The following is a 55,534-nucleotide window of genomic DNA, read 5'->3' on the forward strand; positions in this document are numbered from 1 at the left end:
CGGAGCCGATCCCGGAGCCGCTGATCAGGCACAAGGTCTACACCGCCGCCTACGTCACCGACGTGGCCAGCGACTCGGAGGACCTGGAGACCTCGGCCGTCGTCGAGGCGACCCCCTCGGGGCCCGTGCTCGTCGGCGCAAGCCGGGAACGCGTCGGCTTCGACCGCACGACCTCGATCCCGGTGCTGGAACGCCTGGCCCGCCAGGCCGTCGAGTTGTTCCCCGTGCTGGCCGGGCGCAGGGTGATCCGGGCCTACTGCGGCTTCCGCCCCTACAGCCCCGACCACCTGCCCGTGATCGGGGAGGACCCCGCGGCTCCGGGCCTTCACCACGCCTGCGGACACGAGGGCGCAGGCATCGGCCTGGCCCCCGCGACCGGTCACCTGCTCGCCCAGACCCTGGCCGGCGTCACCCCCGACCTGGATCTGAGCCCCTTCCGGCCAGGACGCTTCGAGGAGGCACGCCGATGAGACCCGAGGACCGCGGACGGCCGTACGACCTGGTGCGGGCCCGTCCCGAGGCGGAGTTCGAGATCAGCGTGGACGGCGTTCCCGTCCCCGTCGTCCCCGGGCAGACCGTCGGCGCGGCCCTGCACGGCGCGGGCGTGCGCTCCTGGCGGCTCACCCGCCGGGAGGGCAGGCCACGCGGGCTGTTCTGCGGCATCGGCGTCTGCTTCGACTGCCTGGTCACGGTCAACGGCGTCCCGTCCCTGCGGGCCTGCCTGACCGAGGCGCGGCCCGGCGACCGGATCACCACCGGGGAGGGCGACCGGTGAGCGGCGGATACGACCTCGCCGTCGTCGGAGCGGGCCCGGCCGGGGTCGCCGGTGCGCTCAGCGCCTGCCTGGCCGGGCTGGACGTCGTGCTGATCGACGGCGCCCCGCGTCCCGGCGGCCAGTACTTCCGCCATCTGCCCGAGGGGTTCCACGCCACTCGTCAGGAGACGCTCCACCACGGGCTCGGCAGGTTCGCCAGGCAGTGGGAGACGCTCACCTCCCGCGCGGCCGTACTGCTCGGGCACCGCGTCTGGGCGGTTGAGGACACCGGCGACGGGTTCGCCGTGCGCTGCCTCGAAGGCGACCGCGAGGAACGGCCCCGCACGGTCACCGCCAGGAGGCTGCTGTTGGCCACCGGCGCCCACGACAGGCCGCTGCCCTTCCCCGGCTGGGACCTGCCCGGCGTGCTCACGGCGGGCGGGGCGCAGGCCCTGCTCAAAGGCGACCTCGTCGTCGCGGGGGACAGGGTCGTGGTCGCCGGGACCGGGCCGTTCCTGCTGCCGGTGGCCGCCGGCCTGGCCAGGGCGGGAGCGGACGTGCGCGGCGTCTACGAGGCCAACGGCCGCCTCGGCCTCGCCAGGCACCCGCTGCTCGCCGCGGGCAGGGCCGCCGAGGCCCTCGGGTACGGCGTGAGCCTGGCCGGGCACCGCGTTCCCTACCTCGGCCGTCACGCGGTGATCGAGGCGCACGGCCGCGACGTCCTGACCCACGTCACGGTGGCGAGACTGGACGCACGCTGGCGCCCCCTGGCCACCAGAACCGTCGAGTGCGACACCCTGGCCTGCGGATACGGCTTCGTCCCCCAGATCGAGCTGCCCGTCCAGCTCGGTTGCCTGACCCGCCAGGAGGCCGACGGCACCCCCGTCGTGGCGGTCGACGCGGGCATGCGCACGAGCGTGTCCGGCGTCTACGCGGCCGGGGAGACGACCGGGGTGGGCGGGGCGCTGCTCGCCGAGGCCGAGGGGCGTGTGGCGGGCCGGGCGGCCGCCGCGGACCTGGGCCGCCGCGTCCCGCCGCTGCCCGCCCTCTCCAGACGCGTGGCCCGCCTGTCCGCCTTCGCCCGCGCGCTGGCCCGGGCCTACCCCGTACGGCCCGGCTGGCAGGGCTGGCTGCGCGAGGACACCCTGATCTGCCGGTGCGAGGAGGTGCCCCTCTCCGCCGTGCGCGAGGCGCGTTCCCTGGGCGCCCGTGACGCCCGCGCCGTGAAACTCCTGGCCCGGCCCGGCATGGGCTGGTGCCAGGGCCGGATGTGCGGACACGCCGTCGCCGCCCTCGCCGGCGACGGCCCCGAGCCGCCCCGGCGCCCGATCGCCCAGCCGGTACGGCTCGGCGACCTGGCGAACCCTCCCCCCGAGACCCCCTGAGGAGTCTGATGACGACGGACCGGGACAGGCCCTGGCACGGCGTGACGGTGGCCACCGCGCTTCCCCTGACGGACGACCTTTCCATCGATCTGGACGGCTACGCCGCTCACTGCCGGGGGCTGCTCGACGGAGGTTGCGACGGTGTGGTGCCGAACGGCTCACTGGGCGAGTACCAGACGCTGACCCCGCAGGAACGGGCCCGGGTGGTCGAGACGGCGGTCGCGGCCGTCGGCGGAGACCGGGTCATGCCGGGAGTGGCCGCCTACGGGGCGACCGAGGCGCGCCGCTGGGCCGAGCAGGCACGCGAGGCCGGATGCGGCGCGGTGATGCTGCTGCCGCCGACCGTCTACCGGGCCGACGAACGGGCCGTGGTCGAGCACTACCGCGAGGTCGCCGCGGCGGGCCTGCCCGTCGTGGCCTACAACAATCCCCACGACACCAGGGTGGACCTCACCCCGGACCTGCTGGCCAGGCTGTACGGCGAGGGCCTGATCGTCGCGGTCAAGGAGTTCAGCGGCGACGTCCGCAGGGCCTACGGGATCGCCGAACTCGCCCCCGGCCTCGACCTGCTCGCGGGCGCCGACGACGTGCTGCTCGAACTGGCCGTCGCGGGCGCGGTGGGCTGGGTCGCCGGATTCCCCAACGCGCTGCCCGGTCCCTGCGCCGCCCTGTACCGGGCGGCCGTCGCGGGAGACCTGGTCACGGCGCTGCCGCTGTACCGCGCGCTGCACCCGCTGCTCCGCTGGGACTCGGCGACCGTGTTCGTCCAGGCCGTCAAGCTGTCCATGGACCTGGCCGGGCTGCGGGGCGGGCCGTGCCGTCCGCCTAGGCTGCCGCTGTCACCGGAACAGGAGACCGCCGTGCGCGAGGCGACACTGCGGGCTCTTACGGTCACGGGGGCCCTTACGGTTACGGGGGAGGGAACCGAGAAGGAGGGCCGATGAGGACGAGACGGGTCTTTCACGCGGTCGACTCCCACACCGAGGGCATGCCGACCCGTGTGATCACCGGGGGAGTCGGCGTCGTTCCCGGCGCGACCATGGCCGAGCGCCGCCTGCGCTTCATGGCGGAGATGGACCACGTCAGGACCCTGCTCATGTACGAGCCGCGCGGCCACTCGGCGATGAGCGGGGCGATCCTGCAGCCGCCGGCCCGTCCCGACGCCGACTTCGGGGTCCTCTACATCGAGGTCTCCGGCTGCCTGCCCATGTGCGGGCACGGCACCATCGGCGTGGCGACCGTCCTGGTCGAGACCGGGATGGTCGAGGTCACCGAACCGGTGACGGTCGTGCGCCTGGACACCCCCGCCGGGCTGGTCGTCGCCGAGGTGCGGGTCGAGGACGGCGCGGCGACCTCGGTGACCATCACCAACGTGCCCTCCTTCGTGGTCGGCCTTGACCGTACGGTCCGGGTCGACGGCCTGGGCGAGGTCGTCTACGACCTGGCCTACGGCGGCAACCACTACGCGATCCTGCCGATCGAGTCCGTCGGCCTGCCGTTCGAACGTTCGCACGGGCGGCGCATCCTCGACGCGGGCCTGGCGATCATGGAGGCGATCAACGAACAGGACGAGCCGGAGCACCCCCTCGACCCCGCGATCAGAGGCTGCCACCACGTGCAGTTCACCGCCCCCGGCTCGGACGCCCGCCACTCGCGGCACGCGATGGCCATCCACCCCGGCTGGTTCGACCGCTCGCCGTGCGGCACGGGCACCAGCGCCAGGATGGCCCAGTTGCACGCCAGGGGTGAGCTCGCCCCCGGCGCCGACTTCGTGAACGAGTCGTTCATCGGCACCCGCTTCGTCGGCAGGATCGCCGGGGAGACGAGCGTCGCCGGGCTGCCCGCGGTGATCCCGGCCATCACCGGCAGGGCGTGGATCACCGGGACCGCGCAGTACTTTCTCGACCCCCGCGACCCCTTCCCCGAGGGGTTCCTGCTGTGAACCCGGGGACGTCCCGGCGAGCACGCCGTACGCCCCCGGGATTCCCCTCCACGGGAGTAGGCTGACCCGCGACGGCCTACCGTGGTCACGGCCACCCCCTCCCGAGCTGTCCGCCGGGTACGGCGGCGCGCACCGGGCGTCGGAAGCCGTCGGAGCCCGCGGAGTTGTCCCCCGAGTGCGGAGGATCGGCCCATCCCCTCTGCGGAGCGCTATGATCACCACCGGTCATCCGGCCGGGAACCCGGGAACCTGTCGCCGGTGCCTCACGGCATGGGACCCGGGCGTTCGAGAAAGTGGGCACGGAGCGGGGAGGCCTCGACGGCGTCCGCCGCCTGCAAGAGTCGACGAGTGCGAGACGAGAGGCACGGGAATGGCTCCTTCGGCGCAGGACCGGCTCGACCTGCCGGCCGTGGGCGAGCGGCAGAGCCTGCGCGAGCAGGTGGCCCACGCGTTACGGGCCGCTCTGATCACCGGTGAGATGCGGCCCGGCGTCGTCTACTCGGCGCCGGTGCTGGCCGCCCAGTTCGGGGTCTCCGCGACCCCGGTGCGCGAGGCGATGCTCGACCTGGCCAAGGAGGGCCTGGTCGAGGCGGTGCGCAACAAGGGCTTCCGGGTCACCGAGCTGTCGGAACGCGACCTGGACGAGATCACCGAGATCCGCAAACTCATCGAGGTGCCCACGGTCGCGAGACTGGCCGACACGGGCCTGGCCGAGAGCTTCGAGGCGCTGCGGCCCGTGGCCCAGGAGATCGTCGACGCGGCCGAGCGCGGTGACCTGCTCGCCTACGTGGACGCCGACGTCCGTTTCCACGTGGACCTGCTGGCACTCGCGGGCAACACCCACCTCGTGGACGTGGTGCGCGACCTGCGTAAGCGCGCCCGCCTCTACGGCCTGTCCGCCCTGTCGGCCCGGGGCGCGCTGGTCGGTTCGGCCCGCGAGCACCTCCAGCTCCTGGACCTGCTCGCGGCCGGCGACAGCCAGGGCTCGGAACGGCTGATGGACGAGCACATCCGGCACGTCAGGGGCATCTGGGCCAAACCCGGGCCCGAATAGACGGCTCAGCCCGGCGTTCCCCTGGAGGTCCGGGTGGCGCCGACACTGGCGATGACCACGCAGCCGATGGCCGCCCACTCACGCGCCTGGAGCACCTCACCGAGCACCAGCAGCCCGACCAGTGCGGCGACCGCGGGCTCCAGGCTCATCAGGATGCCGAAGACCCGCTTCGGCATCCTGCGCAGCGCCTCCATCTCGATCGAGTACGGGATCACCGAGGACAGCAGGCCGACCCCGAGCCCGATCAGCAGTATCTCGGGACGCAGCAGGTCGGCGCCCCCCGCCGCGATCCCCGCGGGGGCGGCCAGCAGAACCGAGACGATCATCGCGAAGGACAGTCCGGTCGCGCCGGGGAAACGACGTCCCGCGGCGGCGGCCAGCAGGATGTAGCCCGCCCAGCAGACCGCCGCGATCAGGGCGAACCCGATGCCCGCCCAGCCGATGCGCGAGCCGGAGGTCCCCCACGGCGCCAGCAGCACCACGCCGGAGCCCGCCAGGACGACCCACAGCAGGTCGAGACGGCGGCGAGAGGCGGCCACCGCGACCCCGAGCGGGCCGAGGAACTCGATCGCGACCGCGATGCCCATGGGCAGTTCGGCGAGCGCCTGGTAGAACGACAGGTTCATCACGCCCAGCGTCACGCCGAAGCCGATCCCGATCCCGAGGTCGGAGCGGCTGAGCCCCCGCAGCCTGGGCCGCGCGACCAGGCCGATGATCAGCGCGCCCGTCGCGATCCGCAGGAAGACCACCGCGCTCGGCGGGAGCTGGGCGAACAGGTTCTTGGCGAAACCCGCTCCCACCTGGACGGACAGGATCGCCAGCAGCACCAGCCCGGACGGCGGGATGGCGTCGGAGGCGGACCGCAGCAGCATCCCCGGCCTGGGTATGCCGGACTTGTACGGCTCGGCGGGCCCCTGCAGGGCTTCGGCGGTCATGGAACTCCTCGTGTCACGAACCACATAGGCGTTCACACCTTACCTATCCGGTGGGTCACTCCCAGCGGAATGTCCGGGATGCGAGACCGAGGGTCAGCGCGGCCCACACGGCCAGGACGAGCACCGCTCCCAGCGGCAGCCCGGCGCCCGAGGTGAGGACCGAGCGGAGCCCGCCGGTCAGCGCGCTGATCGGCAGCAGCCGCAGCGCGGGCTCGACCGAGTCGGGGAAGACCGACAGCGGGAAGACGACCCCGCCGCAGCCGAGCAGGACCAGGTAGACCAGGTTGGCCCCGGCGAGCGTCGCCTCGGCGCGCAGCGTGCCCGCCATCAGCAGCCCGAGCCCGCTGAAGGCCGCGGTGCCCAGCAGGAGCAGCAGCAGCGCGGCGAACGGGGAGCCCGTGGGACGCCAGCCGAGGGCGAGGGCCACCAGGCACAGGACCACGATCTGGAGGGCCTCGACGGCGACGACGGAGAGCGTCTTGGCCAGCATCAGGCCGGTCCGCGACAGCGGGGTGGCGCCCAGCCGCTTCAGCACGCCGTACCTGCGCTCGAAGCCGGTCGCGATGGCCTGCCCGGTGAAGGCCGTCGACATCACCGCCAGCGCGAGCACCCCGGGGGTGACGAAGTCGACCCGGGAGCCGCCGCCGACGTTCACCAGCGGGGCGGCGGAGAAGCCGACGAGCAGCAGCACCGGGATGACCAGCGTCAGCAGGAGCTGCTCCCCGTTGCGGAGCGTGGCTCTGATCTCCGCCCCGGTCTGCGCGAGCACCATCCGGCTCAGCGGCGCGGCGCCGGGGGCGGGGGTGAGGTCCAGGGTGGTCACTGCGTTCTCCTGCGGGTCCGACACGGGCCGTGCTCGGGAGGGGTCACCGCAGCTCACGTCCCGTCAGTTCGAGAAAGACGTCCTCCAGGGTGCGGCGCTCGATGCTCAGATCGTCCGCGGTGACCCCCTCCGCGGCGCACCAGGTTGTCACGGTCGCCAGCAGCTCGGGCACGACCTGCCCCTCGATGATGTAGTGCCCGGAGGGCGACTCCTTGGCCGCGCTGCCCGCGGGCAGCGCGGTGAGCAGCTCGTCCAGGGAGAGGCCGGGGCGGGCGCGGAAGCGCAGCTGCCGTTCGGCACCGGTGAGCGAGGCGGGGGTGCCGTCGGCCACGACCCGGCCGCGGTCGATGATCACGACCCGGTCGGAGAGCTTCTCCGCCTCGTCCATGTGGTGGGTGGTGAGCACCACGGAGACCCCGGCGGCGCGCAGGTCGCCGACCAGCTCCCAGCAGGCGTGCCGCGCCTGCGGGTCGAGGCCCGCGGTCGGCTCGTCGAGGAAGACCAGCTCGGGGCGGCCGATCACGGCCGCGGCCAGCGAGACGCGCTGCTGCTGGCCGCCCGACATCCTGCGGTACGGAGTGCGGACGTGTTCGGACAGGCCGAGCCGCTCCAGCAGCGCCGGGGGATCCAGCGGACGGGCGTGGAAACGGGACATCAGGCGCAGCCACTCACCGCAGCGCGCCGCCGGGGGCACCCCTCCGGCCTGCGGCATCACCCCGACCCTGGCGCGCAGCTCCGGCCTGGACGGGTCGAGCCCGAGCACCCGGACCGTGCCGCCGTCGGCCCTGCGGAACCCCTCGCAGATCTCGATGGTCGAGGTCTTGCCCGCGCCGTTCGGGCCGAGGATCGCGGTCACCGCGCCACGGTCCGCGCTCAGCGTGAGACCGTCGATCGCGGTCGCGCGGCCGTATCTCTTGACCAGATCGCTGATCTCGACGGCTGGGGATTCCATGGGCACGAGTTTAGGGACTCACCGGGGCGGTCACGCTGGCGGACCTGAGCCGGGGAACACGGCGGCGCCCGCGGGGGCGTCCCGGCCACGTCCGGTCGGAGATCCGGGGAGGATCGCGCCGAAGCTCCGGCCCCGTGACCTCGTGCGCCGCACGCGCTGACACACCCTCCTGCCGCCCGGGGGACGGTCGTCCGGGCCGTCCCCGATCCGGGGTGTCAAGGACGCCGGACACACGGCGTGCCGTACGCGGGACGGTGCCGTACGGCGCCGCCGCCACGGCGTCACGGAGCCGGGCCCCGCGGAGAGGCTCGGCCGGGTAAAAACTTCTTTGCCGAGACTTCTCGTGACGGGGAATCGGGAGGCCCCGGCCCGGGTTGGGAGTCCCGGGCGTTGGAGAGGGCCGGGACGGTGGGCGCCGCCCCGTGCCTCCTCGCCAACGCCTGCCGTGGGCGTGCGGCCGGGCAGGCCACAGGATGACGTTTGCGCAGCTTAGGTAAGCCTTACCTGCGTGATAAATCGCATTCTTCGCAAGCCGGACGACGGTTTGTAAGCGGGGAAGCAATTACGGCACACTGATGTTGTGAAATACGTGACCAAGATGTCGGGCACGGAAGAGGCCGCCCCCGCGCGGCTCTCCGGCGTGTCCGCCGAGCGCAGCACGCGTGCGCGTGTCGCCCGGCTCATCCTGGAACGCGGACCGATCACCGCCCCCGCCCTCGGCGAACGGCTCGGGCTCACCCCCGCCGCCGTCCGCCGCCATCTGGACGCGCTGCTCGCCGACGGGATGATCGAACCCCGTACGGCACGCCCCCGGGGCCAGCGCGGGCGAGGACGGCCGGCGAAACTGTTCGCCATAACCGACGCGGGCCGCAGCGCCTTCGAGCACGCCTACGACGGGCTCGCGGGAAACGCTTTGCGCTTCCTGGCCGAGCGGGCGGGCGAGGGGGCCGTCGCCGAGTTCGCCAGGTCACAGGTGGCGGGCCTGGTCCGGCGCCTGCGCCACGAGCTGCGCGAGGTCCCCGCCGACCAGCGGGTGCGCTTCCTGGCCGAGGCCCTGTCCGCGGACGGCTACGCCGCCTCGGCGAGCAAGGCGAGCCTCGGCGGCGAGCAGCTGTGCCAGCACCACTGCCCGGTGGCGCACGTCGCCGCCGAGTTCCCTCAGCTCTGCGAGGCGGAGACGGAGGCGTTCGCGCAGATCCTCGGCACCCCGGTGCAGAGGCTGGCGACCATCGCCCACGGCGACGGGGTGTGCACCACCCACGTGAGTCCCCACCGGGGGGACGGCAGGGCCCGGGACGGCCGCGTGGCAGGCGCGGCGACGGACCCGCGGGGCACCGCCCCGGCAACCCATGAAGTGATCGACGAAACGAGCAAGGAGACCGGAAGGTGACTGTCACCGACCGCCCGGAGCTGGAAGGCCTCGGGAATTACAAGTTCGGCTGGGCCGACTCCGATACCGCGGGGGCCGCGGCCCGCCGTGGGCTGTCCGAGGAGGTCGTCCGCAACATCTCCGCGCTCAAGAGCGAGCCGGAGTGGATGCTGGACCTCCGTCTGAAGGGCCTGCGGCTGTTCGACAGGAAGCCCATGCCCAACTGGGGCTCCGACCTCAGCGGAATCGACTTCGACAACATCAAGTACTTCGTGCGTTCGACCGAGAAGCAGGCCTCCTCCTGGGAGGAGCTTCCGGAGGACATCAAGAACACCTACGACAAGCTCGGCATCCCCGAGGCGGAGAAGCAGCGCCTGATCGCCGGTGTCGCCGCCCAGTACGAGTCCGAGGTCGTCTATCACAAGATCCGTGAGGACCTTGAGGAGAAGGGTGTCATCTTCGTCGACACCGACACCGCCCTCAAGGAGCACGAGGAGATCTTCAAGGAGTACTTCGGCACCGTGATCCCGGTGGGCGACAACAAGTTCGCCTCGCTGAACACGGCCGTGTGGAGCGGTGGCAGCTTCATCTACGTGCCGCCGAACGTCAACGTCGAGATCCCGCTGCAGGCCTACTTCCGGATCAACACCGAGAACATGGGCCAGTTCGAGCGGACCCTGATCGTCGTGGACGAGAACTCCTACGTCCACTACGTGGAAGGCTGTACCGCGCCGATCTACTCCTCCGACTCGCTGCACAGCGCGGTCGTGGAGATCATCGTGAAGAAGGGCGCCCGCTGCCGTTACACGACCATCCAGAACTGGTCGAACAACGTCTACAACCTGGTCACCAAGCGCGCCGTCGCCTACGAGGGCGCGACCATGGAGTGGATCGACGGCAACATCGGCTCCAAGGTCACGATGAAGTACCCGGCCGTCTACCTCATGGGCGAGCACGCCAAGGGCGAGACGCTGAGCGTGGCCTTCGCCGGTGAGGGCCAGCACCAGGACGCCGGCGCCAAGATGGTGCACCTGGCTCCCAACACCAGCTCGACGGTGATCTCCAAGTCCGTCGCCAGGGGCGGCGGCCGTACCTCCTACCGCGGTCTGGTGCAGATCGAGGAGGGCGCGCACGGCAGCGCCAGCACGGTCAAGTGCGACGCGCTGCTGGTCGACCAGATCAGCCGCTCCGACACCTACCCCTACGTGGACGTGCGCGAGGACGACGTCTCCATGGGACACGAGGCCACGGTCTCCAAGGTCTCCGACGACCAGCTCTTCTACCTCATGAGCCGCGGTCTGGACGAGGACGAGGCCATGGCGATGATCGTGCGCGGCTTCGTCGAGCCGATCGCGCGCGAGCTCCCCATGGAGTACGCCCTTGAGCTGAACCGCCTGATCGAGCTGCAGATGGAAGGAGCCGTCGGCTGATGGGTCTCGAAACCAAACCCCTGTCGACCCTCCACGAGAAGGCCTCCTACGACGTCGCGGACTTCCCGGTCCCGACGGGCCGCGAGGAGGAGTGGCGCTTCACCCCGCTGTCTCGCCTGAAGGGCCTGCACACCGGTGCCGCCGCCTCCGGTGGAGTCGTGGTCCGCATCGAGGCGGCCCCCGAGGTCACGGTCGAGACCGTGGGCCGTGACGACGAGCGGCTCGGCAGGGCCTACGTGCCCGCCGACCGGGTCAGCGCCCAGGCCTACGCCGCCTTCGAGAAGGCGACCGTCATCACCGTGCCGCGCGAGGCGGTCGCCTCCGCCCCGACCGTCGTCACCGTGACCGGCTCGGGCGACGGCCCGGCCTACGGCCACACCCTGGTCAGGCTGGAGCCGATGGCCGAGGCCGTCGTCGTCATCGAGCACCAGGGCAGCGCGGTCTACGCCGACAACGTCGAGTTCGTCGTCGGCGAGGGCGCCACGCTCAAGGTCGTCAGCCTGCAGGAGTGGGACGACGACGCCGTCCACGTCTCGCACCACCACGCCCTGCTCGCCAAGGACGCGACCTTCCGCAGCTTCGTGGTCACCCTCGGCGGCGACCTGGTACGGCTTTCGCCCTCGGTCTCCTACGAGGGGCCCGGCGGCGACGCCGAACTGACCGGCCTGTACTTCGTGGACGCGGGCCAGCACCTCGAACACCGCCTGCTGGTCGACCACTCCAAGCCCAACTGCAGGAGCAACGTCGTCTACAAGGGCGCGCTGCAGGGTGAGGACGCGCACGCCGTCTGGATCGGCGACGTGATCATCCGGGTCGAGGCGGAGGGCACCGACACCTACGAGCTCAACCGCAACCTCCTGCTGACCGACGGCGCCCGCGCCGACTCGGTGCCGAACCTGGAGATCCTCACCGGAGAGGTCGCGGGGGCCGGTCACGCCAGCGCCTCAGGGCGTCTCGACGACGAGCACATCTTCTACCTCCAGGCCCGCGGCATCCCGTTCGAGGAGGCCCGCCGCCTGGTGATCAGGGGCTTCTTCGCGCAGCTCCTGGAGAAGATCGAGCTCGACGAGCTGCGCCGGCGGGTGTTCGCCAAGGTCGAGGCGGAGCTGGAGAAGTGACGTTCGAGAAGGTCTGCAAGATCACCGACATCCCCGACGACGGGGTGATCGGCGTCGAGGTCGGGGAGACACCGGTCGCCCTGGTCCGCAGGGGAGCCGAGGTCTACGCCCTGCACGACGTGTGCTCCCACGCGGAGGTGAAGCTCAGCGAGGGCGAGGTCTACGACGGCACGCTCGAATGCTGGCTGCACGGCTCGTGCTTCGACCTGCGCTCAGGCAAGCCCACCGGCCCGCCCGCCTCAAAGCCCGTCCCCGTCTACCAAGTGAAGATCGACGGCGATGACGTTCTCGTCTCGCTCTCGAAGGAGTCGTAACAGTGTCTGATTCGAGCCGAGTCCACCAGGGTTCCACCCTTGAGATCCGTGACCTGCAGGTCGCGGTCGAGGACAAGGAGATCCTGCGCGGGGTCAACCTCACCGTGCGGGCGGGCGAGACCCACGCCATCATGGGCCCCAACGGTTCGGGCAAGTCCACGCTCGCCTACGCGATCGCCGGTCACCCGAAGTACACCGTCACCGGCGGGCAGGTCCTGCTCGACGGCGCCGACCTGCTGGACATGACGGTCGACGAGCGCGCCCGCGCCGGCCTGTTCCTGGCCATGCAGTACCCCGTCGAGGTCCCCGGCGTCAGCGTCTCCAACTTCCTGCGCTCCGCGGTCACCTCGGTGCGCGGCGAGGCCCCCAAGCTCCGCGAGTTCGCCAAGGACCTCAAGGCCGGAATGGACGCGCTGTCCATCGACGCCGCCTTCGCCCAGCGCAACCTGAACGAGGGCTTCTCCGGCGGCGAGAAGAAGCGCCACGAGATCCTCCAGCTCGAACTGCTCAAGCCGAAGATCGCCGTCCTCGACGAGACCGACTCCGGCCTCGACGTCGACGCGCTGCGGGTGGTCTCCGAGGGCATCAACCGCTTCCGCTCCTCCGGTGAGACCGGCGTGCTGCTCATCACCCACTACACCCGCATCCTGCGCTACGTGAAGCCGGACTTCGTCCACGTCTTCGCGGGCGGCCGCATCGTCGAGCAGGGCGGTCCCGAGCTGGCCGAGAAGCTGGAGGCCGAGGGGTACGAGGCCTACGTGAAGGCCTCTGCCTGATGGAAACCGGATTCGACGTGGAGAGGGTGAGGAAGGACTTCCCCGCTCTCTCCCGCGAGCTGCCCGGCGGCAGGCCGCTGGTCTACCTCGACTCGGCCAACTCCTCGCAGAAGCCGACGCAGGTCATCGAGACCATGCGCGAGCACCTGGCCACGCACTACGCCAACGTCGGCCGCGCCATGCACGTGCTCGGCGCCGAGTCGACCGAGGCCTACGAGGGGGCCCGCGACAAGGTGGCCGCCTTCGTCGGCGCGCCGAGCCGCGACGAGATCGTCTTCACCAAGAACGCCTCCGAGGCGCTCAACCTGGTCGCCTACGCCTTCGGCAACCCCGCCGGCGACGACCCCAGGTTCCGGGTCGGCCCCGGCGACGAGATCGTCATCTCCGAGATGGAGCACCACTCCAACATCGTGCCCTGGCAGCTGCTCGCGCGGCGCACCGGTGTCACGCTGCGGTGGTTCTCCGTCACCGACGAGGGCCGTCTCGACCTGTCCAACCTGGACGAGCTCGTCAACGAACGCACCAGGATCGTCTCCGTCGCGCACCAGTCCAACGTGCTCGGCACGGTCAACCCGGTCGACCGGGTGGTCGCCAGGGCCCGTGAGGTCGGCGCGCTGACGATGCTTGACGCCTCCCAGTCGGTGCCCCACCGGCCGGTGGACGTCACCGAGCTCGGCGTCGACTTCCTTGCCTTCACCGGGCACAAGGCCGTCGGCCCCTCGGGCATCGGTGTGCTGTGGGCGCGTGGTGAGCTGCTCGACGCCATGCCTCCGTTCCTGGGCGGCGGGGAGATGATCGAGGCGGTCTGGATGGACCACTCGACCTACGCCCCCGCGCCGCACAAGTTCGAGGCGGGCACCCCGCCCATCGTCGAGGCCATCGGCCTGGGCGCGGCGCTCGACTACCTGACGGCGATCGGGATGGACGCCGTGGCCCGGCATGAGCGCGAGCTCACCGGCTACGCGCTTGAGGCCCTGAAGGAGGTCGAGGGGCTGAGGGTGATCGGCCCGGGGAACCTCGACGAGCGCGGCGGGGTCGTCTCCTTCACCCTTGAGGGGATTCACCCGCACGACGTCGGGCAGATCCTCGATGACAACTTCGGGGTGGCCGTGCGGGTCGGGCACCACTGCGCCCGTCCGCTGCACCTGAGGTTCGGGATTCCCGCGACGACGCGGGCCTCCTTCTATCTTTACAACACCCCGGCCGAGATCGACGCCCTGGTCCGCGGCCTCCACCACGTGCGGAAGGTGTTCGCCTAGCCATGCCGGAGCAGCCCAGATGATCGCCGAGTCCATGTACCAGGAGCTGATCCTGGAGCACTACAAGCATCCCCAGGGGCGGGGACTTCGAGACCCGTACGACACCGAGGTCCACCATGTGAACCCGACGTGCGGCGACGAGATCACCATGCGCGTGAAACTGGGCGACGGCGGCAAGGTCGAGGACGTGTCCTACGACGGCCAGGGGTGTTCGATCAGCCAGGCGGCGGCCTCGGTGCTGTACGAGCTGGCCACCGGGTCGACGGTCGAGGAAAGCCTCTCCGTCGTGGAGGAGTTCACCCGGCTCATGCAGAGCAGGGGTCAGGTCGAGGCAGACGAGGACGTCCTCGGCGACGCCGTCGCCTTCGCCGGGGTGGCCAAGTTCCCCGCGCGGGTCAAGTGCGCGCTCCTCGCCTGGATGGCCTACAAGGACGCGGTCGTGAGGAGTAGCGAATGAGCAAGCCTGTTGAGACGCCGACCTCGGCGTACGACGGGGAGACCACCCTTGACGAGGTCATGGAGGCCCTCAAGGACGTGGTCGACCCCGAACTCGGCATCAACGTCGTCGATCTCGGCCTGATCTACGGGATCAACCTGGACGAGACCGAGGCCGGCGGACCGCCGATCGCCACCATCGACATGACGCTGACCAGCGCGGCCTGCCCGCTGACCGACGTCATCGAGGACCAGGCGCACTCCGCCCTGGACGGCATGGTCTCCGATGTGAAGATCAACTGGGTCTGGCTCCCCCCGTGGGGTCCCGACAAGATCACTGACGAGGGGCGCGAGCAGCTGCGCATGCTCGGTTTCAACGTCTGATCGGCGTTCCGGTACGGCCCGCGCCCGGAAAAACGGGTGCGGGCCGTACCGGAATGTGTGAGAGAATGCCCGGGCCGGGAAGAAAGGCCCGGCGGCGGAGCGTTGACTTCGTAACGGACAAGCGTCGGCCCGTGCCGTACGCCCCGGCCGGACCCGGCACTGCGAACGCCGGGTATGCTTGATCGTGGTTTGACTGCGTGCGGGTAATATTCACCCGTCTCGTGCGGTGCGCCTCGACTTGCGCCGCACCACCGCCCCCACAGTGGGCGTAGATCGAGCGTGGCCTCAGGCCACGCGTTCCAGGCTCGTCCTTTCGCAGAAGTGACGTGCCCCCGTCCTTCTATCGAAAGGCACGAATCTTCGTGACCATGCTTGACGCTGCCCTGCCCGAAATCACCGAGGTCGCCGAGGTCTCCGCGGCCCCCTCAGAGGTGTCCGAGTTCACCCTCCTCGGCCTGCCCAAGCCGCTGGTGAACGGGCTCTCCCGTCAGGGCATCGACAGCCCCTTCCCCATCCAGCGGGCCACCATCCCCGACATCCTCGCCGGCAACGACGTCCTCGGGCGCGGCCAGACCGGCTCGGGCAAGACGCTGGCCTTCGGCCTGCCCATGATGGCCCGCATCGCCGGAGGCAAGGCACGTCCCGGCCGTCCGCTGGCGGTCGTCCTGGTGCCGACCCGCGAGCTGGCCATGCAGGTCACCGACGCGCTTGAGCCGCTGGGCCGTGGCCTGTCGCTGCGGATGAAGACCGTCGTCGGCGGCATGTCCATGGGCCGTCAGATCGAGGCGCTGCGCCGCGGCGTCGAGGTCGTCGTCGCGACCCCCGGCCGCCTCACCGACCTGATCCAGCAGGGTGAGTGCACCCTGGACGAGGTCCAGGTGACCATCCTGGACGAGGCCGACCACATGTGCGACCTGGGTTTCTTCCCGGTCGTCAGCGCCATCCTGCAGCAGACGCCCCCCGACAGCCAGCGCCTGCTGTTCTCGGCGACCCTCGACGGTGACGTGGACAAGCTGGTGCGGCGCTTCCTCACCGACCCGATCACCCACTCGATGGCGCCGCCCGCCTCCTCGGTCGAGACCATGGAGCACCACGTGCTGGAGGTCCACCGCGACGACAAGTTCCCGGTGACCGCCGAGATCGCCAACCGTGAGGGCCGCACCATCATCTTCGTGCGCACCCAGCACGGGGTCGACCGCCTGTGCAAGCAGCTCGCCCAGGTCGGCGTCAAGGCCGGAGGCCTGCACGGCGGCAAGCGCCAGAACCAGCGGACCCGCATCCTCGCCGAGTTCAAGGAAGGCGAGATCAACGTCCTGGTCTGCACCGACGTCGCGGCCCGGGGCATCCACGTCGACAACATCAGCCTGGTGCTGCACGTGGACCCTCCGCAGGACCACAAGAGCTACCTGCACCGTGGCGGCCGTACGGCGCGCGCGGGGGAGAAGGGCACCGTCATGACGCTGGTGCTCCCCAACGAGCGCCGCTCGACCGACGCGATGACCCGCCGCGCGGGTATCAAGCCGTTCCGGCTCAAGGCCACCCCGGGGCACCCCCGCCTTGAGGAGGTCGCGGGGGCTCGCCAGCCCAGCGGCGAGTCGATCCCCGTCTGGGAGCCCGCGGCTCCGGTCGCCAAGCAGCGCGAGCGGCGCGGCGGCTTCGGCGGCGGACGCGGCCCGCGGCGCTTCCGTGACCGTCCCGGCCACGGCGGCGAGGGCTACCAGCCGCGCGAGCGTTCCGCGGGCGAAGGCGGGCGGGGCGAGCGTCCCTTCCGCGCCGAGCGTCCCGAGCACTCCGACTTCCGCACTGAGCGCCCCGAGCGTCGTTCCGAGGGCCGCGGTACCGGCGGCGGCTACCGCGGTGGTGAGCGCAGGGAGCCGTTCCGCGGCGACCGTCCCCCCTTCCGCGGGGAGCGTCCCTTCAGGTCCTCCGAGCAGCGGCCCACCGGCGACCGCGAGGGTTACCGCGGTGGCGAGCGCAGGGAGCCGTTCCGCGGTGACCGCCAGGGCGGCTTCCGCAGCGGTGGCGGTGAGTTCCGCAGCGGCGGCGGCAACGGCGAGTTCCGGGGCGGGGAGTCCCGTTCTGGCGGCCGTCCCGACAGCCGCGGCAGGCGCGGCGGCTACCACGGGCGCTGAGCGTCCCGCACCTTTCCACGACACCCCGACGGGGCCGGTACGGCACACGCCGTACCGGCCCCGTCCGGCGTTTCGCGGTGATATGCCCGGGTGGGAGGGGGCGCGGCCGTGTCCAGAGCGTGGACGCCCATCCGTGGTGGTCCCCGGGGCCGTTAGGCTTGGCAACGACATCCCACGACGCCGAGAGAGACCATGAAGACCTTCGAAGAGCTGTACGCCGAGCTGTCAGACAAGGCACGGACCCGCCCCGAGGGGTCGGGCACCGTGGCCGCGCTGGACGCCGGGGTCCATGCCATCGGCAAGAAGGTCGTCGAGGAGGCCGCAGAGAGCTGGATGGCCGCCGAGCACGAGTCGAACGAGCGGGCCGCTGAGGAGATCTCCCAGCTGCTCTACCACGTGCAGGTTCTCATGCTCGCCAAGGGGATCGGGCTGGACGAGGTCTACAGGCATCTGTGAGCCGGTGCGCCCGGCTCACGTTCCCATGACCGCAGATCCGTCAAGGAAAGCCACCGCCATGCTCCGTCTCGCCGTTCCCAACAAGGGCGCCCTCAACGAGGCCGCCCAGACCATCCTCAAGGAAGCCGGATACCGTCCCCGCAAGGACAGCAAGGAACTCGTGGTCGTCGACCCGGAGAACTCCTGCGAGCTGTTCTTCCTGCGTCCGAAGGACATCGCCGTCTACGTCGGCGAGGGCACCCTCGACGCCGGCATCACGGGCCGTGACATGCTCCACGACTCGGGCGCGCAGGTCGAGGAGATCATGCCGCTCGGTTTCGGCGCCTCGACCTTCCGCTTCGCGGCCAACCCGGGCGCCTTCGCCACGGTCACGGACCTCAAGGGCAAGCGCGTCGCGACCTCCTACTCCGGCCTGCTCGGCTCCTACCTGGCCGAACAGGGCGTGGACGCCCGGGTGATCAAGCTGGACGGCGCGGTCGAGACGGCGATCCGGCTGGGGGTCGCCGACGCGGTCGCCGACGTCGTCGAGACCGGCACCACGCTGCGCAACATCGGCCTTGAGGTCTTCGGCGAGCCGATTGCCACCTCGGAGGCCGTGCTGATCAAGCGGATCGGCGCCGGGGAGAGCCCCGGGGTGCAGCAGCTCGTCCGCAGGCTGCAGGGCGTGCTGATGGCACGTGACTACGTGATGATGGACTACGACATCAGGGCCGAGCGCATCGAGGAGGCCATCGCCCTGACCCCGGGTATGGAAGGGCCCACGGTCTCCCCGCTGCACCGGGAGGGCTGGGTCGCGGTCCGCGCCATGGTGCCGCGCAAGGGGCACCAGCAGGTGATGGACCAGCTCTGGGAGATCGGCGCCAAGGCCATCCTGGTCACCGCGATCTTCGCCTGCCGGGTCTGAACCGGTTCCTCTCGCCCTCGTCCGAGGTGCGGGCCTTCTGGCAGATGTCACCGTCAACGCCGGATCACCGGCACTGACGCCGTCGGCGGGCCCGCTCCCGGTGTCGCGTCGTGAACGGCATCAGGGGACGGGATCACCGCCGGGGCGGGTGTCCGCACGGCCCTGCCCGGGATCGTGATCCTGACGACCTTCGGTCGTCCCGGCCGCCCGCGGCGGCCTTCCCGGTGAAGGAGGGCCCGGCCCGTGAACTCGCCGCCGCCATCCGCGGGGTCCGCACGGGTCATCGGCCCGGGACCGGCCGCCGCCGCGCCGAGTGCCGGGCCCAATCCGCTCTCGCCCGGGGAGCGCGACGTCCTGGCCGTGACGTCTTGGCCGCGGCGGCCGACGGCTCGGCCGTCGGTGACATCGCGCTGAGCCCGCACCCGCCAGAGGGGACGGTCGGTGATCACCTGTCCTCGGCCATCCGGAAGGCCCAGGGCCCGCGACCGCATCGAGGCGGTACGGCGCGCCCAGGCGCAGGGGTGGCTCTGGTCGGCCCGCCCACGTCAGGACGGCAGGGTCGCGGCCTCCTCTTCCTCGATCTGCCGGTTCCAGTCCTGCTTGACGGCACGCCAGGTCTCGTCGTCGCGGCCGACGCGCCAGTAGCCGGAGATGGACAGCCGCGACAGCGGAATGCCGCGCTCGGCCCGCAGGTGACGGCGCAGCGTCCTGACGAAGCCGGCCTCGCCGTGGACGAAGGCGTGCGGGGTTCCCTCGGGGAAGTCCAGTTCGCGCACCGCGGTGACCAGCGCCTCGCCGACCGGGGCGTCGCCCCGGTGGAACCAGACGATCTTCGTGTCGCCGGGGGAGTCCAGCCGCTGCTCCTCCTGCGGGCCCGCGACCTCGACGAACACGTGGGCCGGGACGCCGGAGGGCAGCCGCTCCAGGGAGGCGGCGATGGCGGGCAGCGCGCTCTCGTCACCGACGAACAGGTGCCAGTCCGCCTCGGGGTCGGGGGCGTAGCCGCCGCCGGGACCGAAGAAGTGGATCTCCTCGCCGGGCTGTACGGCCGCCGCCCACGGGCCGGCCAGGCCGCTGTCGCCGTGGTGGACGAAGTCGATGGCCAGTTCGAGCGTCTCGGGATCCCACGAGCGCACGGTGTAGGTCCGGGTGGTCGGCCACTGCTCGCGGGGCAGTTCGCCCTGAATCCGCTCCAGATCGAATGGTGCGGAATAGGTTACCCCGTGTGGGGGGAACAGGAGTTTGACGTAGTGGTCGGTGAACGCGCCCGCGCCGAATCCCGCGAGTCCGTCGCCGCCGAGCACCACCCGGATCATGTGCGGGGTGATCCACTCGACCCGTTTCACCTGGCCACGGATGGTCTTACGCGCCGGTCTGCCCTCTGCCATGGTCGCTCTCCGATGGTCGTCAAGTTAGGTTGCCCTAAGTAGTAGCATACGGTGATTTAAGTGGCATAGCCGCTTGGCGGTTTCTCTGGATGACCCTTGGTTGTGTCGCCTTAAATCCCTTTTGTGGATCAATATCCCTATTTTGGGCTCGCGGCGAGTGTCTGGAGTCCGCTTCCCTGTCCTTTCTCGTCTGTGAGGTATCCAGACTGCTATTCTAGATAGCACTCTCTAGAACTATTGGAGGTTCAGGTGAACGCGGTCGACCGTCTGTACCGGGGGTTCGCCGCCCGCGACCCCGAGGGGATCCTGGGCGCGCTCCATCCGGAGTTCGTGGGCACCGTGAGCGCGGGCATGCCGCTGGGGGTCGGCGGCACGCACGCCGGCCCCGAGGCGATGCTCCGCGACTGCTGGGCGGTGGTCTTCTCGCACCTGGACAGCGTGCCCCACGCCGAGGAACAGGTCTGGCCGGAGCCGGAGCGGGCCGTGGTGTTCGGGCACTACCGGGGGACCGCCCGTGCGACCGGCAGGGCGCACGAGGCGGCCTTCGTCCACGACCTGCGCCTCAGGGACGGTCTGATCGCCGGGCTGGTCCAGATCACCGACACCGCCCGATGGGCCGAGGCGCTCGCCTGATGATCTACGGTGTAAAGATGTCAGCGCTGCGCGGCGACCTGGCGGATCAGGTCGGCCACCCGGACGATGCCCATGCATCGGCCGAACTCGTCCACGACGACCAGATCGTCGTAGACACGCTCGGCGTCGCGTCCGGCGACCTGCATGGCGGCGATCACCGGGGTGGTCTTCGGGGCGTTGCGAGGCGGGTCCGCCAGGCGTAGGGCGGGCTTCTTGCCGTACAGGGCGTGGCCGAAGCGGCTGGCGATGGACAGCAGGAACCGGCTGCGGTCGAGACTGCCCTTCGGCCGCTGGTACTCGTCCACCAGGATCACGCTGGTGATGGACGGGTCGGTGCCGAAGGCCTCGACGACGTCCTCCGCGGTCGCCTCGACGGGCAGGGTCATGGCGGGCAGCAGGAACTCCTGGACGCGGGGGCCCAGCAGCGCCTGCGACGGCTCCTGGCGCGGGGCCGCGATGGGCACGTGGACCCTCCCCGAAGGGCCGGGCACCAGCAGCGGGCCCTGCGCCAGCCGTACCCCCCAGGAACGCAGCGCGGTCAGCTGGGCCTCCTCGGACACGCCGGGGGCCAGGACATGGGCGCCGATCCCGCGGGAGAACGTGGCCAGCGACTCGGTCAGGGCCGCACGACGTGGGTCGCGGGGCATCTTGGCGACCAGGTCGGAGGAGAGCACGGCGAGGTACGGTGCCGCGTCGGTGAGCAGGTCCAGCGGGATGTGGGCGGTGCCCAGGTCGCCGACCGCGATCAGGTAGCCGATGGCGCGCAGCCCGTCGAGCCCGGTGATCAGGGACTGGCGTTCGACCTGCGCGAAGTCGCCCCTGACCATCAGGATGACCTCGCGCGGCCTGCGGCCCGCGGTGCGCAGGGCCTCATGGAGCGGGGCCAGCGCGGCCGATCCGCCGATCACCGCGGAGGAGGGGATCGGAAGCACCAGGGGGAGCAGCGCCTCACTCCTGGAGATCTGCAGGACCGTGCGGACGGCGGAGGAGAGGTTGCCGTGACCGTCGCCAGGCGCCTGGAGGGCGATGACGCCTCCGGTGTCGAGGTCGACGATCGGGGTGGCGTCCATGGCGGACGCCGCTGTGGACCCCGCTGTGGCCGCTGTGGCGGCCGTCGCGGTGCCCGGCGGGAGGAGATGTGTTCTGCTCGACACGTACAGAGAATGGACCATCGTCAGCAACCGCATAAGCGACGTTCAATGATGTTCACCGATATTTCGCCGTTCGTTGAAGGCGGTTCGTCCGGACAGGAGCCGGTAGTGTCCCGTCATATGACGTCACGACCGGCGAAGGGGGGCGGACGCTGGGTCAGCGTCGGCCCGGCCCGCATCGGCCGCTGGATCGACGGCTTCGCCGAGCGGCACGGGCCGCCCTCGGTGACGGCCGGGGAGGAGGTCGTGCGGCTGCTGGGTGCGGACGGCGCCGCGGCGGAGTGTCAGGTGCCCTTCCCGCCGCTGACCACCTCGGGCGGTGGCCCGCTGGCGCGCCTCATCACCCACGCGCGCACCGAGCGCCGGGTCGGCGTCCTGCTGGTACGGCTCGGCGGCCACGCGGCGGGCGTCTTCCAGGGCGACGAGCTGTTGTCCTCCAAGGTGGGGTCGCGGCAGGTCCACGGCCGCAGCGCGGCGGGCGGGTGGTCCCAGCAGAGATTCGCCAGGCGCAGGGAGAAGCAGGTGGGCCAGGCGCACGAGGCGGCGGCCGAGGTGGCGCTGCGCGTCCTCGGGCCGCACGTGGCGGAGCTGGAGGCGGTGATCCTCGGCGGCGACAGGCGCGCGGTCGACGCGCTGCGCGCCGACCGCAGGCTCGCGCCGGTCTTCGCGCTGGAGACGGGACCGTTCCTGACGGTGCCCGATCCCCGGCTCGTGGTGCTCGCGGGGACCCCGGCGGAGTTCCGCGCCGTCAGGATAAGGGTCACCGATCCCGGCTGAGCGATCCGGCGCGGGACCGCCGGGGCAGGTCGAAGCGGCCGGACCGGCGGCTTCGGGGAGACCAGGGCTGCTCGGGTGCGCCGTACACTGATCGGTATGCGCACTTCCGATTGACGCCGCCCCCGATGAGGCGAGACAGCCGGGCCGGAGCCGGGAGACACAGGGCGGCGGCGGGTTCGGCCAGTGAGGTGAGCCCGTGTACGTCCATTCTGGGAGTGTTCTCCAACCATGATCGTAGCTTCTGACATCGAACTCCGCGCCGGGGCCCGGCTGCTCATCGAGGGGGCCTCGTTCCGGGTCGGCCCCGGTGACAAGATCGGTCTGGTGGGCCGAAACGGCGCGGGCAAGACCACCCTGACCAGGGTGCTGGCCGGTGAGGGCCTCCCCGCGGCGGGGACGGTCTCGACCTCGGGCTCCGTCGGCTACCTGCCGCAGGACCCGCGCACCGGCGACCTGCAGGTGCTGGCCCGCGACCGGATCCTGTCGGCGCGGGGTCTCGACGAGGTCCTGCGCGAGCTGCGCGAGGCCGAGCAGGGCATGGCCTCGGAGGACCGGCGCACGAGAGACCGCGCGGTGCGCGCCTACGGGCGTCTTGAGGACCGGCTGCACGTCCTTGGGGGCTACTCCGCCGAGTCGGAGGCGGCCTCGATCGCCTCCAGCCTGGGACTGCCCGGCAGGGTGCTCGGACAGCCGCTGGAGACACTGTCAGGAGGGCAGCGCAGGCGGGTCGAGCTGGCCCGCATCCTGTTCTCCGGAGCGGAGACTCTCCTTCTTGACGAGCCGACAAACCACCTCGATGCAGACTCAATCGGGTGGCTTCGTGATTTTTTGCGATCGCATCAAGGTGGTTTGATCATTATCAGCCACGACGTCGGGCTTCTTGAAGCGACGGTAAACCGGGTCCTGCACCTGGACGCCAACCGTGCGGTGATCGACACCTACAACGTCGGCTGGAAGGCCTATCTGACCCAGCGGGAGACCGACGAGAAGCGCAGGAGGCGCGAGCGGGCCAACGCGGAGAAGCAGGCCTCGGCGCTGATGTCGCAGGCCGACAAGATGCGGGCCAAGGCGACGAAGGCCAAGGCCGCGCAGGACATGCAGCGCCGCGCCGAGCGGCTGCTGTCCGGCCTGGAGGCCGAGCGGCGCAGTGACAGGGTCGCCAAGCTGCGCTTCCCCGAGCCCGCCCCCTGCGGCCGTACGCCGATCAGCGCGGAGGGCCTGTCGAAGTCCTACGGCTCGCTTGAGGTCTTCACCGACGTCGCCGCGGCCGTCGACAGGGGCAGCAGGGTCGTCATCCTGGGCCTGAACGGCGCGGGCAAGACCACGCTGCTGCGCATCCTGGGAGGTCTGGAGGAGCCGGACACCGGCGAGGTCAAGCCCGGCCACGGGCTCAAACTGGGCTACTACGCCCAGGAACACGAGACGATCGACCCGGACAGGAGCGTGCTGGAGAACATGCGCTCGGCGGGCGGGGAGCTCGCAGACTCCGACCTGCGCAAGGTCCTCGGCTCGTTCCTGTTCACCGGGGACGACGTGGACAAGCCCGCGGGGGTGCTCTCCGGTGGGGAGAAGACGCGGCTGGCCCTGGCCACGCTGGTGCTCTCCTCGGCCAACGTCCTGCTGCTCGACGAGCCTACGAACAACCTCGACCCCGCCAGCAGGGAGCAGGTTCTTTCTGCACTAAGATCCTATTCTGGGGCGATTGTCCTTGTTACGCATGATGAGGGGGCTGTAGAGGCTCTCCGACCCGATAGGGTGATCTTGCTACCAGACGGAGTTGAAGACGCTTGGAGCGAGGAATTTTCCGATCTTGTGGCACTTGCCTGATCTTAATTTGAGCGGGTACGGATCTTTTCCCATGGAGTAGGTAGCCGATCTCGCAGAAATGACTGATCATGGCGTGAGTAACGCTGCGGAAGTCTGGCACTACAGGAGGTACTCGTGGCCGAGACTCTCAAGAAGGGCACCCGGGTGACCGGGGCCGACCGTGAAAAACTGGCCGCCGATCTGAAGAAGCGCTACAGCGCCGGTGAGAGCATCCGGGCGCTGGCCGCTTCAACCGGCAGGTCATACGGCTTCATCCACCGCATCCTGAGCGAGTCCGGTGTGACTCTGCGTGGGCGCGGCGGCGCCACCCGAGGTAAGTCGAAGCGCTGACCCCGCCTCGGAAACGCGCGACCGCAGCCGCTCGTCCTCCGCTGACACGTCCCGCTCGGGCCTGTAGAACCTCCTTCTAGAGAGTCGATAGGCTCGGGCGAGACGTACGAACGACAGCTGGAGCGGGCGATGGCGGAAGCGGCGATCGGGGGGAGCGCGGAGAAGGTCTCTCACGAGGAGGCCGGTCTGCGCTTCGAGGTGGACGGCGAGATCGCGACGATCACGCTGGACCGGCCGGAGAGGCGTAACGCACAGACGTTCGCCACCTGGTCCGAGCTGGCTCGCATCGGTGACTCCCTGCCGCAGCAGGTGAGGATCGTCGTGGTCCGAGGTGAGGGGCCGTCCTTCTCGGCAGGCATCGACCTGCGTCTGCTCAACCCCGAGGGCATCCCGGGTCAGGGTTCGCTCGCGACTCTCGCGGCGGCCGACGACTCGACCTTCGAACAACGGATAGCCCAGGCGCAGCGGGGATTCCTGTGGTTGCGCCGCCCGGACATCGTCTCCATCGCCGCCGTGAACGGCCACGCGATCGGAGCCGGGTTTCAGCTGGCCCTGGCCTGTGACCTGAGGATCCTGGCCGAAGACGCCACACTGTGCATGAGGGAGCCCGCCCTCGGGCTGGTCCCCGACCTGACGGGCACCAAGCCACTGGTCGACCTGGTCGGCCTGCCCAGAGCCCTTGAGATCTGTCTCACCGCCCGTGCCGTGGGGGCGCGGGAGGCGGCCGCCCTCGGCCTCGCCGAGCTGGTCGTCGCCGGGGAGGAGCTGACGCGGGCCGTACGGGATCTGGCCGCCGCGCTGCTGTCGGTCGACAGGGGCGCCGCGACCGCGACCAAACGCCTGCTCCAGGGGGCACGGGAGCGCACGCTCAAGGAACAGGGCGCCGCCGAGCGCCGGGAGCAGATCGCCCGGGTCAGGGCGTTGTTCGCCGGGAGCTGACGAGGGAATGCCAGGGCCCGCCACGGTGCTCGCACCGGCGGAGGAGGCCACATGACGATGATGGGCGGGGGGTTCGGCCCCCAGACGATGCGTTCCCTGCGGCGTGACAGCTCGGTGACCAAGGAGCGGCTCGCGCCGGGCACGGTCAGACGCATCGCGGGCTACGCGCGCCCCTTCACCCGGCACATCCTCGCCTTCCTCACGCTGGTCGTGGCCGGGTCCGTCATCGTGATCGTCAACCCGCTGCTGATGAAGGCCATCATCGACGACGGCATCACCCCGGGCCGCTCCGGCGTCGTGGTCACCCTGGCGGGGGTCATCGCGGCGCTGGCCGTCGCCGACGCCGCGCTGACGCTGGCGCAGCGCTGGTTCTCCGCCAGGATCGGCGAGGGCCTGATCTACAACCTGCGCACCGAGGTCTTCGACCACGTGCAGCGCATGCCCGTGGCCTTCTTCACCCGCACCCAGACCGGGGCCCTGGTCTCCAGGCTCAACAGCGACGTGATCGGCGCGCAGCGGGCGCTGACGAGCACGTTGTCCTCCGTCGTCTCGAACGTGGTCATGCTGGTGCTCGTCCTGGGCGCCATGCTGGTGCTGTCCTGGCAGATCACGCTCGTCGCGCTGGTGCTGCTGCCGCTCTTCCTCCTGCCCGCGAGGTGGGTCGGCAGGAAGATGTCGGGGCTCACCCGCGAGCAGATGCAGCTCGACGCCGAGATGAGCTCCATGATGACCGAGCGGTTCAACGTCGCGGGCGCCACCGTCGCCAAGCTGTACGGCAGGCCGCAGGAGGAGGCCGACGCCTTCGGACGCCGGGCCGGCCGGGTGCGTGACGTCGGTGTCGTCGTCGGCATGTACGGGACGGTCTTCCGGGTCGCGCTCGGCCTGGTCGCCGCGCTGGCCACCGCCCTGGTCTACGGCGTGGGCGGCGTGCTGGCCGTCGGCGGCGCCTTCGAGCTGGGCACCCTCGTCGCGCTCACCGCCCTCCTGATGCGCCTGTACGGCCCGCTGACCAGCCTGTCCAACGTGCACGTCGACGTGATGACCGCCCTGGTCAGCTTCGACCGGGTCTTCGAGGTGCTCGACCTGAAGCCGATGGTGGCCGAACGGCCGGACGCGGTCGCCGTCCCGCCGGGGCCCGTGACCGTCGAGTTCGAGAACGTCCGCTTCCGCTACCCCGCGGCCTCGGAGGTCTCGCTCGCCTCACTTGAGACGGTGGCCCGTCCCGAGACGTCCCCCGGCCAGGAGGTGCTGCGCGGGGTCTCCTTCACCGCGAGGGCCGGAGAGATGGTCGCGCTCGTCGGTCCCTCGGGGGCGGGCAAGACGACCGTCACCAGCCTGGTCTCCCGGCTCTACGACGCCGACGAGGGCACGGTCAGGATCAACGGCCTCGACGTCCGCGACGTCGGCTTCGCCTCCCTGCGTGAGAGCGTCGGCGTAGTCATGCAGGACGCCCACCTCTTCCACGACACCATCGGGGCCAACCTCTCCTACGCCAGGCCGGACGCGACGGAGGAGGAGATCTGGGAGGCCCTGCGCGCCGCGCAGATCGCCGACCTGGTCGAGGCGCTGCCCGAGGGCCTGGAGACCGTCGTCGGCGACCGGGGCTACCGGTTGTCCGGCGGGGAGAAACAGCGCCTGGCGCTGGCCAGGCTGCTGCTCAAGGCACCCAGGGTGGTCGTGCTCGACGAGGCGACCGCGCACCTGGACTCCGAGTCCGAGGCCGCGGTGCAGCGTGCCCTGAAGACCGCGCTGGCCGGGCGGACCTCGCTGGTCATCGCCCACCGGCTGTCCACCGTCCGGGAGGCCGACCAGATCCTGGTCGTCCAGGACGGCCGCGTCGTGGAACGGGGCCGGCACGAGGAGCTGCTGGCCGAGGGAGGGCTCTACGCGGAGCTCCACCGCACCCAGTTCAGCTCCCCCTCGGGGCTGCGGGAGTGACGGCTCAGCGATAGCCGAGCCGGGTCAGCTCCTCACGGGCGACCTTCCCGACGAGTTCGGCGTCCGTACCGCGCAGCCGGGTGTGCCAGACGCCGACCTGTGGCGCGTGCCTGCCGTACAGAGCGACCTTGGAGACCCGGGTGCCCAGAAAGTCGGACAGCCCCTGGGCGGCCTCGGCGGGGGAGACGGCCAGGTCCTCGTAGCGCAGGGTCAGCAGCTGCTCGCGGGGCAGCTCCCGGTGGAGCGTGGCCGACAGGCGTACGGCGCTGCGCCAGCGCAGCGCGCACTTGCCCGCCGTCGGCATGGCCTTCCAGCGCTCCCCGTGCTCGCCCGAGTTGACGCCGAGGAAGGGGTTGGGGAACTCGGTCTCCTCGCTCAGCATGGCGGGCCTGAACCACGAGAGCGCCGCGGGGTCGGCCATCATGTCGGCCGCCACGTCACGGCCGTCCCTGATGAGCTGGACGAACCTGGCGTCGGGGAACGCCTGCAGCAGCACCGAGGCGCTGTAGATCAGGTCGGGACTGGCGTCACCGAACCGGGCGACGGAGCCGGAGGTCACGCACGGGCCCTCCCCGGTCACCCCGCCCGCCTCCCGGCAGGGGGCCGGGCACTCCCGGCAGGCGCCGGGAACGATCTGCCACGACTCGGCCAGGGCGTCGCGCAGCACCCGGGTCGCGCCCATGCCCCTGCGGGTGATGGAGGGCCGCCTGGCGAAGGCGTACACGACATGGGTCACCGAGGCGCGTCCCATGGTGACGTGGAAACCGGGGGAGCGCTTGAGGGCCCGGGCAAGCAGATCCGAACCGGAGTGCGGGGCGGCGAGCACGAACACCGGCTGGCGGACCTTGATGCCGTTGACCACGAGGATGTGGGTCGGAGGTCGCATATGTGAGCCCAGTGTGGCACCGTTTGGGGGGTGAGCGAACCGGTCGCGCCCGATTCCGTGCCTGATCCTGTGCGTGATCACGTGACCGTCCCGCGCAGGCTCCGCCCCGGTGACCTGGTCGCGGTCGTGGCGCCCTGCGGGCCTCCCGACCCCGAACGCCTGGCACGCGGGGTGCGGCTGTTACGGGAGCTCGGCCTGGAGGTCGTCACCGGAGCCCACGTGCTCGACCGGGAGGGCTACCTCGCGGGGACGGACGCCGCGCGGGCGGCCGACCTGCAGGCGGCCTGGTGCGAGCCGGACGTGGCCGCGGTGTTCTGCGCCAGGGGCGGTTACGGGGCGACGAGGGTGCTCGACCTGCTCGACTGGGAGGCCATGCGGGCCGCGGGGCCGAAGACACTGGCCGGTTCGAGCGACGTCACCGCGCTGCACCGGGCCTTCGCCGTCATGCTGGGTGTCGCCTCGTGGTTCGGGCCGATGCCCGCCTGTGCGACCCTCAGTGACCCGGAGGGGCCGGAACCCCGTACGCTTGAACATCTCGCCGCTGCCCTGTTCGGCACGCCCGCGCCCGTCGAGGGGGATCGGGTGATCGTTCCGGGCCGGGTCGAGGCGCCGGTGACCGGCGGGAACCTCAGCCTGCTCGCGGCGCTGTGCGGCACGCCGTACGAGCTGCGGGCGCGGGGGAGGATCGTGTTGCTTGAGGACGTCACCGAGGCGCCCTACCGGATCGACAGGATGCTCACCCAGCTGCTCATGTCGGGGGCGCTGGACGGGGCCGCGGGCTTCGCCCTGGGCTCCTGGGAGCGCTGCGGCGATCCGTACCCGGTGCTGCGGGAGCGGCTCGCGCCGCTCGGGGTGCCGGTCATCGCGGGCCTTCCCGTGGGGCACGGCACACCACAGCTGAGTGTGCTGCTAGGGGCACTTGGTGCTATTGATGCAGAATCGTGCTCTCTGACCGGCTCAAACACCGCCCCCGTGGAGGCAGTCTAGGTGCGGACCTAGGAGGAGAGCGCAGAGGGGATGGGCGTGTGAGGCTGTTCCGGCGGCGTCGCGACCGGCAGGCCAGGAGAGCCGCGCGGCCGGTCGAGGACGTCGATCTCGACTCCCTGCTCTCCCTGGTCGCCGACACCCTCGGCTACTCCTGTGCCTTCTCCGCCGACGGCGGGACGCTGACCCTGTCGGACTCCGGCGAGCGGACGGTCAGGCACGTGGTACGGCTGGCGGGACTGCGGGCCGAGGCGCGCAGGCGCTCGCGCGAGGACTGGCCGGTGCTGGTCTCCGAGCACCTGTCCCACGTCTTGGCCACGGCCGGGGAGCCGTTCGACGCCTGCGACCTGGACCAGGTCCGCCCGCTGCTGCGCACCCGGCTCCAGCCCGCCGACGACCTGGCGGGCGCCGTCGTCGGCCGCCACCTCAGCGCCGACCTGGTCGAGGTGCTGACCGTCGGGCACGGCGAGGCCGCCAGGCCGCTCCGTCCCGAGGAGGTCGGCTGCTGGCCGGTCACCGCCGCGCAGGCGCTGGAGGAGGCCGTGGGCAACGCGGCGGGCGACGGGCGGCTGTCGGCCGACGCGATCGACCTCGGCGGCGCCACCGCGCTGCGGCTGAGCGGCGCGACCGCCGGCGCCGCCGCCCACCTGCGTCGCCTGGGTGACTACCTCCGGGTGCCGGCCGACGGGGTGCTGGTCGCGCTGCCGAGCCGTTCGGAGATGATCGTCCACCCGGTCGAGGGCATCGAGGTCGTCCGTGCGATCGAACGGCTGCGGCTGTTCGCCCAGCGCGAGTGCGACCTGCGGGCCGACGGGCTCAGCCCCCAGGTCTACTGGTGGCACGAGGGAAGGCTCACCCTTATCAGGGCCGACCTCGTCAGCCAGGACGGCCAGATCCGGCTGGTCGTGGCCCCGCCCAAGGCGTTCGCGCGGGTGCTCGCCTCCCTGGCCACCCGCCCGGAGGGCGGCCCCGGAGGCTGAGACGGCCCGGGAGGCCACCACGGGATCACTACGGGATCACTACGGGATCACCGTGAGAGCGCGGGGAACCGTAAGATGGTGCCTTCCCGCCCCGCACTCATCCCGAGGAGCCTCCCGCGCACCCCGGCCGCCCCCGGCGTGCCCGCCACGATCGGCCGCGGCCTGTGAACGTGGGACGACCGGGTCCGCATCTACGAGGAGTGGCAAATGGCGCAGTGGTGCCTCGGCGTCGATCTCGGGACGAGTTTCTCCGCCGGGGTCATAGCCGCCGAAGGGCGCTTCGACGTCCTGGAGGTCGAGGGGGAACGGCGCATCCCCTCGGCCGTCATGCTCGACGAGCGCGGCACGCTGGTCGCGGGCCGGATCGCCCAGCGGGGCATCGCGCTCAATCCGGAACGCGTCGAGCGCAACCCCAAGCGCTACGTCGGCCGGGGCCGGATGCTGCTCGGCGGGGTACCGGTCGCCGTCGCCGACGCCATGGCGGCGCTGCTCGAACTGTTCGTGAGCGAGGGCAGGAGGCGTTTCGACGGAGCCCCGCCCGACTGCATCGCGCTGACCCACCCCGTCGCCTGGGGTGAGGACCGCAAGGCCGTACTGCTTGAGGCGGCCAGGCAGGTGGTGCGCGGGGTGCGGATCGTGCTCGTCGACGAGCCCGTCGCCTCGGCCCGCTACTTCGCCACCGCCAAACGGGCCGACGGCTCCCACCTGGCCGTCTACGACCTCGGCGGCGGCACGTTCGACGCGGCCGTGCTCACCGCGGACGGCAGCGACTTCAAGGTCGTCGGCGAGCCCGGCGGCAGCGACGAGATCGGCGGGGAGGTGTTCGACGAACAGATCTTCGCCTTCCTCGGGGCGCAGATCGAGCGCCTGGACGCCGACTGGTGGCAGCAGGTGACCAGCAACCCGGAACGCCGCTACGTGAGCTACGCCGCCGACCTGCTCAAGATGGCCAGGGAGGCCAAGGAGGCGCTGTCGAAGTTCGACACCTCCTCCCACTACGTGGTCGGCATCAACGAGGACGTGCACATCGCCAGGAGCGACCTGGAGGACCTCATCGGGGCCGAGATCGTCAAGACGGTCGACATCCTGGAGGAGACGATCCGCGGGGCCGGGATCACGCAGGACGAACTGGCGGCGGTGTTCATGACCGGCGGCGCCAGCCGGATGCCGCTGGTCCAGGAGGCCGTGCGCGACAGGCTCGGCGACCGGGTGCGCACCTACGACGACCCGAAGATCGTCGTCGCGTACGGCGCCGCCCAGCTCGCCTGGAAGCTCAAGGTCGAGCAGCGGGACCCCGAACAGTCCCAGAGCGTCCCGGCGGCCCGCGCCGAGCCCTCTGCGCCCGCCAAGTCCTCTGCACGCCTCGGTGTCACCGGCGGCGGGCAGGTCTTCACCGGCCCGGAGGGCGGTCACACCGGCGGCCACAAGGTCGTCCCCGGGAACGGTCCGCAGGGGGCGCAGCGGGGCGCGCAGGACGGGCCGGTCGTCCCGGGCGTGGCCAAGGTGCTCGACGGTGTGCTTGAGGCCCGCGCCGAGGCGGGCAGGGTCTTCGTCCACCAGGCCTTCGACAGCGGCCACCTGCTGCGCAGGCTCGACGGCGTCGAGGGCAGGCACGACCGTGAGCTGCGCTTCGGCAGGCTGGTCGAGTGGGACGTCTCACGTGAGGGCGTCGCCGCGGTCGAGCAGGTCGGGCCCGCGCAGACCCTGGTGCGTGTCCTCACCCCCGACCTGGCCATCCGCGGCACCCACCCGCTCCAGGTGTGGGGCAACCCGACCGTGATCGCGCACGGCCGTACCGCCTGGGTCTTCTTCCAGCCACGACAGCCGGTCCCGGTGGACAGCTCGGTCGGCCTGCCCTGGGGGGAGACGGGGCAGCTGTCGGTGGTCGAGTTCGACCTGGGCGGGGGCTTCATGTTCCAGGCGCCGCAGCCGCGCGACCTGGGGCCGTACACCCAGTGGTTCCTCAACGAGGACAACCGGTCGCGGCGGCTCGTCGACCAGGAGGGGCCCAGCGGCAACGACCCCGCGCCCTCCGTCGGAGCGCCAGGCTGCACGGTGGTGCTCGGGCAGTTCAGCAGCAACAAGCCGATGTTCCAGAACAGGCACCACGACTTCAGGCCCTGGCAGGTGCTGTGCCTGATCGACCCCGGCGGTGTCGTGCGCCCGACGGTGCGGGAGCCCGGCCGTAGCTGGCTGCACCAGGTCGTCCTGCACAACGGCAGGTGGTTCACCTCAAGCTCGGCCGGTCTTGAGGCCGACACCGCCGACGGCAGGACCAAGCTCGTCATGCCCCGCCCCAGGGCGGGCGCCCTGCGCTGGGTCCCGGCGGGCGGTCAGATCTACGCGGTCGGCGCCGACCAGGTGAGTCCCGCCAGGGGCTGGTCGGTGGGGATCTTCAACCAGCGTTCGCACACGCTGGAGTTCCTGATGGGCAAGCAGTCGGCGACCCTGGCCGGTCACCTGACCTCCCGAAACCGCTGGGAGCGGCCGAGGCTGGTCGTGGACGGCGACTCGATCTGGATGACGATGCTGGACGCCGGTCGCAGCAGGCTCGTGCACGTCACCCCCTCGGGGGCGCGGGAGGTGCACCGCACGCCGGGGTTGTTCGAGCCGGTCGTCCGGGTCCCCAGCGGCCTGCTGTGCCTGCACCGGCCGGGAGACACCACCGGTGCCACCCGTGACCAGCCGGCGGCCCTGGTGCACCTGCCGCTGTGACGCCAGGAAGACGACCGTGCCCCCGGCGGACGTCGCCGGGGGCACGGGGCGCGAACGGGGACAGGACGGTCAGGGGGCCGATCCCAGGGCGGCGACCGCCGCGGCGAGTTCCTCACGCAGCTCGTGGCCGCGCCTGGTGAGGGCGTTGATCGCGGCGATGCGGTCCTGGCCGGACTGCCGCGACCTCTGGCGGTCGGCGGCCGAACGGGCCGAGGCGGCCTTCAGCTCCGCCCGCCTGCTCTCAAGGTCCTTGCGCCTTCGCATCAGGTTGTCGTCGGCGGCCTGCTCGACGCTGACCCGCCAGGTGGCGACCATCCGCTCCAGGTCGAGGGTCATCTCCCTGGCGACGACGGAGAACTGGTCGCGCAGCGCCCCCCTGATCGCGGCCTGGTTGCGCTGCACCTTCTCCAGCGAGCGCCGCCCGAAGAAGATAGAGGCCCCGATGGCGGGGGCGACCAGGAGGAAGCCGACGGGGCCGAGCATGGCCGCGGCCAGGCCGCCGAACGAGGCGGCCATCGAGATCGAGGGCAGCACGTCCCGCACCATGTCCACGTCGACCGGCGTGTCCGCGGCCTGGTCCCCCTTGACCTGGACCTGCGACAGGTTGGGCATCGCGCGCCTGTCGGAGGTCAGCTCGACCGGGTCGAGGCCCAGGTCGCGGGCGAAGGCGTCCAGCGTGGTCCTGGCCAGGTTCTCCACGTCGTAGACGATCTGCGACCAGACGGCCTCAAGTGAGCGCTGGACGCTCTCCGGCAGCTCCGCCATGTACCTGTCGATCTGCTCCTGCTTCTTCAGCGTGGCGATCGCGTTCTCGTACGGCTGGCGGATCTCGGCCACCCGGGCGGCCACGATCCCGCCGACCTCACGCCCGAGGAAGGTGTTGGCGACGGCGCCCGCCCTGCGCTTGGCCGTCAGTTCCCCGAGGGCGGCCAGCTCCGCGTCCAGCTCGGCGAGCCGTGCGGTGATGTCCCCGGCGTCGTCGGAGCCCGCGGCGACGTCGTCCTGCGCCCCGGCCGCCAGTGAGTTCAGCGCGGAGAGCGCGGCGGCGACCACGGTCGCGCCACGCGCGGACTCCCGGCCGTCGGCGAACCCGCGCAGGTACCGCTCCAGGACGTCCATGCCGCTGCGGGCCCGCAGCGCGTCGGCCCGTTCGGCGCGTCCCTCCCGCCGTTTCGCCGCGGCGGCCTCGGCGAGCTTCGAGCTCACCGGAATCCAGGGCGCCCGCAGCAGCGGGCTCAGCGTCGCCGTCCTGCCGGGGTCGGCGGCGATCGCCTCGGTGACGAAGGTCCTCAGCCGGGCCTTGTTCTCCTCCTGCAGGCTGTGCCAGTTGGCGGAGTCCTCCACCTTGGTCAGCACGAACACGATCGCCTGGACCCGCTCGGCGGCCTCGGCGAGGAACTCCAGCTCGTGCCTGAGCACCGGCTGGTCCTGCGCGCTGAGCGTGAACAACAGGGCGTCGGCCCGCTGGAGCATGGCCACGGTCACCTGCCTGTGCCCGACCGTCAGGCTGTCCACCCCGGGGGTGTCGAGCAGCCGCAGGCCGTCCAGCAGCGGGTTGTCCAGGGTGACGTCCACGCTGACGACGTCGCGCCGCTTGCCCGCGTCACCGCGCATGGAGGCGTAGTCGGGGATCGACTCGACGGTGATCGGGGTCTCGACGAGCCCGGTGTCGGTGTTGCGGTGCACGACGGCGGTGAGGCGGGGGCCGCGCCGCAGGGAGAGGAAGCAGTTGGTCGCGACGTCGGCGTCGACGGGCAGCAGGTCGGGGTGGCCGACCAGGGTGTTGAGCAGGCGGCTCTTACCGCGTTTCTGCGCGCCCGCGACCACGATGTCGGTGCACTCGTCCTTCCACCTGGCCGCGCTCGCGGCCAGCACCTCGGCCAGGTCTGGCCTGCCGCACCGGCCTGCCAGGCCGTGGACCTCGTTGGCGTAACGCAGCAGCCGGGCCACCGGGCCCGCCTGGTCGGGGGTCGTCAACTGACGTTCTCCTGTCGGGATCGTGCCGGTGAGGGGGTGCCGGAGGGGCCGTCCGGCCGGTCGCACCACGCCCAGACGGCCTCGTAGGCCTCGCAGAGGGTCTCGGCCGCCCTGCGCTGCCTGATGGGCAGGGGTCTGTGGGTCAGCACGCGGAACCTGGCGGCCAGCGCGGCGGCGTAGCCGGCCAGTTCGGCGCGGGGGGCCGAGGGCGGCGCGCCGAGCTGGAGCGCCAGTTCGGTCCCGGTCAGCAGCAGCTCGACGGAGCGCCGCTCGTCCGCGGGGACCATCGGGGACGAGCGCAGCGCCTCGGCCGCCGCCCGGTCCACGGAGACAGGGGGCAGCGGGCCCGCCCCCGTGGGGGCGGCCGGTCCCCGGTCCTCGGTGAGCGCCGCGCCGACCACGTCCTCAAGGACGGTCAGCACGTCCCTGGCCCGGTGCCCGCCGGTGCGGCCCTCGCTCATCATGGCCAGGGTGCGCCAGCGCATCGAGGCGGCGGTGGCCGCGGCGGCGATCTCCGGCTTCGGCGCCCCGGCGGCCAGGCCGAGCTGCTCGGCGGGGTCGTCGTGGCGGGCCATGCGCAGCAGCTCCGCCGTCATCTCCTCGTTCAGGACGAGCGTGCCCCTGCCGAGCGCCTCGGCCGCGGCGAAGATCCGCAGGCCGCCGAGCGCGGTGGCGATCGGCTTGTTCTCGTCGAGCTGGGCCGCGAGCGCGTCCAGGGTGACGCGATCCGAGCCGAGCGCCGGGGTGCGGGCGAGGGCGCGCAGCCTGGTCAGGGCGTCGAGGGCCTTCAGGTGGTCGGCGCGGCGGGCGAAGTGGGCGATGCCCGCGGCGACCGAGCCGGTCGCGGCCTTCCCCGCGGAGGCGTATCCCGACCGTTCCAGCAGGTGCGCCGCGAGCGCCCCGGCGTCCCCGGCGACGCCCTCACGCAGCGCGCGCACCGAGGTCACGATGCCGTAGCGGTGCAGCTTCGCGACCAGGCGGTGCCGTACCTCGGCGGGGACGGGAAGGTCGGCAGCGGTGCGGAAGTCCTCCAGGTCGAGGAGGTAGTCCTCCAGGTCGTCCTCGTCCATCCGGGCCAGTTCGGACAGCGCCGCGAACTCCTCGGCGTCCGGCGGGCACGCCCGCGCGGTCTCGGCCAGCAGGCCGATCACCGGGACCACGTCGAAGACGGAGGTCCGCAGGTCCTGGTAGCCCTTGGCCGCCAGGCGGCGCGCGGTGGGCCAGGGGTCGTCCTCGTCGCCGCGCCGGTCGACCTGGCCCAGCACGGCCAGGGTGTTGACGCAGCTCATCCCGCAGGCGCCGGTGAGGCCGCGGAACTCGGCGAGGGTGGTGTCGTCGAACTTCTGGACGTAACGCAGCACGTAGATCATCGCCTGGGCGCGGTCGTCCTCGTCCCCTGAGCCGAACAGCATGCTCCTGGCGGCCTGTTCGTTGGCCGCCGTCACCGTGTTCATACCGGGGGTGTCGACGATGGTGACCGTGCGCAGGGAGGGCTGGTCCAGCGTGACGCGAAGGCGCCTGATCCGGGCGACCTCGACCCCCAGGTCCGAGGGCAGCCGGTGGCCGGGCAGCAGCCGCGAGTGGGCGACGCCCCCGTCCTTCAGCTCGATCGTGACGAGTCCGTCGTCCTCGCCGTACTCGTACTGGGTGACGACGAAGGTGCACTCGCCCGCGTCGACCGGGGCGACGGGCAGCCCGAGAAGGGCGTTGACCAGGGTCGACTTGCCGCTGCTGACCGCGCCCGCGACCGCGACCCGCAGCGGGGCGTCGAGGCTCGCGCGCACCTGGGCGATCCGCTCGCGCAGCTCGGGCCCGGCGAGCCTGGCCGAGGTGGAGTCGCAGAGGTCGCGCAGCAGGTCGGCGGGGCCCGCCGTCACGCGTCACCGCCGGACGCGGGCCGTGGGCGGGGGGCGGGCGGGAACGTCCGCGGCACCATGGGCAGGTTCTCCTCCTGTATCGGTTTCCCGGCCCTCCCTGAGGGAGTCGACGCAGGTCGGTCAGGCCGTCTGACTCGTGATGGGACGACCGGGAATGGGGATTATCACGGTCCAATATCATGGCGGACCACCACATACCGGGCGGTCGCGGAACGTGATGTCATTGGCTGATTTTCCGCTCCCGGACGATGGGTGACCGATGACGAGCGTGGCGCTGGGCGGGGCCGTCGAGGACAGGACCGAGGACGCCGCCGATGGTGAGAGCCTGCTCGTGGCGGCGGCCCGCAGGGGTGACGAGAGGGCCTTCGCCGAGCTGTGGTCGATGGCGCGGCGCCCGGCCTTCGGCGTCTGCTACCACCTGACCGGCAACCGCGCCGACGCCCTCGACGCGCTCCAGGACACGCACCTGGCGGCCTGGCGCGGCCTGCCGGCCTTTCAGGGCAGGTCGCCCTTCAGGGCCTGGGTGCTGGCCATCGCGCGCAACGCCTCCCACTCGGTGATCAGGCGCCGTCCTCCCCGGGACGCGCTCATGGCCGAGGTCGCCGAGGAACTCCTGGTCGCCGACCCCTTCGAGGACTCGGTCGCCAGGCTGGCCGACCTGCGCAGGGCGCTGACGGGGCTGCCCGCCTCCCATCGGGAGGCGCTGCTGCTGTGGGCGGGCGGACTGACCTACGAGCAGGTCGCGCTCTCGCTCGGGGTGCCGCTGAACACGGTCCGGGCCTGGATCCACCGTGCCAGGAGGCGGCTGCAGACCGGCCTGGCCGACGGCTGAGCGCCTCACCCCACACCCTCGCCTCCGGGCGCCGGGTGACGGTAGACGGCGACCTGCGGCACGCGGATCACCCGGCCGCCGTCGGCGTACCCCCTCTTGACGGTCTCCGCCACCATGTCGTGCAGTTCGGGCCGGTCGGTCGGCTCGGAGCCGAACGCCTCGTGCAGGCGTGGGTCGAACCGCTGCCCGTCCGGGACGATCTCCCGCACCCCGGCCCGGTTCAGGCCGTCGCCCAGGGTGTCGGCCAGCCGGGGGTGGCGTTCGGCGATCTGGTCCCGGTAGCCGATGCAGGCCTCGACCAGGGTCTCCCTGCCCGGATGCCCTCCGGAGAACAGTCGCTCGACCTGCTGGGTGAGCGCCTGGCTGATCCCGCTGCCCGCCACCTCGGTGAGCGCCTCGGCCAGCGGGTCACGCTCGGGTGCCCACGGGTGCGGCGGCGCCTCGGCGGCCATCGTCCCAGGGGGAGCCTGGGGGGTCAGGGGCATCTGAGGGGCCTGGGGGGTCTGAGGGGCCTGGGAAGCCGTCTGCCACGGCGGCGCCGGGGACGGTGTGGCGGCGACCGTCCGCCGGCCGCGCGACCACAGGTAGAGCCCTCCCGCGCCCGCCACGGCGACCCCGCCGCCGATCGCGAGCATCAGGGGGAGGGGGAGCGGGAACGGTCCGCCCGGCGTCCCCGTTTCGCCGGGCGTCACCCCCCGCCCCTTGCGCAGGGGCCGTACGGCCTCTCCTTGGGAGACACCCGGCTCGCCGGGCTCCGATGACGTGGCGACGGTCCGCGTCTGCCCGCCCGTCTCCCCTCCCACGAGGCCGCAGGCGGTCAGTGCCGCGCAGGCCAGCAGGAGCATCAGGGGCAGGAGCGCGCGTCGATCTTCCATCGGTTGTCTTCCTCGTCATTCGCCCGTGTGGTCCGCGACGGGATCACACGTGAGGACACACGGGCTCACGCTGCTCGTGCGGTCAGGCGGTGGGGAAGGGGCCCGAGGTCTGGGTGTAGTCGGCGACGCCGTCGCCGTCGTAGTCGACCCGGGCCTCGTCGATGTAGCCGTCACCGTCGTTGTCGAGGTAGACGACGTCGGTCACCCCGTCACCGTCGGTGTCGTAGCGCTCCTCGTTGGCGTAGCCGTCGCCGTCGGTGTCGATCAGCTGGGCGTCGGCGCTGCCGTCGCCGTCGTAGTCGACCAGGTCGGAGGTAGCGAAGTCGCTCATGTTTGTTCCTTTCGGGTGGTGTTCAACAGGTGAGAGTGACCTTGGCCGTGTTTAGTTGCACCCGAGGGGAAAAATTTTTTCACGACTTTTCTGGCCTTCCGGATCCGCCGCATTTCGGCTCGTCAGCGCCCTCCCGGGGTCCTCCCGAGGAGTACGGCGGGCGGGGTCAGCTCAGCGCGCGGGCCGTGTGGATCAGCGGGACGTGGCTGAAGGCCTGCGGGAAGTTGCCGACCATGCGGCCGTAGCGGGGGTCGTACTCCTCGGAGAGCAGGCCGACGTCGTTGCGCAGCGCCAGCAGGCGCTCGAACAGCTCGACGGCCTCCTCCTTGCGCCCGATCATCGCCAGCGCCTCGGCCAGCCAGAAGCTGCACGCCAGGAACGCGCCCTCACCCCCCGGCAGGCCGTCCACGTCGTTGTCCTCGTCCAGCGGATAACGCAGCACGAAGCCGTCGACCATCAGCTCACGCTGGATCGCCTCGACGGTGCCGACCACCCTGGGGTCCTCGGGGGGCAGGAAACCCACCATGGGGATCAGCAGCAGGGAGGCGTCGAGCTCCGCCGAGCCGTACGACTGGGTGAAGGTGCCGCGCGCGGAGTCGAACGCCTTGTGGCACACCTCGGCGTGGATCCGGTCGCGCAGCTCCCGCCAGCGCGCCACCGGCCCCGTCCTGCCGAACTCCTCGACCTGCTTGACGGCCCGGTCGAGGGCCACCCAGCACATCACCTTGGAGTGGGTGAAGTGCCTGCGCGGACCCCTGACCTCCCACAGTCCCTCGTCGGGCTCGTCCCAGTGGGCCTCCACGTATCCGAGCAGCTCGCGCTGGATGGTCCACGCCCGGTCGTCGGGCTCCATGCCCGAGGCGCGCGACAGGTACAGGGCGTTCATCACCTCGCCGTACACGTCGAGCTGGAGCTGGGTGACGGCGTCGTTGCCGATCCTGACGGGGCGGGAGGCCTCGTAGCCGGGCAGCCAGGACAGTTCGAGCTCGGTCAGCCTGCGCTCTCCGGTCACGCTGTACATGATCTGCAGGTCCTGGGCGCGGCCCGCGATGGCGCGCAGCAGCCACGCCCGCCAGGAGCGGGCCTCCTCCAGGTAGCCCGCGCCGATGAGGGCCTCAAGCGTCATGGTCGCGTCGCGCAGCCAGCAGTAGCGGTAGTCCCAGTTGCGGACCCCGCCGAGGTCCTCGGGCAGCGAGGTGGTCGGGGCGGCGACGATGCCGCCGGTGGGGGCGTAGGTGAGCGCCTTGAGCGTGATGAGCGAGCGGACCACGGCGTCCCGCCACGGACCCTGGTAGGCGCACTGGCCGAGCCACTCCTCCCACAGCTGCTCGGTCTGCGTGAGCTGCTCGAAGGGGTCGATCTCGACGGGCCTGGCCTCGTGGGAGGGGTGCCAGGTGAAGACGAAGGCCAGACGTTCGCCCGCGGCGACCTGGAACCTCGCCTTGTGGGCGTAGTCGCCGCCCTGCAGCGGGATCGGGGAGTGCAGCCACACCGAGTCGGGGCCGCCCACGGCCTGCAGCAGCCCGTCGGTACGGCGCACCCAGGGCACGATGCGGCCGTAGTCGAAGCGGACGCGGATCTCGGTGGCCATCTCGACCGTGCCGGAGACACCCTCGACGATCCTGACCAGGTCGGGGTTGACGTGCCTGGTCGGCATGAAGTCCGTGACGCGGACCGTGCCGCCCGGGGTGTCCCACTCGCTCTCCAGCACCAGGGAGTCGCCCTTGTAACGGCGCCTGGTGGCGTCGGGCCGCCGGGCGCCGGCGGGACCGAGCCACCACTGCCCGTGGTGCTTGTCGCCGAGCAGTGCCGCGAAGCACGCGGGCGAGTCGAACTTGGGCAGGCAGAGCCAGTCGATGGAGCCGTTGCGGCCGACCAGTGCCGCCGACTGCATGTCGCCTATGAGGGCGTAGTCCTCGATCCGCATGTGCTCGACGCTAACGCCTCCGCGGCGTCCCGATCAGTCCTTGGGGCGCATCAGCGGCATGAAGAACTGGCTCAGCGGGCCGATCGCCAGGGCGAAGACCACGGTTCCCAGGCCCACGGTCCCGCCGAGCAGCCAGCCGACGGCCAGCACCGTCACCTCGATGAGGGTCCTGGCCGAACGGATGGACATGCCCAGGCGGTTGAGGCCGGTCATCAGGCCGTCGCGCGGTCCGGGGCCCAGGCCCGCGCCGATGTAGAGCCCGGTGGCCGCGCCGGTCGCGACGACGCCGAGCACCAGATAGACCCACCGCAGGGCCAGCGGTCCCGGCTCGGGGGCCAGCCACATCGCGGCGTCGGCGAACAGCCCGAGGAACAGGACGTTGCTGAGGGTGCCGATGCCGGGCCGCTGCCTGAGGGGGATCCACAGCAGCATCACGGCCGCGCCGACGACGATGATCCAGGTGCCGATGGACAGGCCGAGATGGATGGACAGGCCCTGGTGGAAGACGTCCCACGGGCTGCCGCCGAGCCGTGACTCGATCTGCAGGCCGATGCCGACGCCGTAGAGCGCCAGTCCGGCGTACAGGCGCAGGAGGCGGCCGGGGAACGACCCGAGGGTGGGAAGTGTTGCCTCGCTCATAATGGCACTTATCGTCCATGCCATTACTGCCATCCAAAAGGGCCAATCACGAAAAGTGGCCTTATAGTGGGGCGGGTGGACCGCTATCTGAGTGGCGTCCAGCTCGCTCGCCTCCTGGCGATCGACCCCGGCGCCAAGCCGTACTACCGGACCCTGGCCGCGACCGTGCGGTCGCTGATCCTCGACGGGCGGCTGCCCGTGCGGGTACGGGTCCCGGCGGAGCGGCACCTTGCCGAGGCGCTGGGCGTCAGCCGTACGACCGTGACCTCCGCCTACGACCGGCTGCGCGAGCAGGGATACCTGGAGAGCAGGCAGGGGGCGGGGAGCTGGACGGCGCTGCCGGACGCGGGCTCGCTCGGCGCGGAGAACCCCTGGATCGCCGCAGAGGACGACGGGCTGCTGCCGCTGCACTGCGCGGCGCCGTCCGCGGCCAGGACGCTGCCCGCCGCGATCGCCGCCGCGGGGGAGGGCTATCCGCGCTACACCCTGGGCATGGGCTACGACCCGGTCGGGATCGCGCCGCTGCGCCAGGCCGTCGCCGCCCGGTACTGCGCGCGGGGGCTGGCCACCAGGCCGGAGCAGATCCTCATCACCGCGGGCGCCCAGCACGGCCTCCACCTGCTGGCCATGGCGCTGCTCGCGCCGGGCGACCCGTTCCTGCTCGATTCGCCGACCTATCCGCACGCCATCGACCTGGCCAGGGCGCGAGGCGCCAGGATCGTCCCGGTCGGCATCCCCGACGACGGCTGGCACCTGGACCTGCTCACCAGCGCGATGCGCCAGTCAGGGGCCCGCCTGGCCTACGTCATCCCCGACTTCCACAACCCCACCGGCCACCTGATGGACGACGCCACCCGGGCCGGGCTGGTGAGCGCGGCCAGGAGGCACGACACCACGCTGATCGTGGACGAGACCTGGAGCGAGCTGGACATCGACGAGGTGCCCAGGACCGCCCCGCTGGCCGCCTTCGACACCGACGGCAGGGTGATCAGCCTGGGATCGGCCTCCAAGCTGTGGTGGGGCGGCCTGCGCATCGGCTGGATCCGCACGGGCGCCGCCATGGTGCGCCGCCTGGCCGCCCTGCGCGCCTCGGTCGACATCGCGAGCTCCCTGTTCGAGCAGCTCGTCGTGGCCAGGCTCTTCGAGGACATCGAGGAGACCAGGGCCGAACGCCGCCGCAGCCTCGGCGCGTCACGGGCCGCCCTGACGACCGCGCTGGCCGAGCACATGCCGGACTGGGACTACACCGTGCCCAGGGGCGGCGGCTCGCTGTGGATCAGGCTGCCCGACCACTCGGGCAGCCTGCTGGCCGAGGCCGCCGCCTGCCAGGGCGTACGGCTGGCCCCCGGCACCTGGTTCGGCGTCGACGGCACGCTCGAAGGCAGGCTCCGGCTTCCCTTCACCCAGTCCCCGCAGGTCGTCACCGAGGGAGTGGCCCGCATCGCGGAGGCCAGGATCAGGGGCCCGTACGGCGCCCGCCCGGCTCCGCCGCTCACCCCCGCCCTGTGATCGTCAGGCGGCCTCCGCCGCCTCTCCGGCCTCCTGCAGGAGGCCGGAGCGATGCTGCTCGGAGAGCAGGTGACCGGCCCCGACGACGATCGCGACGGGCCAGTCGATGACCTCAAGGGCGCCGAGCACCCCCAGCACCGCGTAGAAGGCCAGCCGTTCGGGTGGCGGCACCGCCACCGTCCCGACCAGCGGCAGACTGACGGTGCAGGGCCGTCGCCCGTGGCCCGCGGTCTTCTTCCCCTTGGCCATGGTGGCCTCCCGTGGGTTGGACGCCTACCGCCGCGATGCCCGGGCCGTACGCCGTGTAACGCGACTTGACCAGGGTTTTCACCGGGCTACTCCGGCGCGACCCCCCGGGCGAGCGGGGCGCGCCAGCGCAGCCGCATCGCGGCGATGCGCAGCCCGAACCCGAGTACGGCGGCGGCCAGCGTGGCGGGCCAGCCGTGCAGGTCCAGGATGTAGAGCACGGCCATCACCGCCGAGCAGAACAGGGCGGGCACCGCGTAGAGCTGGCGGTCGTAGAGCAGGATGGGGATCTGCCCGGACAGGACGTCGCGCAGCACGCCGCCGCCGACACCGGTGGTGACCCCGAGCAGTGTCGCGTGCAGCGGGCTCAGGCCGTAGCTCAGCGCCTTCTCCGTGCCCACCACGGAGAACAGGCCGAGGCCCGCCGCGTCGAACACGTTGACGGCGGGCATCACCCGCTCCACGTGCGGGTGCCAGAAGAACACGATGGCCGTCGCGATCACCGGGGCGAGCACGTATCCGGTGCTGGAGAAGGCAGCGGGCCGGACGTTGAGGATCAGGTCACGCAGGATGCCGCCGCCGAGCGCGGTCATCTCCGCCAGTACGGCCATGCCGACCACGTCCAGTCGCCTGCGGACGCCCACGAGTGCGCCTGAGAGAGCGAAGACGAAGATTCCGACGAGGTCAAGCCATTGGTTCACTGATAAATCATCCCATGACCGGCTCTATGGGTCTTACATCATATTTCTTGGTGTCCGGAAGGCGCGTGGTCGTGCTCCCGCATCAGGACGCGCAGCCGCGGCACGAACAGGAACAGCAGCACGCCCGCCACGACCGCGATCGCCGCCAGCGTGAGGAAGTAGGCGGGATCGGACATGTGCTCCCTGAGCCTGCCCGTCTGCCCGCCGACCGCGTCACCGACCGAGACGGCGATGAACCAGACGCCGAGCATCTGTCCCTTGAACGCCTGGGGGGCGAGCTTGGTGGTGACCGAGAGCCCGACCGGGCTCAGCGCCAGCTCCCCGAAGACCTGGACGAGGTAGACCGCCACCAGCCACCACACCGAGACCCTCCCGTTCCCGGCCAGGGCGGAGGCCGCCGCCATGATCACGAAGCTCAGGCCGACCATGACCAGCGCGAAGGCGAACTTCTGCGGGGCCGTGACCCGGTTGCCCAGCTTCACCCACAACGCCGCGAAGACCGGTACGAAGATCATGATGAACAGCGGGTTGAACGACTGCGTCGCCGCGGCGGTGATGCGCACACCGAACAGTGAGAGGTCGGTGTGGTCCGCGGCGAAGAACAGCAGCACGGTCGGGGCCAGGTCGTAGATCATCCAGAAGACGGCCGCGGCGGCGAACAACCAGATGTAGGCCCGCATCCCGGCGCGCTCCTCCGGCGTCAGGTTGTGGCTGCCCAGCAGGATGTAGCCGAAGTAGACCACCGGAACGATCACGATCACCACGGTCAGCGCCAGCGCGAAGGCGTCGAGGCTGAAGGTCCCGGAGAGCGCCCAGAGCGTCAGGGCCACGACGATCACGGCCGTCGAGCCGAGCGCGACGAGGGTGAAGTGCCGGTGCTCGGCGGGGGTCAGCCGGTGCCCGGGCTCGTCGCCGGCGCCCCGGAGGCGGGAGCGGCCCGCCACGTACTGGACCAGGCCGAGGGCCATCCCGACGGCCGCCGCCCCGAAGCCCAGGTGCCAGCGGTCGCCGTCGGCGAGCCAGCCGACCACGATGGGGGCGACGAAGGCCCCCAGGTTGATGCCGAGGTAGAACAGGGAGAAGCCCGCGTCCCTGCGCGCGTCGGCGTCCTCCGGATAGAGCTTGCCGACCATCGCGGAGATGTTCGGCTTCAGCAGCCCGGTCCCGGCGATGATGAGCAGCAGGCCGAGGGCCACGAAGAGGCCCGTCCTGGCCGGTATCGCCATGCTGATGTGCCCGAACATGATGATCAGACCGCCCCACAGCACCGCCCTGCGGGCACCGAGGACGCGGTCGGCGACCCAGCCGCCGGGCAGGGCCACCAGATAGATCAGGGCGCCGTAGACGCCGACGAGCGCCTGCGCGGTCCCCTTGCCCATGCCCAGCCCGCCGACGGCGGGGGAGGCGGCCATGAAGGTGGCCAGGATCGCGCGCAGGCCGTACCAGCTGAAGCGCTCCCACATCTCGGTGCCGAACAGCGTGGCGAGGCCGCGTGGATGCCCGAAGAAGGATTTCTCCTCCGCCTTTGTCTCCGATGTCATAGCGCCCCCCGACCTCAGTGTGTGATCGAACTGTAACTCTGCGTGTTCATTCCGGCGAGGGCGGACCGAAAGGTCGTGCGTCGTCGGTCCCTTAACGCCGAAGGTCTTGTCCCCCCGTATCCCGTGTGATGCGATGCATGCCTCACGAAGGCAAGTGAGCACTTCCAGGAGGCGCTTCGATGGCCGGTGTCCTTGAGGAACGGGCCGCGATCGAGCGGGAGATCGCGGGCCGTACCGTCTGCGCCCAGTTGAGGGAGGCGGCCGAACGGGACGCGGGAGCCCCCGCCTACTCCGACCCCTCGGGGCAGGGCTGGACGACCATGACCTACGGCGAGGCCAGGCGGAGGGTGCTGGAGATCGCCGCGGGCTTCGCCGCCCTCGGGCTGCGCAGGGGCGAGGCCGTCGCCCTGATGATGGTCAACCGCAGCGAGCACGTCCTGGCCGACCTGGGTGCGGTGCACGCGGGCGGCGTCTCGTGCTCGGTCTACCCCACCTTCGCCCCCGAGCAGGTCGCCTTCGTCGCGGCCGACGTGGGCGCGCGGATCGCGGTGCTCGGCGGCCCGGCCGACCTGGCCAGATGGGAGCCGATCCTCGGCGACCTGCCCGCGCTGCACAGGATCGTCATGCTGGAGGGCGCGCCCCGGGACGACCGTTTCGTCTCCTGGGAGGACCTGCTGTCCATGGGCCGCGAACGGCTGGCCGCCGAACCCGGCGAGGTCGAGGCCCGCTGGCGCGCGGTGGCCGCCGACGACGTCCTGACGGTGCTCTACACCTCCGGCACGACCGGCGACCCCAAGGGCGTGCCGCTCACCCACGCCAACGTGTTCTACGAGGTCGTAGCCACCGACCGGCTGGCGCGGGTGCCCGAACGCGGTACCCAGATCTCCTATCTGACCTACGCGCACATCGCCGAGCGGGTGCTCAGCCTCTACCTGCCGCTCTTCAAGCTCTCCCACACCTACTTCTGCACCGACATGTCCCAGCTCGGCGCGATCCTCGGCCAGGTCAGGCCGGTGCTCTTCTTCGGCGTGCCGCGCGTGTGGGAGAAGATGATGGCCAGGCTCCAGGCCCTGCTGTCCATGCAGCCGCAGGATCGGCGCGAGCAGGCGCGTCTGGCCATGGCCGCCGGTCTCGCCCACATCGAGGCCTGCCAGTACGGCCGCACGCCCTCACCTGGGGTCCGCGAGGCCTACGAGCGGGCCGACGCCGCGCTGCTGTCCGGCGTGCGCTCGCTGATCGGCCTGGACAACGCGGGCTGGCTCGCCACCGCCGCGGCGCCGATGCCGCGCGAGGTCCAGCGCTTCTTCGCCGGTCTCGGCCTGCGCGTCCTGGACGTGTACGGCATGACGGAGACGACGGGCGCGTTCACCGCCAACGCCCAGGACCGCTTCAAACTCGGCACGGTCGGGCAGGCCGGGCCCGGGGTGGAGATCCGCGTCGCCGAGGACGGGGAGATCCTCACCCGCAGCCCGGCCAACGCCGTCGGCTACCTCAACCGGCCGGGGGAGACCGCGGAACTGCTGGACGAGGACGGCTGGCTGCACACCGGCGACGTCGGCGTGGTCGACGAGGACGGCTTCGTCAGCATCCTCGACCGCAAGAAGGAACTCATCATCACCTCGGGGGGCGAGAACATCTCCCCGGCCAACATCGAGGGCCTCCTCAGGGAACACCCCATCGTCGGCCAGGCCCTGGTCTACGGCGACGGCAGGCCGTACCCGGTGGCGATCCTCACCCTCGACGGTGAGACGGCTCCCGGCTGGGCGAAGGAGCGGGGCATCGGGTTCACCTGCCTGGCCGACCTCGCCGAGCACCCCGAGGTCCTCCGCGAGGTCGCCGGGGCGGTCGCCGCGGCCAACGGGCGGCTCGCCCGGGTACAGCAGGTCAAGCGCTGGCGGCTGCTGCCGGTCGAGTGGACGCCGGAGAGCCAGGAGCTCACGCCGAGCCTGAAACTCAGACGCCGGATCATCCACACCAGGTACGCGGAGGTGATCGAAGGCCTGTACGCGTCCTGACCCGTGCCTGTCCCTTTGCCCAACGGGCGCGTGTCCGTCCCCCGGCCATTACCGCGCCGTTCCTAGCGTCCTGGGTCATGAGATTCCTTTTCGCGTTGCTGGCGGCGGCGACCGTCGTCCCGCCCGTCCCGGCCGGGGCGGGCGTGGCCGGGGAACCGGTGATCCGCTCGGTGACCGTGACCCCGGGCGCGCCCGTCGTCGGGCCGTCCGGATCGGTGCGGGTGGTGATCGAGGTGGTCGCGGGCGGGGTCGCGGGGCCGGACGGGGTGACGATCGAGGTCGAGCCGGGCGCCCCGGACGCGGCCGACGAGCCGGCCTCCCCGCCGATCCAGGAGGACGCCGAGGACACCGGGGTCACCGGGACCGCAGACGGTCAGGGGGCGCAGGCGCCTGCCCCGGCGCCGGAGTGGGAGATCTGGAGGTTCGTGCCCGACAAGGGTCTGACCCGCTGGTACCCGACGGGGCGCTGGACCGTCACGGTGACCGCCAGGGGCGCCGGCGGTGAGGTCGTCACCGGGCACACCGTCTTCAGGCTGCGCAGGGAGACCAGGTTCAGCGCGGTGCGGGTGGCCGCGGGGGAGACGGGCGCGCGGGTTCGCGGTGTCCTGAACCGGGTCGACCCGCAGGGCTACCTGGACTACGCCCCCTTCCCCGGCCAGCCGGTGGGCATCCTGCACCGGAGCGAGCCCGGGGAGCCCTGGCAGAGCGTGGCCTCGGCGACCACCGACGCGCAGGGCCGCTTCGCCAGGGACGTTCCGGGGATCAGGGACGGTCAGTGGCGCATCCTGTTCGCCGGGACGGGACACTATGCGGGCAGACGCAGCATCATCCACCCGACCACCGCATAAGTGCATTTAATAGGACAAATCGCCATATCGTTATTCCATTTGGAGTGGCTAATTTCCTATTTACTGTGACTTTTCCTTATGTTGAAGCGTCTTTGACGGTAGGCGCGCCCCACCGCGGGGCGCGTCCTTCAACGGGGAAGGAAGTTCCAGATGCTGCGACGCATCGCGACCGTCCTGGCCACGGCGGCGCTGAGCGCCTCCGCGCTCGCGGTCACCGCACCGGCGCAGGCCGCGACCACCCAGGCCGTGTCCGCGCAGGCCGGGAGCCGGGCCTACACCGAGACCAGGATCGCCGGCTTCAACGCCGACCCCAACCCGGCCCGCAGGTTCCAGCGCATCACGCTGAGCGGCCAGCTCCAGGTCGGTGAGGACTGCAACCCGCACGAGCGCGGTCCCGGCCTGGCCACCCGCCACAACCCCTGCGACAACGGCAGGACCCAGTGGGCGGGCTCCGCCGGCTGGCAGAAGATCGTGGTGCTCTTCCGCGCGAGCGGCAGGAGCAAGTGGGAGTTCGTCGACGCGATCGAGACCGGCCGTGACGGGCGTTTCGCCACGGACGTCCGCGTCTACACCTCCGGCACCTGGCGCGTCGTCTTCGAGGGCGCCAGGGGCCTGGCGCCGTCCGAGGACAGCGACTGGGTCAGGGTCTTCCGCTGACCGACCGGTGAGCGAGCCCAGGACCGCCCCGCCCGCGCGGGGCGGTCCGCCGCCCGCCGTAGGCGCGACCGCCGGGACCCTCACGAGAGCGCGTGCACCGCGGCCCCGAACAGGACGGGCAGCCGCCGGGCGGCCGGGACGATCAGCCGCGCGGCCCCGCGGTACCGCCGGGTCCCCAGCAGCGCCCCGGTGAGCAGCCTGTGCCTGCGCGACAGGCGCAGCCAGGCCTCCTCGTAGGAGTCGGGGTCCCCCGCCCGCAGGCAGCCGACGAGCGCCCGCGCGGACAACAGCGCCAGGGAGAGCCCCTCACCGGTGAGGGCGTCGATGTAACCCGCGGCGTCGCCGACCAGCAGCACCCGCCCCGAGACCCGGCGGCGCACCCGCTGGCGCAACGGCCCCGCCCCCCGCACACTGGTCGCCGCCGGTCCGGTGAGCCTGGCCGCGAGCTCGGGGAAGTCCGCCAGATGTTCCTGGTAGCCCCGCCGCCGTGAGCTGAGCACGGCCACCCCGACCAGGTCGTCGCCGACCGGCGTCACGTAGGCCTCGGACTCGTCGGCCCAGTGCACCTCGACGAAGTCCGTCCAGGGGGCGACGAGATAGTGCCGCCGCAGGCCGTACCTGCGGGGGCGGGTGTCGGGAAGCCGGAGCCCGAGCATGGCGCGCAGCGGGGAGTGCAGACCGTCGGCGGCCACCAGCCACCTGGCCCGCAGCCCCGCGGCCTCGACGCGGTCGTGGTGCTGCCGTACCTCCTCGACCCTGCCGCGTACGACCCGCACGCCCACCTCGGCGGCGCGCCGCGACAGCGCGTCGTGCAGGGCGGTGCGGCGCACCCCGAGCCCACTTCCCTTCCTGAACTCGGCCTGGACCCGGTCGCCGCCGTCCACGTAGCGGATTCCCGCCAGAGGCCTGCCCTCGGGCCGCACGCCCAGCCCCAGCAGCGCCGCCGCGCCGCTGGGCATCAACCCCTCACCGCACGCCTTGTCGACCGGGCCCGGCCGGGGCTCGACCACGACGGCCTCCATCCCGGCCAGCGCGGCGTGGATGGCGGTGGCGAGACCGGCAGGCCCCCCGCCGGCGACCAGGACGTCGATCACGCGGGGGCCCGCCCGGCGGACGGCGCGGGGGAGAGCGTGGCCAGGGCGGCCTCCTCACAGCGGATCCGCACCACCATGAGCGCGGCGTTCAGCACCGTGAACGTCACCGCGGTGACCCAGGCGCCGTGCACCAGCGGAAGTGCCACCCCCTCGGCGGCGACCGCCACGTAGTTGGGGTGGCGCAGCCACCGCAGCCGGTACGGCCCGCCCGTCACCGGGGACAGGCCGGGGACCACGATCACCTCGGTGTTCCACTGCCTGCCCAGCGTGGTGACGCACCACCAGCGCAGCCCCTGCGCCGCGACGACCAGGGCGAGCATGGGCCAGCCGAGCGCGGGGACGAAGGGCCGTCCCGCCAGACCGGCCTCCAGCGCGCACCCGGCCAGCAACCCGGTGTGCAGGGCGACCATCCACGGATAGTGGCCGCGCCCGTGGACGATCCCCCCGCGGGCCAGGCTCCAGCGCGCGTTGCGCCGGGCGACCACCAGCTCCGCCAGCCGCTCCACGCCGACGAGCAGGACGAGCCACAGATACCAGGACACCGTTCCCCCCACGGGTCACCAGCGCAACAGGACGAGTTCGGAGCAGAAACCGGGGCCCATCGCGATGAGCAGCCCCGGAGTCCCCGCAGGAGGCGGGCGAAGCGCGAGGGTGTCCCGCAGCACGTGCAGCACCGACGAGGAGGACAGGTTGCCGACCGAGGCCAGTGAGCGCCAGGTGAGTTCGAGCGCGTCCTGCGGCAGCCCGAGCGTCTCGGCGACGGCGTCGAGCACCTTCGGGCCGCCCGGGTGGCACACCCAGGCCGTGATGTCGTCCCTGGTCAGCCCATGGTCGGCGAGGAAGCCGTCCACGTCGTCGGCCAGGTAGGTCCGCACCACGTCGGGGACGCCGGCGTCGAGGACCACCTGGAACCCGGTGTCGCCGACGTCCCAGCCCATGACGTGTTCCGAGTCGGGATACAGGTGGCCACGGGTCGCCACGACCGTGGGCCCCCCTCCTGGCAGGGCGGCGGCCCGTTCGGCGCCACAGGCGACCACGGCCGCCGCGCCGTCGCCGAACAGCGCGCCCGCGACCAGGTTGGCGACCGAGGAGTCGCCGCGCTGCAGGGTCAGCGAGCACAGCTCGACCGAGAGCAGTACCGCCACGTGCCCGGGCCAGCCGCGCAGGTAGTCGTGCAGCCGGGCGATCCCCGCCGCCCCCGCCACGCAGCCGAGCCCGAAGATCGGCACCCGTTTGACGTCGGGACGTAACCCCAACCGGCCCGCCAGCCTGGCGTCGACCGAGGGCGCGGCCAGGCCGGTCACCGAGGTGAACATGATCATGTCCACGTCCCCCGGGGTGAGCCCCGCGGCGTCGAGCGCGGCGCCGACCGCCTCCGTGCCCAGCTCCACGGCGCACTCGACGAAGACGTCGTTGGCCGCCCCGAACCCGTCGAGCTTGGCGTAGCGGTGCAGGGGCAGCGCCAGGTGGCGGAAGCCGACCCTGGCACTCGCGTGTAACCGGTCGAGCACCCGCCGGTCGGCGCCCTCAGGCAGGCACAGCCGCGCGATGGCGTCGGTGATCTCGGCCTGGGGGTGGCGGTTCGGCGGAAGCGCGCCGCGGACGGCGGCGATTCGCGTCATGAAAGGGTCACTCCCGGGCCTCGTGGGAAAGGGGGGTGCGGACATCTGGCTTCTGCCCGTCCGTGTCCGTGGCAAGCCTTCTTCCCGCCGCGGGTGTGCCTAACATCGACTCTGTGACGAGCCGGTGGGCGGGGCGGGTGCGGACGGCGGGCAGGCCGGGGACCGGGTTGACGATGGTCGTCGCGCTGGCGCGCGCCTGCCATCCCGGGCCGACCGCGGCCGTCACCGTCCTGGTGGGCGCGCTGGCCCTGGTCTGCGGGCACGACGCGGCCGGATGCGCCCTGGTGGCCGCCGCCGTGCTGACCGGCCAGCTGTCGATCGGCTGGTGCAACGACGCGGCCGACGCGGCCAGGGACACCGCCGCGGGCCGTACGGGAAAGCCGGTTGCGGAGGGCCTGCTCGCCGCGCGCACGGTGTGGGCCGCGGCGTGGACGGCCCTGGCGCTCTGCGTGCCGCTCTCCCTGGCCTTCGGTCCCGTCGCGGGGGGCGTCCACCTCACGGGCGTCGCCGCGGCCTGGGCGTACGACCTGGGGCTCAAGGCGACGGTGTTCTCGTGGCTGCCGTACGCGGTCGGGTTCGGCTCCCTGCCGCCGTTCGTGACGCTGGGGCTGCCCGGCGCGCCGTGGCCCGCGTGGTGGGCGGTCCTCGCCGCGGCCCTGCTGGGCTGCGGCGCGCACCTGGCGAACGTGCTGCCCGACATCCAGGACGACCTGGCGGCCGGGGTCAGGGGCTGGCCGCAGCGGCTCGGCGCCGCGCGGGTGCGCGCGCTTGTCCCCGTTCCCCTGCTGCTGGCGACCGTGACGCTGGTCCTGGGACCGCCGGGGGCGCCCGGGCCCGGGGAGTGGGCCGCGCTCGCCGTCGCCGTGGCGCTCGCCTGTGCCGGGCCGCTGGCGGCGAACCGGTCGCCGAAGGCCCCCTTCGCGGGAGCCGTGGCCGTCGCGGCGCTCGACGTCCTGCTCCTGCTCGCCACGACCACCACGATCACCGTCGTGCCCTGAACCGCGTCCCGCCGGAGGCAACCGCGCATACTGCGATCTTGCAGAAGAACGGCGGGCGGGGCAAGATCCCGCCCGCCGTACGATCAGCCCTTGTAGTTGAAGATCTGGCGCAGGGTGTGCCGGACCTCGACGAGGTCCTTCTGGTCGGCCATGACCTGGTCGATGGGCTTGTACGCCTCCGGGTGCTCGTCGACCAGCGAGGCGGCCCTGTCGGAGTTCCACGTACGGCCCCGCATCGCCTGGGCGAGCGAGTCGGCCGAGAGCTCCCGCTTGGCCTTCGTCCGTGACATCCGGCGTCCCGCCCCGTGCGAGCAGGAGGTGTAGGACTCCGGGTTCCCCAGGCCGCGGACGATGTACGAACGGGTGCCCATCGAACCCGGGATCACGCCCTCGTCGCCGGTGTCGGCCTTGATGGCGCCCTTACGGGTGATCCACAGGGACTTCCCGTAGTGGGTCTCCCGCTGGGTGAAGTTGTGGTGGCAGTTGATCGTGCGGACCCGCTGCCCGCCGCCGACGACCCGGAACAGGGCGTTGACCAGCACCCGGTCCATCCGGGCCCGCGAGGCCATCGCGTAGCGCTGGGACCACAGCATGTCCTCGATGTAGGCGGTGAACTCCGGGGTGTCCTGGACGAGGTAGGCCAGGTCCGGGTCCTCAAGACCGACGGCCTGCTTCCTCATCATCCGCTTGGCGCCCGTGATGTGCATCGTGGCCAGCTGGTTGCCGATGCCGCGTGACCCCGAGTGGAGCACCGTCCAGACCCGGTCACGCTCGTCGAGGCAGACCTCGACGAAGTGGTTGCCCGAGCCGAGGGTGCCGAACTGCTCGGCGACCTTCTTCTCCTGCCTGGGGTTCAGGTTCGTGTACGGCAGGCCGAGGTCGTCGAGCGCCCGGTCGATGGACGGGTCGCTGTGCCCCTTGCCGACCCCGGCCGGGATGCGGTGCTCGACCATCGGCATCAGCGCGGCGAGGGTGTCCGGCAGGTCGGCGGCGGTGAGCGTCGTCTCGGTCGCCACCATGCCGCAGCCGATGTCCACTCCGACGGCGGCGGGAATGATGGCGTTCTCGGTGGGGATGACCGAGCCGACCGTCGCCCCGATGCCGACGTGCGCGTCTGGCATGAGAGCGACGTGGCCGGAGACGAACGGCAGACGGGCGGTGCGTGCGGCCTGCATGATCGCGCCTTCGTCGATCTCGCTGGCCCACGACAGCAGGTTCGGTGCGGGCTGGTTCGGCATCGTGTGAATCTCCTTGGACCGGCTGTCGATCAGTGTGGCGAGCCCAGAAAGGAAATCCCACTTATTTTACCGTTCGCCGGATTCACCCGCCGGGACACGGAGCCGGGACCGGCGGCTCAGGCGGGGGAGCCGGGCTCGGGTTCCGGGCCGTGCTCCTCCTGGGGGACGGCCCGGCGCCTCGAACGTTCCAGACGGGATCTCCGGTTCCGTTCCGCGCGCAGGTCGGCCCGCAACGTCCCCCGGAAGAGCAGGGCGACGGCCAGCAGGATCACTCCGGAGCCGACGAAGAAGGGGACGGCGGGGATCGCGTCCTCCCCGGACTCCTGCGGCTTCTCGGACGGCTTTCGTGGCCCGGCCGCGTCCACGCCGGCCGCCCGGAACGCGGCATGTGGAAACGGGTGAAGAACTCTCTCCGGAATCGGCCCGGTCGAAAACCCGGAAGGCGGATCCGGGATTTTCTCCATAAATCCGCTTCCGTTACCTTCCGGTGGTGTTCGGCGGTCGGGGAGTATGGCGTTCCCGGCAGTTCTCACGGGGACGACGGCCGGGCCTGACGCAAGGCCGGTCACGCCCTGGGGCAGGCAGGGGGCGGTCATGAGCAGGGGCGCTGCGAGGATCAGCGCGCTCAGGCGGTTGTCCGCTACCGGTCTCACGTGGGTCCGGCTCCTTTCGTGATCCCGGGGCCGTCGCTACGGATTATCGGCGCGGTTCCCGGGGTCTCCCCGGCGCGCGGGGGCCTTGGCATCAAAGCGTTATGTGATAATTGGAAATATATCCATGAATCGCCTGAATTTTTCTGTGATTTATGGAGGTGTTTGTGACCTGCACAACGCCCCGGAAGTCTGATCGCGCAGATGAGAGCGCTCCCAGAAGCCGGACATGTCCTCCTATGGAGGAATCAACCCTTCGATGGTGATGTTGTCGCCAGGAGGAGACCCGTGGGAGGTCCCGGCGGGTACCGGCCATAGGCTGGGCCCCTGCCGGAGCAGACGGATGTGAGGAGGTGGCGCCCCGTGCTGCGGGACTCGTTCGGCCGGGTGGCGACTGATCTGCGGGTGTCCCTCACGGACCGCTGCAACCTGCGCTGCTCCTACTGCATGCCCCCCGAGGGGCTGGAGTGGCTGCCCAAACCCGAGCTGCTGACCGCCGACGAGATCGTCAGGCTGGTGACCGTCGCCGTGGAACGGCTGGGCGTCACCGAGGTCCGCTACACCGGCGGTGAGCCGCTGCTGCGCCGCGAACTGGTCGACATCGTGGCCCGTACCTCTGCCCTGCGCCCCGCGCCCCAGGTCTCCCTGACCACGAACGGCATCGGCCTGGCCAGGCTGGCCGTCCCCCTGGCCGAGGCGGGCCTGAGCCGGGTCAACGTCTCCCTCGACACCCTCGACCGGGAGACGTTCAGGAGACTCGCCCACCGCGACCGGTTGCCCGACGTGCTCGACGGCCTGGCCGCCGCCGACGCCGCGGGCCTGCGCCCGGTGAAGATCAACTCCGTGCTGATGCGCGGCGTCAACGACCACGAGGCCGCCTCGCTGCTGCGCCACTGCCTGGAACGGGGCTACGAGCTGCGCTTCATCGAGCAGATGCCGCTGGACGCCCAGCACGGCTGGCGCAGGCAGGACATGATCACGGCCGAG

Annotated in this window: 53 protein-coding genes (2 of these 53 running past the window's edge); 33 read left to right on the top strand and 20 right to left on the bottom strand. The window is 71.6% G+C overall.

What is annotated here, in order from left to right:
- The 6 genes from ACIBVQ_RS30050 to ACIBVQ_RS30075 all read left to right on the top strand — a co-directional run.
- Positions 1 to 470: the final stretch of an NAD(P)/FAD-dependent oxidoreductase gene (locus ACIBVQ_RS30050; protein ID WP_399181576.1), read on the top strand. It extends 691 nt beyond the left edge of the window; 470 of the gene's 1,161 nt are visible here — the last part of the coding sequence; its start codon lies beyond the left edge, outside the window; its stop codon occupies positions 468 to 470.
- Positions 467 to 775 carry a (2Fe-2S)-binding protein gene (locus ACIBVQ_RS30055; protein ID WP_362915924.1) on the top strand — a complete coding sequence of 103 codons (309 nt, stop codon included), beginning with the start codon at positions 467 to 469 and terminating at the stop codon, positions 773 to 775. The genes ACIBVQ_RS30050 and ACIBVQ_RS30055 overlap by 4 nt, the downstream gene beginning before the upstream one ends.
- Positions 772 to 2,139 (top strand): NAD(P)/FAD-dependent oxidoreductase, encoded by a 1,368-nt coding sequence (locus ACIBVQ_RS30060; RefSeq protein ID WP_399181578.1) that lies wholly within the window; start codon positions 772 to 774, stop codon positions 2,137 to 2,139. The genes ACIBVQ_RS30055 and ACIBVQ_RS30060 overlap by 4 nt, the downstream gene beginning before the upstream one ends.
- 8 nt (positions 2,140 to 2,147) lie before the next feature.
- Positions 2,148 to 3,083, top strand: coding sequence for a dihydrodipicolinate synthase family protein (locus ACIBVQ_RS30065; RefSeq protein WP_399181580.1), 936 nt, complete (start codon positions 2,148 to 2,150; stop codon positions 3,081 to 3,083).
- Positions 3,080 to 4,081 carry a proline racemase family protein gene (locus ACIBVQ_RS30070; RefSeq protein WP_399181582.1) on the top strand — a complete coding sequence of 334 codons (1,002 nt, stop codon included), beginning with the start codon at positions 3,080 to 3,082 and terminating at the stop codon, positions 4,079 to 4,081. The genes ACIBVQ_RS30065 and ACIBVQ_RS30070 overlap by 4 nt, the downstream gene beginning before the upstream one ends.
- A 370-nt stretch (positions 4,082 to 4,451) precedes the next feature.
- Positions 4,452 to 5,135 (top strand): GntR family transcriptional regulator, encoded by a 684-nt coding sequence (locus ACIBVQ_RS30075; RefSeq protein WP_362915916.1) that lies wholly within the window; start codon positions 4,452 to 4,454, stop codon positions 5,133 to 5,135.
- A 5-nt stretch (positions 5,136 to 5,140) separates the two neighbouring features.
- Here ACIBVQ_RS30075 and ACIBVQ_RS30080 read toward each other — a convergent pair whose 3' ends face one another.
- The 3 genes from ACIBVQ_RS30080 to ACIBVQ_RS30090 are packed head-to-tail and all read right to left on the bottom strand — an operon-like array spanning position 5,141 to position 7,845.
- Positions 5,141 to 6,070, bottom strand: a complete 930-nt coding sequence (locus tag ACIBVQ_RS30080; protein ID WP_399181585.1) for an EamA family transporter — start codon at positions 6,068 to 6,070, stop codon at positions 5,141 to 5,143.
- A 55-nt stretch (positions 6,071 to 6,125) separates the two neighbouring features.
- Positions 6,126 to 6,893, bottom strand: a complete 768-nt coding sequence (locus ACIBVQ_RS30085; RefSeq protein WP_386190409.1) for an ABC transporter permease — start codon at positions 6,891 to 6,893, stop codon at positions 6,126 to 6,128.
- Positions 6,894 to 6,936: 43 nt separating this feature from the next.
- Positions 6,937 to 7,845, bottom strand: coding sequence for an ABC transporter ATP-binding protein (locus tag ACIBVQ_RS30090; RefSeq protein ID WP_399181587.1), 909 nt, complete (start codon positions 7,843 to 7,845; stop codon positions 6,937 to 6,939).
- 598 nt (positions 7,846 to 8,443) lie between these two features.
- Here ACIBVQ_RS30090 and ACIBVQ_RS30095 point away from each other — a divergent pair.
- The 11 genes from ACIBVQ_RS30095 to hisG all read left to right on the top strand — a co-directional run bounded on the left by ACIBVQ_RS30095 (position 8,444) and on the right by hisG (position 18,422).
- Positions 8,444 to 9,235 carry a helix-turn-helix domain-containing protein gene (locus ACIBVQ_RS30095; RefSeq protein ID WP_352013238.1) on the top strand — a complete coding sequence of 264 codons (792 nt, stop codon included), beginning with the start codon at positions 8,444 to 8,446 and terminating at the stop codon, positions 9,233 to 9,235.
- Positions 9,232 to 10,644, top strand: a complete 1,413-nt coding sequence (sufB, locus tag ACIBVQ_RS30100; protein WP_352013172.1) for a Fe-S cluster assembly protein SufB — start codon at positions 9,232 to 9,234, stop codon at positions 10,642 to 10,644. Before ACIBVQ_RS30095 ends, sufB begins: the two co-directional genes overlap by 4 nt.
- Positions 10,644 to 11,762, top strand: coding sequence for a Fe-S cluster assembly protein SufD (gene sufD, locus ACIBVQ_RS30105; RefSeq protein WP_362915914.1), 1,119 nt, complete (start codon positions 10,644 to 10,646; stop codon positions 11,760 to 11,762). The genes sufB and sufD overlap by 1 nt, the downstream gene beginning before the upstream one ends.
- Positions 11,759 to 12,076, top strand: a complete 318-nt coding sequence (locus tag ACIBVQ_RS30110; protein ID WP_362915912.1) for a non-heme iron oxygenase ferredoxin subunit — start codon at positions 11,759 to 11,761, stop codon at positions 12,074 to 12,076. Before sufD ends, ACIBVQ_RS30110 begins: the two co-directional genes overlap by 4 nt.
- A 44-nt stretch (positions 12,077 to 12,120) precedes the next feature.
- The gene (sufC, locus tag ACIBVQ_RS30115; protein WP_352013237.1) at positions 12,121 to 12,852 is read left to right on the top strand and encodes a Fe-S cluster assembly ATPase SufC; all 732 of its coding nucleotides are present in this window, start codon (positions 12,121 to 12,123) and stop codon (positions 12,850 to 12,852) included.
- The gene (locus tag ACIBVQ_RS30120; protein ID WP_362777347.1) at positions 12,852 to 14,111 is read left to right on the top strand and encodes a cysteine desulfurase; all 1,260 of its coding nucleotides are present in this window, start codon (positions 12,852 to 12,854) and stop codon (positions 14,109 to 14,111) included. Before sufC ends, ACIBVQ_RS30120 begins: the two co-directional genes overlap by 1 nt.
- A 19-nt stretch (positions 14,112 to 14,130) precedes the next feature.
- Positions 14,131 to 14,568: a Fe-S cluster assembly sulfur transfer protein SufU gene (gene sufU / locus ACIBVQ_RS30125; RefSeq protein WP_352013168.1), complete on the top strand. Its 438-nt coding sequence runs from the start codon at positions 14,131 to 14,133 to the stop codon at positions 14,566 to 14,568.
- Complete coding sequence (locus ACIBVQ_RS30130) at positions 14,565 to 14,930, top strand: metal-sulfur cluster assembly factor (protein ID WP_352013167.1); 366 nt, start codon at positions 14,565 to 14,567, stop codon at positions 14,928 to 14,930. Before sufU ends, ACIBVQ_RS30130 begins: the two co-directional genes overlap by 4 nt.
- A 368-nt stretch (positions 14,931 to 15,298) precedes the next feature.
- Positions 15,299 to 17,062: a DEAD/DEAH box helicase gene (locus tag ACIBVQ_RS30135; RefSeq protein WP_362915910.1), complete on the top strand. Its 1,764-nt coding sequence runs from the start codon at positions 15,299 to 15,301 to the stop codon at positions 17,060 to 17,062.
- 192 nt (positions 17,063 to 17,254) lie between these two features.
- A complete protein-coding gene (locus tag ACIBVQ_RS30140) occupies positions 17,255 to 17,518 on the top strand; it encodes a phosphoribosyl-ATP diphosphatase (RefSeq protein ID WP_352013165.1) in 264 nt (87 codons plus the stop codon).
- A gap of 58 nt (positions 17,519 to 17,576) precedes the next feature.
- Positions 17,577 to 18,422 (top strand): ATP phosphoribosyltransferase, encoded by an 846-nt coding sequence (gene hisG / locus ACIBVQ_RS30145; RefSeq protein ID WP_399181592.1) that lies wholly within the window; start codon positions 17,577 to 17,579, stop codon positions 18,420 to 18,422.
- Positions 18,423 to 18,967: 545 nt separating this feature from the next.
- On the opposite strand, the gene ACIBVQ_RS30150 is transcribed toward hisG, so the two are convergent.
- Positions 18,968 to 19,810: a siderophore-interacting protein gene (locus tag ACIBVQ_RS30150; RefSeq protein WP_362915908.1), complete on the bottom strand. Its 843-nt coding sequence runs from the start codon at positions 19,808 to 19,810 to the stop codon at positions 18,968 to 18,970.
- A 249-nt stretch (positions 19,811 to 20,059) separates the two neighbouring features.
- Between ACIBVQ_RS30150 and ACIBVQ_RS30155 the strand changes: the two genes are divergently transcribed.
- Positions 20,060 to 20,443 carry a nuclear transport factor 2 family protein gene (locus ACIBVQ_RS30155; RefSeq protein WP_352013161.1) on the top strand — a complete coding sequence of 128 codons (384 nt, stop codon included), beginning with the start codon at positions 20,060 to 20,062 and terminating at the stop codon, positions 20,441 to 20,443.
- A 20-nt stretch (positions 20,444 to 20,463) separates the two neighbouring features.
- On the opposite strand, the gene ACIBVQ_RS30160 is transcribed toward ACIBVQ_RS30155, so the two are convergent.
- A complete protein-coding gene (locus tag ACIBVQ_RS30160; RefSeq protein WP_399181595.1) occupies positions 20,464 to 21,597 on the bottom strand; it encodes an EAL domain-containing protein in 1,134 nt (377 codons plus the stop codon).
- Between the two features lie 117 nt (positions 21,598 to 21,714).
- On the opposite strand from ACIBVQ_RS30160, the gene ACIBVQ_RS30165 reads away from it, so the two are divergent.
- The 5 genes from ACIBVQ_RS30165 (at position 21,715) to ACIBVQ_RS30185 (ending at position 27,405) form a co-directional block, all read left to right on the top strand.
- Complete coding sequence (locus ACIBVQ_RS30165) at positions 21,715 to 22,371, top strand: acVLRF1 family peptidyl-tRNA hydrolase (protein WP_352013159.1); 657 nt, start codon at positions 21,715 to 21,717, stop codon at positions 22,369 to 22,371.
- A gap of 228 nt (positions 22,372 to 22,599) precedes the next feature.
- Entirely contained in the window at positions 22,600 to 24,198 is a 1,599-nt protein-coding gene (locus ACIBVQ_RS30170; RefSeq protein ID WP_352013158.1) for an ABC-F family ATP-binding cassette domain-containing protein, read from the top strand.
- 114 nt (positions 24,199 to 24,312) lie between these two features.
- Positions 24,313 to 24,528: a helix-turn-helix domain-containing protein gene (locus tag ACIBVQ_RS30175; RefSeq protein WP_030507271.1), complete on the top strand. Its 216-nt coding sequence runs from the start codon at positions 24,313 to 24,315 to the stop codon at positions 24,526 to 24,528.
- A gap of 129 nt (positions 24,529 to 24,657) precedes the next feature.
- A complete protein-coding gene (locus tag ACIBVQ_RS30180; protein WP_352013157.1) occupies positions 24,658 to 25,467 on the top strand; it encodes an enoyl-CoA hydratase/isomerase family protein in 810 nt (269 codons plus the stop codon).
- Between the two features lie 51 nt (positions 25,468 to 25,518).
- Positions 25,519 to 27,405 (top strand): ABC transporter ATP-binding protein, encoded by a 1,887-nt coding sequence (locus ACIBVQ_RS30185; RefSeq protein WP_399181598.1) that lies wholly within the window; start codon positions 25,519 to 25,521, stop codon positions 27,403 to 27,405.
- Positions 27,406 to 27,409: 4 nt separating this feature from the next.
- Here the strand turns inward: ACIBVQ_RS30185 and ACIBVQ_RS30190 are convergent, their stop codons facing one another.
- Entirely contained in the window at positions 27,410 to 28,291 is an 882-nt protein-coding gene (locus tag ACIBVQ_RS30190; protein ID WP_399181600.1) for a sulfotransferase family protein, read from the bottom strand.
- 69 nt (positions 28,292 to 28,360) lie between these two features.
- Here ACIBVQ_RS30190 and ACIBVQ_RS30195 point away from each other — a divergent pair, with 69 nt between their 5' ends.
- The 3 genes from ACIBVQ_RS30195 to ACIBVQ_RS30205 all read left to right on the top strand — a co-directional run bounded on the left by ACIBVQ_RS30195 (position 28,361) and on the right by ACIBVQ_RS30205 (position 32,970).
- Entirely contained in the window at positions 28,361 to 29,278 is a 918-nt protein-coding gene (locus tag ACIBVQ_RS30195; protein WP_362777367.1) for an LD-carboxypeptidase, read from the top strand.
- A gap of 38 nt (positions 29,279 to 29,316) precedes the next feature.
- Positions 29,317 to 30,255 carry a hypothetical protein gene (locus tag ACIBVQ_RS30200; protein WP_362915900.1) on the top strand — a complete coding sequence of 313 codons (939 nt, stop codon included), beginning with the start codon at positions 29,317 to 29,319 and terminating at the stop codon, positions 30,253 to 30,255.
- Between the two features lie 207 nt (positions 30,256 to 30,462).
- The gene (locus tag ACIBVQ_RS30205) at positions 30,463 to 32,970 is read left to right on the top strand and encodes an Hsp70 family protein (protein ID WP_399181603.1); all 2,508 of its coding nucleotides are present in this window, start codon (positions 30,463 to 30,465) and stop codon (positions 32,968 to 32,970) included.
- 69 nt (positions 32,971 to 33,039) lie between these two features.
- On the opposite strand, the gene ACIBVQ_RS30210 is transcribed toward ACIBVQ_RS30205, so the two are convergent.
- Together ACIBVQ_RS30210 and ACIBVQ_RS30215 are read right to left on the bottom strand one after the other, a co-directional pair.
- The gene (locus tag ACIBVQ_RS30210; RefSeq protein WP_399181605.1) at positions 33,040 to 34,947 is read right to left on the bottom strand and encodes a dynamin family protein; all 1,908 of its coding nucleotides are present in this window, start codon (positions 34,945 to 34,947) and stop codon (positions 33,040 to 33,042) included.
- The gene (locus ACIBVQ_RS30215) at positions 34,944 to 36,824 is read right to left on the bottom strand and encodes a dynamin family protein (RefSeq protein ID WP_399181607.1); all 1,881 of its coding nucleotides are present in this window, start codon (positions 36,822 to 36,824) and stop codon (positions 34,944 to 34,946) included. The genes ACIBVQ_RS30210 and ACIBVQ_RS30215 overlap by 4 nt, the downstream gene beginning before the upstream one ends.
- Positions 36,825 to 37,083: 259 nt before the next feature.
- On the opposite strand from ACIBVQ_RS30215, the gene ACIBVQ_RS30220 reads away from it, so the two are divergent.
- Positions 37,084 to 37,656, top strand: a complete 573-nt coding sequence (locus ACIBVQ_RS30220) for an RNA polymerase sigma factor (protein WP_399181609.1) — start codon at positions 37,084 to 37,086, stop codon at positions 37,654 to 37,656.
- 5 nt (positions 37,657 to 37,661) lie between these two features.
- Here ACIBVQ_RS30220 and grpE read toward each other — a convergent pair whose 3' ends face one another.
- The 4 genes from grpE to ACIBVQ_RS30240 form a co-directional block, all read right to left on the bottom strand.
- Positions 37,662 to 38,531: a nucleotide exchange factor GrpE gene (gene grpE / locus ACIBVQ_RS30225; RefSeq protein ID WP_399181611.1), complete on the bottom strand. Its 870-nt coding sequence runs from the start codon at positions 38,529 to 38,531 to the stop codon at positions 37,662 to 37,664.
- 82 nt (positions 38,532 to 38,613) lie between these two features.
- Positions 38,614 to 38,862 (bottom strand): hypothetical protein, encoded by a 249-nt coding sequence (locus ACIBVQ_RS30230; protein WP_352013147.1) that lies wholly within the window; start codon positions 38,860 to 38,862, stop codon positions 38,614 to 38,616.
- A gap of 166 nt (positions 38,863 to 39,028) precedes the next feature.
- On the bottom strand, positions 39,029 to 40,789 hold the full coding sequence (locus ACIBVQ_RS30235) for a glycoside hydrolase family 15 protein (protein WP_399181613.1): 1,761 nt from the start codon (positions 40,787 to 40,789) through the stop codon (positions 39,029 to 39,031).
- Between the two features lie 33 nt (positions 40,790 to 40,822).
- Positions 40,823 to 41,428 carry a hypothetical protein gene (locus ACIBVQ_RS30240; protein ID WP_352013145.1) on the bottom strand — a complete coding sequence of 202 codons (606 nt, stop codon included), beginning with the start codon at positions 41,426 to 41,428 and terminating at the stop codon, positions 40,823 to 40,825.
- Positions 41,429 to 41,503: 75 nt separating this feature from the next.
- On the opposite strand from ACIBVQ_RS30240, the gene ACIBVQ_RS30245 reads away from it, so the two are divergent.
- Positions 41,504 to 42,937 (top strand): PLP-dependent aminotransferase family protein, encoded by a 1,434-nt coding sequence (locus tag ACIBVQ_RS30245; RefSeq protein ID WP_352013144.1) that lies wholly within the window; start codon positions 41,504 to 41,506, stop codon positions 42,935 to 42,937.
- Between the two features lie 3 nt (positions 42,938 to 42,940).
- On the opposite strand, the gene ACIBVQ_RS30250 is transcribed toward ACIBVQ_RS30245, so the two are convergent.
- The 3 genes from ACIBVQ_RS30250 to ACIBVQ_RS30260 form a co-directional block, all read right to left on the bottom strand.
- Positions 42,941 to 43,186, bottom strand: coding sequence for a hypothetical protein (locus ACIBVQ_RS30250; protein ID WP_352013143.1), 246 nt, complete (start codon positions 43,184 to 43,186; stop codon positions 42,941 to 42,943).
- A gap of 86 nt (positions 43,187 to 43,272) precedes the next feature.
- Complete coding sequence (locus tag ACIBVQ_RS30255) at positions 43,273 to 43,884, bottom strand: TRIC cation channel family protein (RefSeq protein WP_352013142.1); 612 nt, start codon at positions 43,882 to 43,884, stop codon at positions 43,273 to 43,275.
- Between the two features lie 38 nt (positions 43,885 to 43,922).
- Positions 43,923 to 45,425, bottom strand: a complete 1,503-nt coding sequence (locus tag ACIBVQ_RS30260; protein WP_399181617.1) for a peptide MFS transporter — start codon at positions 45,423 to 45,425, stop codon at positions 43,923 to 43,925.
- A gap of 179 nt (positions 45,426 to 45,604) precedes the next feature.
- On the opposite strand from ACIBVQ_RS30260, the gene ACIBVQ_RS30265 reads away from it, so the two are divergent.
- From ACIBVQ_RS30265 to ACIBVQ_RS30275, 3 genes are all read left to right on the top strand, one after another.
- Positions 45,605 to 47,440 (top strand): AMP-dependent synthetase/ligase, encoded by a 1,836-nt coding sequence (locus ACIBVQ_RS30265; protein ID WP_399181619.1) that lies wholly within the window; start codon positions 45,605 to 45,607, stop codon positions 47,438 to 47,440.
- A 77-nt stretch (positions 47,441 to 47,517) separates the two neighbouring features.
- A complete protein-coding gene (locus ACIBVQ_RS30270) occupies positions 47,518 to 48,288 on the top strand; it encodes a hypothetical protein (protein WP_399181621.1) in 771 nt (256 codons plus the stop codon).
- Between the two features lie 150 nt (positions 48,289 to 48,438).
- Positions 48,439 to 48,945 carry a hypothetical protein gene (locus ACIBVQ_RS30275; RefSeq protein ID WP_352013138.1) on the top strand — a complete coding sequence of 169 codons (507 nt, stop codon included), beginning with the start codon at positions 48,439 to 48,441 and terminating at the stop codon, positions 48,943 to 48,945.
- Between the two features lie 80 nt (positions 48,946 to 49,025).
- On the opposite strand, the gene ACIBVQ_RS30280 is transcribed toward ACIBVQ_RS30275, so the two are convergent.
- Genes ACIBVQ_RS30280 through ACIBVQ_RS30290 form a run of 3 tightly spaced genes read right to left on the bottom strand, consistent with a single transcriptional unit; the run spans position 49,026 to position 51,661 of the window.
- Entirely contained in the window at positions 49,026 to 50,039 is a 1,014-nt protein-coding gene (locus ACIBVQ_RS30280; RefSeq protein WP_362915880.1) for an NAD(P)/FAD-dependent oxidoreductase, read from the bottom strand.
- The gene (locus ACIBVQ_RS30285) at positions 50,036 to 50,581 is read right to left on the bottom strand and encodes an isoprenylcysteine carboxyl methyltransferase family protein (RefSeq protein WP_399181624.1); all 546 of its coding nucleotides are present in this window, start codon (positions 50,579 to 50,581) and stop codon (positions 50,036 to 50,038) included. The genes ACIBVQ_RS30280 and ACIBVQ_RS30285 overlap by 4 nt, the downstream gene beginning before the upstream one ends.
- Before the next feature lie 15 nt (positions 50,582 to 50,596).
- Complete coding sequence (locus tag ACIBVQ_RS30290; RefSeq protein ID WP_352013135.1) at positions 50,597 to 51,661, bottom strand: 3-oxoacyl-[acyl-carrier-protein] synthase III C-terminal domain-containing protein; 1,065 nt, start codon at positions 51,659 to 51,661, stop codon at positions 50,597 to 50,599.
- Positions 51,662 to 51,774: 113 nt separating this feature from the next.
- On the opposite strand from ACIBVQ_RS30290, the gene ACIBVQ_RS30295 reads away from it, so the two are divergent.
- Positions 51,775 to 52,659, top strand: a complete 885-nt coding sequence (locus ACIBVQ_RS30295; RefSeq protein ID WP_399181626.1) for a UbiA family prenyltransferase — start codon at positions 51,775 to 51,777, stop codon at positions 52,657 to 52,659.
- 83 nt (positions 52,660 to 52,742) lie between these two features.
- On the opposite strand, the gene ACIBVQ_RS30300 is transcribed toward ACIBVQ_RS30295, so the two are convergent.
- Together ACIBVQ_RS30300 and ACIBVQ_RS30305 are read right to left on the bottom strand one after the other, a co-directional pair.
- Positions 52,743 to 53,897, bottom strand: a complete 1,155-nt coding sequence (locus ACIBVQ_RS30300) for an RtcB family protein (protein ID WP_399181628.1) — start codon at positions 53,895 to 53,897, stop codon at positions 52,743 to 52,745.
- 116 nt (positions 53,898 to 54,013) lie between these two features.
- Entirely contained in the window at positions 54,014 to 54,262 is a 249-nt protein-coding gene (locus tag ACIBVQ_RS30305) for a hypothetical protein (RefSeq protein ID WP_399181630.1), read from the bottom strand.
- 648 nt (positions 54,263 to 54,910) lie between these two features.
- Between ACIBVQ_RS30305 and moaA the strand changes: the two genes are divergently transcribed.
- Positions 54,911 to 55,534, top strand: the 5' portion of a protein-coding gene (gene moaA, locus ACIBVQ_RS30310; protein WP_399181632.1) for a GTP 3',8-cyclase MoaA. It continues 366 nt past the right edge of the window; 624 of the gene's 990 nt are visible here — the first part of the coding sequence; the start codon lies at positions 54,911 to 54,913; its stop codon lies off the right edge, out of view.

This window comes from Streptosporangium sp. NPDC049376 (genome assembly GCF_044466505.1).
In the GTDB taxonomy this organism is placed as follows: domain Bacteria; phylum Actinomycetota; class Actinomycetes; order Streptosporangiales; family Streptosporangiaceae; genus Streptosporangium.

Coding starts and splice junctions, on each gene's coding strand:
- ACIBVQ_RS30055 (WP_362915924.1), top strand. CDS start 467: ATGAGACCCGAGGACCGCGGACGGCCGTACGACCTGGTGCGGGCCCGT.
- ACIBVQ_RS30065 (WP_399181580.1), top strand. CDS start 2,148: ATGACGACGGACCGGGACAGGCCCTGGCACGGCGTGACGGTGGCCACC.
- ACIBVQ_RS30070 (WP_399181582.1), top strand. CDS start 3,080: ATGAGGACGAGACGGGTCTTTCACGCGGTCGACTCCCACACCGAGGGC.
- ACIBVQ_RS30075 (WP_362915916.1), top strand. CDS start 4,452: ATGGCTCCTTCGGCGCAGGACCGGCTCGACCTGCCGGCCGTGGGCGAG.
- ACIBVQ_RS30080 (WP_399181585.1), bottom strand. CDS start 6,070: ATGACCGCCGAAGCCCTGCAGGGGCCCGCCGAGCCGTACAAGTCCGGC.
- ACIBVQ_RS30090 (WP_399181587.1), bottom strand. CDS start 7,845: ATGGAATCCCCAGCCGTCGAGATCAGCGATCTGGTCAAGAGATACGGC.
- ACIBVQ_RS30095 (WP_352013238.1), top strand. CDS start 8,444: ATGTCGGGCACGGAAGAGGCCGCCCCCGCGCGGCTCTCCGGCGTGTCC.
- sufD (WP_362915914.1), top strand. CDS start 10,644: ATGGGTCTCGAAACCAAACCCCTGTCGACCCTCCACGAGAAGGCCTCC.
- ACIBVQ_RS30120 (WP_362777347.1), top strand. CDS start 12,852: ATGGAAACCGGATTCGACGTGGAGAGGGTGAGGAAGGACTTCCCCGCT.
- sufU (WP_352013168.1), top strand. CDS start 14,131: ATGATCGCCGAGTCCATGTACCAGGAGCTGATCCTGGAGCACTACAAG.
- ACIBVQ_RS30130 (WP_352013167.1), top strand. CDS start 14,565: ATGAGCAAGCCTGTTGAGACGCCGACCTCGGCGTACGACGGGGAGACC.
- ACIBVQ_RS30135 (WP_362915910.1), top strand. CDS start 15,299: ATGCTTGACGCTGCCCTGCCCGAAATCACCGAGGTCGCCGAGGTCTCC.
- ACIBVQ_RS30140 (WP_352013165.1), top strand. CDS start 17,255: ATGAAGACCTTCGAAGAGCTGTACGCCGAGCTGTCAGACAAGGCACGG.
- hisG (WP_399181592.1), top strand. CDS start 17,577: ATGCTCCGTCTCGCCGTTCCCAACAAGGGCGCCCTCAACGAGGCCGCC.
- ACIBVQ_RS30150 (WP_362915908.1), bottom strand. CDS start 19,810: ATGGCAGAGGGCAGACCGGCGCGTAAGACCATCCGTGGCCAGGTGAAA.
- ACIBVQ_RS30165 (WP_352013159.1), top strand. CDS start 21,715: ATGACGTCACGACCGGCGAAGGGGGGCGGACGCTGGGTCAGCGTCGGC.
- ACIBVQ_RS30170 (WP_352013158.1), top strand. CDS start 22,600: ATGATCGTAGCTTCTGACATCGAACTCCGCGCCGGGGCCCGGCTGCTC.
- ACIBVQ_RS30180 (WP_352013157.1), top strand. CDS start 24,658: ATGGCGGAAGCGGCGATCGGGGGGAGCGCGGAGAAGGTCTCTCACGAG.
- ACIBVQ_RS30185 (WP_399181598.1), top strand. CDS start 25,519: ATGACGATGATGGGCGGGGGGTTCGGCCCCCAGACGATGCGTTCCCTG.
- ACIBVQ_RS30190 (WP_399181600.1), bottom strand. CDS start 28,291: ATGCGACCTCCGACCCACATCCTCGTGGTCAACGGCATCAAGGTCCGC.
- ACIBVQ_RS30205 (WP_399181603.1), top strand. CDS start 30,463: ATGGCGCAGTGGTGCCTCGGCGTCGATCTCGGGACGAGTTTCTCCGCC.
- ACIBVQ_RS30220 (WP_399181609.1), top strand. CDS start 37,084: ATGACGAGCGTGGCGCTGGGCGGGGCCGTCGAGGACAGGACCGAGGAC.
- grpE (WP_399181611.1), bottom strand. CDS start 38,531: ATGGAAGATCGACGCGCGCTCCTGCCCCTGATGCTCCTGCTGGCCTGC.
- ACIBVQ_RS30230 (WP_352013147.1), bottom strand. CDS start 38,862: ATGAGCGACTTCGCTACCTCCGACCTGGTCGACTACGACGGCGACGGC.
- ACIBVQ_RS30235 (WP_399181613.1), bottom strand. CDS start 40,789: ATGCGGATCGAGGACTACGCCCTCATAGGCGACATGCAGTCGGCGGCA.
- ACIBVQ_RS30240 (WP_352013145.1), bottom strand. CDS start 41,428: ATGAGCGAGGCAACACTTCCCACCCTCGGGTCGTTCCCCGGCCGCCTC.
- ACIBVQ_RS30250 (WP_352013143.1), bottom strand. CDS start 43,186: ATGGCCAAGGGGAAGAAGACCGCGGGCCACGGGCGACGGCCCTGCACC.
- ACIBVQ_RS30260 (WP_399181617.1), bottom strand. CDS start 45,425: ATGACATCGGAGACAAAGGCGGAGGAGAAATCCTTCTTCGGGCATCCA.
- ACIBVQ_RS30265 (WP_399181619.1), top strand. CDS start 45,605: ATGGCCGGTGTCCTTGAGGAACGGGCCGCGATCGAGCGGGAGATCGCG.
- ACIBVQ_RS30270 (WP_399181621.1), top strand. CDS start 47,518: ATGAGATTCCTTTTCGCGTTGCTGGCGGCGGCGACCGTCGTCCCGCCC.
- ACIBVQ_RS30275 (WP_352013138.1), top strand. CDS start 48,439: ATGCTGCGACGCATCGCGACCGTCCTGGCCACGGCGGCGCTGAGCGCC.
- ACIBVQ_RS30290 (WP_352013135.1), bottom strand. CDS start 51,661: ATGACGCGAATCGCCGCCGTCCGCGGCGCGCTTCCGCCGAACCGCCAC.
- ACIBVQ_RS30300 (WP_399181628.1), bottom strand. CDS start 53,897: ATGCCGAACCAGCCCGCACCGAACCTGCTGTCGTGGGCCAGCGAGATC.